The sequence below is a fragment of the Vibrio sp. ArtGut-C1 genome (genome assembly GCF_002105475.1).
Lineage (GTDB): Bacteria > Pseudomonadota > Gammaproteobacteria > Enterobacterales > Vibrionaceae > Vibrio > Vibrio diabolicus.
Window position 1 is genome coordinate 1 of the sequence record NZ_NCTH01000013.1, and the last position, 57,671, is coordinate 57,671.

The 57,671-nt window shown below is 43.8% G+C and carries 51 protein-coding genes and 1 pseudogene (1 of these 52 running past the window's edge); 28 read left to right on the forward strand and 24 right to left on the reverse strand.

The window, feature by feature from the left end; translation table 11 throughout:
• Positions 1-91: 91 nt before the first annotated feature.
• Positions 92-1,693: pseudogene (locus tag B7360_RS12890) on the forward strand (putative bifunctional diguanylate cyclase/phosphodiesterase); the annotation flags it as partial.
• A gap of 71 nt (positions 1,694-1,764) precedes the next feature.
• A complete protein-coding gene (locus B7360_RS12895; RefSeq protein ID WP_085343677.1) occupies positions 1,765-3,420 on the forward strand; it encodes an ABC-ATPase domain-containing protein in 1,656 nt (551 codons plus the stop codon).
• An 82-nt stretch (positions 3,421-3,502) separates the two neighbouring features.
• Here B7360_RS12895 and B7360_RS12900 read toward each other — a convergent pair whose 3' ends face one another.
• Positions 3,503-4,123: a DNA-J related domain-containing protein gene (locus B7360_RS12900; protein WP_085343678.1), complete on the reverse strand. Its 621-nt coding sequence runs from the start codon at positions 4,121-4,123 to the stop codon at positions 3,503-3,505.
• A gap of 203 nt (positions 4,124-4,326) precedes the next feature.
• On the reverse strand, positions 4,327-5,166 hold the full coding sequence (locus B7360_RS12905) for an isopenicillin N synthase family oxygenase (RefSeq protein WP_085343679.1): 840 nt from the start codon (positions 5,164-5,166) through the stop codon (positions 4,327-4,329).
• A 242-nt stretch (positions 5,167-5,408) separates the two neighbouring features.
• Between B7360_RS12905 and B7360_RS12910 the strand changes: the two genes are divergently transcribed.
• Positions 5,409-6,005: a DUF2238 domain-containing protein gene (locus B7360_RS12910; RefSeq protein WP_074190660.1), complete on the forward strand. Its 597-nt coding sequence runs from the start codon at positions 5,409-5,411 to the stop codon at positions 6,003-6,005.
• On the opposite strand, the gene cutA is transcribed toward B7360_RS12910, so the two are convergent.
• From cutA to B7360_RS12935, 5 genes are all read right to left on the reverse strand, one after another.
• Positions 5,967-6,299 (reverse strand): divalent-cation tolerance protein CutA, encoded by a 333-nt coding sequence (cutA, locus tag B7360_RS12915; protein WP_031780471.1) that lies wholly within the window; start codon positions 6,297-6,299, stop codon positions 5,967-5,969. The genes B7360_RS12910 and cutA overlap by 39 nt on opposite strands.
• A gap of 14 nt (positions 6,300-6,313) precedes the next feature.
• Positions 6,314-6,565 (reverse strand): hypothetical protein, encoded by a 252-nt coding sequence (locus tag B7360_RS12920; RefSeq protein WP_085343680.1) that lies wholly within the window; start codon positions 6,563-6,565, stop codon positions 6,314-6,316.
• On the reverse strand, positions 6,549-8,258 hold the full coding sequence (locus B7360_RS12925; RefSeq protein WP_085343681.1) for an SgrR family transcriptional regulator: 1,710 nt from the start codon (positions 8,256-8,258) through the stop codon (positions 6,549-6,551). Before B7360_RS12925 ends, B7360_RS12920 begins: the two co-directional genes overlap by 17 nt.
• A 79-nt stretch (positions 8,259-8,337) precedes the next feature.
• Positions 8,338-8,571: a DUF3389 domain-containing protein gene (locus B7360_RS12930; RefSeq protein WP_005395503.1), complete on the reverse strand. Its 234-nt coding sequence runs from the start codon at positions 8,569-8,571 to the stop codon at positions 8,338-8,340.
• Between the two features lie 6 nt (positions 8,572-8,577).
• Entirely contained in the window at positions 8,578-9,012 is a 435-nt protein-coding gene (locus B7360_RS12935) for a hotdog fold thioesterase (RefSeq protein WP_048625031.1), read from the reverse strand.
• Between the two features lie 203 nt (positions 9,013-9,215).
• Here B7360_RS12935 and B7360_RS12940 point away from each other — a divergent pair, with 203 nt between their 5' ends.
• Positions 9,216-10,004, forward strand: a complete 789-nt coding sequence (locus B7360_RS12940; RefSeq protein WP_101911874.1) for a M48 family metallopeptidase — start codon at positions 9,216-9,218, stop codon at positions 10,002-10,004.
• A gap of 74 nt (positions 10,005-10,078) precedes the next feature.
• Here the strand turns inward: B7360_RS12940 and B7360_RS12945 are convergent, their stop codons facing one another.
• Positions 10,079-11,107 (reverse strand): site-2 protease family protein, encoded by a 1,029-nt coding sequence (locus tag B7360_RS12945; RefSeq protein WP_048625030.1) that lies wholly within the window; start codon positions 11,105-11,107, stop codon positions 10,079-10,081.
• A 423-nt stretch (positions 11,108-11,530) separates the two neighbouring features.
• Between B7360_RS12945 and B7360_RS12950 the strand changes: the two genes are divergently transcribed.
• The 4 genes from B7360_RS12950 (at position 11,531) to B7360_RS12965 (ending at position 16,396) form a co-directional block, all read left to right on the forward strand.
• Positions 11,531-12,775: an outer membrane protein transport protein gene (locus tag B7360_RS12950; protein WP_012842310.1), complete on the forward strand. Its 1,245-nt coding sequence runs from the start codon at positions 11,531-11,533 to the stop codon at positions 12,773-12,775.
• A 20-nt stretch (positions 12,776-12,795) separates the two neighbouring features.
• A complete protein-coding gene (locus B7360_RS12955) occupies positions 12,796-15,204 on the forward strand; it encodes a VolA/Pla-1 family phospholipase (protein ID WP_085343682.1) in 2,409 nt (802 codons plus the stop codon).
• 135 nt (positions 15,205-15,339) lie between these two features.
• A complete protein-coding gene (locus B7360_RS12960) occupies positions 15,340-15,549 on the forward strand; it encodes a YgdI/YgdR family lipoprotein (protein ID WP_041853072.1) in 210 nt (69 codons plus the stop codon).
• A gap of 289 nt (positions 15,550-15,838) precedes the next feature.
• Positions 15,839-16,396 (forward strand): PhnA domain-containing protein, encoded by a 558-nt coding sequence (locus B7360_RS12965; protein WP_005395511.1) that lies wholly within the window; start codon positions 15,839-15,841, stop codon positions 16,394-16,396.
• A 191-nt stretch (positions 16,397-16,587) separates the two neighbouring features.
• On the opposite strand, the gene B7360_RS12970 is transcribed toward B7360_RS12965, so the two are convergent.
• The 3 genes from B7360_RS12970 to B7360_RS12980 all read right to left on the reverse strand — a co-directional run bounded on the left by B7360_RS12970 (position 16,588) and on the right by B7360_RS12980 (position 20,446).
• Positions 16,588-16,779 (reverse strand): hypothetical protein, encoded by a 192-nt coding sequence (locus B7360_RS12970; RefSeq protein ID WP_005376351.1) that lies wholly within the window; start codon positions 16,777-16,779, stop codon positions 16,588-16,590.
• Between the two features lie 278 nt (positions 16,780-17,057).
• Entirely contained in the window at positions 17,058-18,077 is a 1,020-nt protein-coding gene (locus tag B7360_RS12975) for a TerC/Alx family metal homeostasis membrane protein (RefSeq protein ID WP_085343683.1), read from the reverse strand.
• Positions 18,078-18,703: 626 nt separating this feature from the next.
• On the reverse strand, positions 18,704-20,446 hold the full coding sequence (locus B7360_RS12980; protein WP_085343684.1) for a bifunctional UDP-sugar hydrolase/5'-nucleotidase: 1,743 nt from the start codon (positions 20,444-20,446) through the stop codon (positions 18,704-18,706).
• A gap of 271 nt (positions 20,447-20,717) precedes the next feature.
• Between B7360_RS12980 and B7360_RS12985 the strand changes: the two genes are divergently transcribed.
• Positions 20,718-22,352 carry an ATP-dependent endonuclease gene (locus B7360_RS12985; RefSeq protein WP_012842315.1) on the forward strand — a complete coding sequence of 545 codons (1,635 nt, stop codon included), beginning with the start codon at positions 20,718-20,720 and terminating at the stop codon, positions 22,350-22,352.
• A 151-nt stretch (positions 22,353-22,503) separates the two neighbouring features.
• Here B7360_RS12985 and B7360_RS12990 read toward each other — a convergent pair whose 3' ends face one another.
• Together B7360_RS12990 and B7360_RS12995 are read right to left on the reverse strand one after the other, a co-directional pair.
• On the reverse strand, positions 22,504-22,986 hold the full coding sequence (locus tag B7360_RS12990; RefSeq protein WP_005395520.1) for a DUF1097 domain-containing protein: 483 nt from the start codon (positions 22,984-22,986) through the stop codon (positions 22,504-22,506).
• Positions 22,987-23,421: 435 nt separating this feature from the next.
• Positions 23,422-24,327, reverse strand: a complete 906-nt coding sequence (locus B7360_RS12995; protein WP_005395522.1) for a LysR substrate-binding domain-containing protein — start codon at positions 24,325-24,327, stop codon at positions 23,422-23,424.
• Positions 24,328-24,631: 304 nt separating this feature from the next.
• Between B7360_RS12995 and focA the strand changes: the two genes are divergently transcribed.
• Positions 24,632-26,083, forward strand: a complete 1,452-nt coding sequence (focA, locus tag B7360_RS13005; RefSeq protein WP_012842317.1) for a formate transporter FocA — start codon at positions 24,632-24,634, stop codon at positions 26,081-26,083.
• Between the two features lie 138 nt (positions 26,084-26,221).
• Here focA and B7360_RS13010 read toward each other — a convergent pair whose 3' ends face one another.
• From B7360_RS13010 to B7360_RS13020, 3 genes are all read right to left on the reverse strand, one after another.
• Positions 26,222-26,791, reverse strand: coding sequence for a YceI family protein (locus B7360_RS13010; protein ID WP_005395526.1), 570 nt, complete (start codon positions 26,789-26,791; stop codon positions 26,222-26,224).
• The gene (locus B7360_RS13015; RefSeq protein ID WP_012842319.1) at positions 26,788-27,327 is read right to left on the reverse strand and encodes a cytochrome b; all 540 of its coding nucleotides are present in this window, start codon (positions 27,325-27,327) and stop codon (positions 26,788-26,790) included. Before B7360_RS13015 ends, B7360_RS13010 begins: the two co-directional genes overlap by 4 nt.
• Positions 27,328-27,501: 174 nt before the next feature.
• Positions 27,502-27,744, reverse strand: coding sequence for a DUF2164 domain-containing protein (locus B7360_RS13020; RefSeq protein WP_005395529.1), 243 nt, complete (start codon positions 27,742-27,744; stop codon positions 27,502-27,504).
• A gap of 186 nt (positions 27,745-27,930) precedes the next feature.
• Between B7360_RS13020 and B7360_RS13025 the strand changes: the two genes are divergently transcribed.
• Positions 27,931-28,563: a hypothetical protein gene (locus B7360_RS13025; protein WP_005395531.1), complete on the forward strand. Its 633-nt coding sequence runs from the start codon at positions 27,931-27,933 to the stop codon at positions 28,561-28,563.
• A gap of 186 nt (positions 28,564-28,749) precedes the next feature.
• Positions 28,750-29,538, forward strand: coding sequence for an EAL domain-containing protein (locus B7360_RS13030; protein ID WP_005395532.1), 789 nt, complete (start codon positions 28,750-28,752; stop codon positions 29,536-29,538).
• Positions 29,539-29,565: 27 nt separating this feature from the next.
• Here B7360_RS13030 and B7360_RS13035 read toward each other — a convergent pair whose 3' ends face one another.
• Both B7360_RS13035 and B7360_RS13040 read right to left on the reverse strand, forming a co-directional pair.
• Entirely contained in the window at positions 29,566-30,825 is a 1,260-nt protein-coding gene (locus B7360_RS13035; RefSeq protein ID WP_085343685.1) for a DEAD/DEAH box helicase, read from the reverse strand.
• A 67-nt stretch (positions 30,826-30,892) separates the two neighbouring features.
• Positions 30,893-31,495 (reverse strand): ACP phosphodiesterase, encoded by a 603-nt coding sequence (locus tag B7360_RS13040; RefSeq protein ID WP_085343686.1) that lies wholly within the window; start codon positions 31,493-31,495, stop codon positions 30,893-30,895.
• 568 nt (positions 31,496-32,063) lie between these two features.
• Between B7360_RS13040 and B7360_RS13045 the strand changes: the two genes are divergently transcribed.
• A complete protein-coding gene (locus B7360_RS13045; RefSeq protein ID WP_085343687.1) occupies positions 32,064-33,494 on the forward strand; it encodes a methyl-accepting chemotaxis protein in 1,431 nt (476 codons plus the stop codon).
• Between the two features lie 429 nt (positions 33,495-33,923).
• Here the strand turns inward: B7360_RS13045 and B7360_RS13055 are convergent, their stop codons facing one another.
• Both B7360_RS13055 and B7360_RS13060 read right to left on the reverse strand, forming a co-directional pair.
• Complete coding sequence (locus tag B7360_RS13055; protein ID WP_005397612.1) at positions 33,924-34,592, reverse strand: HAD-IA family hydrolase; 669 nt, start codon at positions 34,590-34,592, stop codon at positions 33,924-33,926.
• 194 nt (positions 34,593-34,786) lie between these two features.
• Positions 34,787-35,296 carry a hypothetical protein gene (locus B7360_RS13060; protein ID WP_006742250.1) on the reverse strand — a complete coding sequence of 170 codons (510 nt, stop codon included), beginning with the start codon at positions 35,294-35,296 and terminating at the stop codon, positions 34,787-34,789.
• Positions 35,297-35,558: 262 nt separating this feature from the next.
• Between B7360_RS13060 and B7360_RS13065 the strand changes: the two genes are divergently transcribed.
• From B7360_RS13065 to glgC, 4 genes are all read left to right on the forward strand, one after another.
• Complete coding sequence (locus B7360_RS13065; protein WP_005397614.1) at positions 35,559-36,029, forward strand: CreA family protein; 471 nt, start codon at positions 35,559-35,561, stop codon at positions 36,027-36,029.
• 232 nt (positions 36,030-36,261) lie between these two features.
• Positions 36,262-37,566 carry an inosine/guanosine kinase gene (locus B7360_RS13070; RefSeq protein WP_005397615.1) on the forward strand — a complete coding sequence of 435 codons (1,305 nt, stop codon included), beginning with the start codon at positions 36,262-36,264 and terminating at the stop codon, positions 37,564-37,566.
• Between the two features lie 236 nt (positions 37,567-37,802).
• Positions 37,803-39,551: a formate--tetrahydrofolate ligase gene (locus B7360_RS13075; RefSeq protein WP_085343688.1), complete on the forward strand. Its 1,749-nt coding sequence runs from the start codon at positions 37,803-37,805 to the stop codon at positions 39,549-39,551.
• A 410-nt stretch (positions 39,552-39,961) separates the two neighbouring features.
• Entirely contained in the window at positions 39,962-41,179 is a 1,218-nt protein-coding gene (gene glgC, locus B7360_RS13080; protein WP_006742254.1) for a glucose-1-phosphate adenylyltransferase, read from the forward strand.
• Between the two features lie 98 nt (positions 41,180-41,277).
• Here the strand turns inward: glgC and B7360_RS13085 are convergent, their stop codons facing one another.
• Together B7360_RS13085 and B7360_RS13090 are read right to left on the reverse strand one after the other, a co-directional pair.
• Positions 41,278-44,442 carry a chitinase C-terminal domain-containing protein gene (locus B7360_RS13085; protein ID WP_085343689.1) on the reverse strand — a complete coding sequence of 1,055 codons (3,165 nt, stop codon included), beginning with the start codon at positions 44,440-44,442 and terminating at the stop codon, positions 41,278-41,280.
• 277 nt (positions 44,443-44,719) lie between these two features.
• Positions 44,720-45,601, reverse strand: a complete 882-nt coding sequence (locus B7360_RS13090) for an AraC family transcriptional regulator (protein WP_085343690.1) — start codon at positions 45,599-45,601, stop codon at positions 44,720-44,722.
• Positions 45,602-45,807: 206 nt separating this feature from the next.
• Between B7360_RS13090 and B7360_RS13095 the strand changes: the two genes are divergently transcribed.
• The 7 genes from B7360_RS13095 (at position 45,808) to B7360_RS13125 (ending at position 52,343) form a co-directional block, all read left to right on the forward strand.
• On the forward strand, positions 45,808-46,956 hold the full coding sequence (locus B7360_RS13095; protein WP_006742257.1) for an iron-containing alcohol dehydrogenase: 1,149 nt from the start codon (positions 45,808-45,810) through the stop codon (positions 46,954-46,956).
• A gap of 296 nt (positions 46,957-47,252) precedes the next feature.
• On the forward strand, positions 47,253-47,900 hold the full coding sequence (locus tag B7360_RS13100) for a lysoplasmalogenase (RefSeq protein ID WP_048625012.1): 648 nt from the start codon (positions 47,253-47,255) through the stop codon (positions 47,898-47,900).
• A gap of 170 nt (positions 47,901-48,070) precedes the next feature.
• On the forward strand, positions 48,071-48,805 hold the full coding sequence (locus tag B7360_RS13105; protein WP_020835258.1) for an amino acid ABC transporter ATP-binding protein: 735 nt from the start codon (positions 48,071-48,073) through the stop codon (positions 48,803-48,805).
• Positions 48,805-49,602, forward strand: a complete 798-nt coding sequence (locus tag B7360_RS13110; protein WP_085343691.1) for an amino acid ABC transporter permease — start codon at positions 48,805-48,807, stop codon at positions 49,600-49,602. Before B7360_RS13105 ends, B7360_RS13110 begins: the two co-directional genes overlap by 1 nt.
• A gap of 9 nt (positions 49,603-49,611) precedes the next feature.
• Entirely contained in the window at positions 49,612-50,430 is an 819-nt protein-coding gene (locus B7360_RS13115) for a transporter substrate-binding domain-containing protein (RefSeq protein ID WP_085343692.1), read from the forward strand.
• Positions 50,431-50,511: 81 nt separating this feature from the next.
• On the forward strand, positions 50,512-51,432 hold the full coding sequence (locus B7360_RS13120; protein WP_085343693.1) for an amino acid ABC transporter permease: 921 nt from the start codon (positions 50,512-50,514) through the stop codon (positions 51,430-51,432).
• 92 nt (positions 51,433-51,524) lie between these two features.
• A complete protein-coding gene (locus B7360_RS13125) occupies positions 51,525-52,343 on the forward strand; it encodes an EAL domain-containing protein (RefSeq protein WP_085343694.1) in 819 nt (272 codons plus the stop codon).
• Positions 52,344-52,446: 103 nt separating this feature from the next.
• Here B7360_RS13125 and B7360_RS13130 read toward each other — a convergent pair whose 3' ends face one another.
• On the reverse strand, positions 52,447-52,980 hold the full coding sequence (locus B7360_RS13130) for an RNA-binding S4 domain-containing protein (RefSeq protein WP_053808449.1): 534 nt from the start codon (positions 52,978-52,980) through the stop codon (positions 52,447-52,449).
• A gap of 226 nt (positions 52,981-53,206) precedes the next feature.
• Here B7360_RS13130 and B7360_RS13135 point away from each other — a divergent pair, with 226 nt between their 5' ends.
• Positions 53,207-54,160, forward strand: coding sequence for an endonuclease/exonuclease/phosphatase family protein (locus B7360_RS13135; protein WP_085343695.1), 954 nt, complete (start codon positions 53,207-53,209; stop codon positions 54,158-54,160).
• A 9-nt stretch (positions 54,161-54,169) separates the two neighbouring features.
• On the opposite strand, the gene cra is transcribed toward B7360_RS13135, so the two are convergent.
• Entirely contained in the window at positions 54,170-55,150 is a 981-nt protein-coding gene (cra, locus tag B7360_RS13140; RefSeq protein ID WP_005397989.1) for a catabolite repressor/activator, read from the reverse strand.
• 374 nt (positions 55,151-55,524) lie between these two features.
• On the opposite strand from cra, the gene fruB reads away from it, so the two are divergent.
• The 3 genes in view from fruB to fruA are tightly spaced (at most 18 nt apart) and all read left to right on the forward strand, a layout consistent with a single transcriptional unit that may run on beyond the window.
• Entirely contained in the window at positions 55,525-56,658 is a 1,134-nt protein-coding gene (fruB, locus tag B7360_RS13145; protein WP_085343696.1) for a fused PTS fructose transporter subunit IIA/HPr protein, read from the forward strand.
• Positions 56,659-56,667: 9 nt separating this feature from the next.
• Complete coding sequence (pfkB, locus tag B7360_RS13150) at positions 56,668-57,639, forward strand: 1-phosphofructokinase (protein WP_085343697.1); 972 nt, start codon at positions 56,668-56,670, stop codon at positions 57,637-57,639.
• Positions 57,640-57,657: 18 nt separating this feature from the next.
• Positions 57,658-57,671 carry the start of a PTS fructose transporter subunit IIBC gene (gene fruA, locus B7360_RS13155; protein WP_085343698.1) on the forward strand. 1,726 nt of this gene lie beyond the right edge of the window, so the window shows 14 of its 1,740 coding nt (coding positions 1-14); it begins with the start codon at positions 57,658-57,660; its stop codon lies beyond the right edge, outside the window.

The window sequence follows — 57,671 nt, forward strand, 5'->3', positions numbered from 1 at the left end:
TGTGACTCTTCCAGAGATCGCAGGCTCTTTGGCATCTCGAATTAATGATAATTTTCAGGTTCTCAAGCCTGCATCTTCAAGTTGATTCGGTATATCTTATTGTGGTTTACCGTTATTCTGGCCAAACGGAGAGACGTTTGGAACCATCTGCATGCTTGATTCCAAGAAGAATGAATACAGCGACACTTACCGCCAATTGCTCGGAACTTTCAAAGACTCAATCGAAGCGCAGCTCTCCGTCGTGTATCAGCAACACAAACTCCAGCGTCTTAATAATGAACTCAAAAATCGAGTTGAGAACCGTACTACGGATTTAGCGCAGTTGAGTTACTCCCTAACAAAAGAGATTGATCGTCGTAAGGCCGCAGAAAAACTAGTGAGCTACCAAAAAACACACGATCAGGGAACCGGATTCTTAAACCGCGCAGCACTGGAAAGTGTTGTCGGAGAAACGCTCGGAACGTTGGATCATAGCCAGCAATCACTGCTCGTGATAAACATTGGCTTTAGTAATGCTCGCAGTATCCAAACCCGTTATGGCTTTGAGGCCTTTGACGAGATATTAAAGGAATTTCGGTATCGCCTTGGTAAACGAGAATCGAGTTATTTTGTTACCGGGAGGCCGAGCTCGAATGACCTTGTATTACTCATTTGGGGCAACGATATTGATATGAAAATGCGTAAGCTACTGGATGATATCACCAATATTGGCTTGGGAAGCTTTTATATTAAAGACACAGAGGTTCACCTCAACTCTTATATTGGTGTTGTACAAGCCCACCAAACCAGCAATGCCAAACAACTTCTTCAAAATGCATGCTATGCCATGCTGCTGTGTAAAGAGTCTGGCGAAGCGTATAGTTATTTTTGTGAAAGTCATTCGAATGAGCTAAACAACCACAATCAATTGGAAAGCTACTTATTGCAAGCGGTAAGAAATGACGACCTGATGCTGTACTTTCAGCCCAAAGTTCACCCCCATACTCACAAATGGATTGGCGCAGAAGCATTGCTGCGCTGGAGACACCCAATACTGGGCGACGTCTCTAACGAAGCATTAATACATATGGCCGAACAAAACGGACTTATTTTTGAAGTTGGCTCTTTTGTTCTTCGTACCGCGATAGACAAAGCTAAACAGTGGTCGGAGTTAATTGATAATTTCAAAATTGCCGTTAACGTCTCTCCAATTCAATTACAAAACGTGAACTTTGCGGAGCAAGTGCAACACCTACTCGAATCCTTCCATTTACCAGCACATTTTCTTGAACTCGAGGTGACCGAGAGCGCTTTAATTGCCGACGAAATAGTAGCACGCACAACGCTAAACAAATTGCACGAACTAGGTGTGACATTGTCACTTGATGACTTCGGTACAGGGTACGCCTCTTTCAGCTATTTGAAGAAATACCCATTTGATGCCATCAAGATTGATAAGAGCTTTGTCCAGCAAATGGAAAAGTCGGACGATGATCGTGCGATCATTTGCTCTATCATACACATAGCTAAAAAACTGGACCTCCAAGTGGTTATTGAGGGCATTGAATCCCCCCAACAAGAGCAGTTTCTTATTGGTGAGGGTTGTGATATTGGGCAAGGCTTTCTCTATGGTAAACCGATGCCTTGTAATGAATTTGAGCAAAGTTTGTTTAATCAGCGTCTTTCAGGCGGACAATACGCCTACTCTTCCTAAGCATTCTCTTTACTAAGGTGGCGGTGGTTTCTATAATCGCCGCCCGCTTCTATTAAAAGGCCAATATCTTCATGGATCAGTTGACTGCCACGCTTAAGAAAATTGAAAAGCAGAACTACCGCGCTTATCAGCAAATCAAAGGTCAATACGACTTCACTGATTTCACTTTGTTCATCGATCACGTACAAGGAGATCCGTATGCTTCCGCGTCACGTTTTCGTGCAACTCGCGCCTGGTCCTTGACTGGTCTGGAATGGTTAAAAGACGAGTCCCCTGCTTTTCAACGAGCAGCACGTGATTTTATTGCGCGCAGTTTTGAGCAGTTTGCTAAACAAGAAAACTCCGTATCCATTTCATTGAATGGCCAAACTGTGTTGGATAGCACCGCAGTATTGTTTACCGAGGAAGGTATTGAACTGCGTTTTCGAGTTAACTTGCCTGCTGAAGGTCGTTCAGTGTTAGGGAAAAAAGCCAACAACATACTGACTTTCCATTTGCCTAAGTTTATCCGTCGAGCAACCTTAGAGCGTGAACTCGACAAAGCAGCATTGATTGAGCATTGCCAAGTTGTTGAAGACCAAGATGCCCTGCGTGCACAGTTGGAAGCCAATAACCTAGTTGCGTTTGTCGCAAATGGCAGCATTCTCCCTCGAATTGCTGGCAACTGTGATCTCCCAATGAAAGAGGCGGTTGAGTTCAAAGCCCCTGAATCGCTGCAAGTGACTTTACATGCGCCAAACAAAGGCCATGTCACGGGATTAGGGATTCCAAAGGGCATTACGCTAATCGTTGGTGGCGGTTTCCACGGTAAATCTACCTTACTGAATGCGATTGAGCGTTCGATTTACGACCATATTCCAGGAGATGGTCGTGAATACATCGTAGCTGATGACAAGGCAATGAAGATCCGCGCCGAAGATGGTCGATGCGTGCATCATTTGAACCTGTCGAATTACATCAACCATTTGCCAATGGGTAAAGATACTGCGGATTTTTCGACTCAAGATGCATCAGGCTCAACATCACAAGCCGCTTGGCTTCAAGAGTCTATTGAAGCGGGGGCGAGCACGTTATTGATTGATGAAGACACCTCTGCGACGAACTTCATGATTCGAGATGAACGTATGCAGGCATTGGTGGCAAAAGGTGATGAACCAATTACTCCTCTTGTCGATCGCATTGGTCAATTGCGAGATGATCTCGATATCTCTACCATTATCGTTATGGGTGGTTCAGGCGACTACTTAGACGTTGCCGACACAGTCATTCAGATGCACGACTACCAAGCGGTTGATGTGACAGAAAAAGCGAAAGAAGTGATCGCTCAGCACCCTACTCAACGTCATAACGAATCGGAAGAAAGTTTACAAACCTTCCCGCCTCGCGCCCTGAATCGCGTTGCTTTGATGAATATTCTCACTGACGGTAAATTCCGTGTGAATGCGAAAGGCAAAGAGTCACTTCGATTTGGCAAAGAGTTTACTGACCTTAGCGCTTTGGAACAGATTGAGTCCGCTGATGAAGTCAACACGATTGGCTGGTTGTGGTTCCAAATCGCTCAGCTTCCAGGCTGGTGTAATCATCCAGCGAAGGAAATTGAAGAAATGCTGTCTGGTGAGTGGCATGCATCGCTTCCTAAGCAAGGGGACTTAGCCAAACCACGCACACTAGACGTAATGGCTGCGCTTAACCGCATGAGAAAATCTCAGTTTAAGCCATCATGCTAGTTTTGATACGCTGATTTAGATAATCCAATGAAAAAAGGCAGCTAATAGTTAGCTGCCTTCCTTTATCTTTATTCATACCGAATCATTCGTTTCTCAGTACATTCCACGCTTCACAAAGAACTCTAAATCTTTCTGCATCACCATTCTCTCTATCTGGGTGCCAACGAAGCGCGAGTTTTCGCCACTGCTTTCTAATTTCTGCGGGTGTTGCATCAGGGTTAAGCTCAAACAGTGAGAGTGCTTTTGTTTTATCCACACTGACTGTAGACGAACCACCAATGAATTTTTGATAAGTGGTCCAAAATCCATTCAACAATCGACGCACTTCATCTTCGTCCGCTTCGTAGTTGCGCCAATCCAGATAATATTCACGCAAAGGGTCGTTAATATCAACGATATGCCTCGAAGCTTCTAACGAAGACATCAGCTGGATATTCATCGCTTCAACTTGCAGCCAGGCATCTGGGTAAAGTGTTTCTTGCAGTTGGTATAGCGCGTTCATGATTAAGAAATTTCGTTTGAATAAATCCTTATCAGGAGAATCATCCAATTTCGAAATGTAGCCCTGTTCACTCAACTTGCTTGCTAAGGTGTGAACTTTCCAATCGGAAGGCTGCTTTCTAAGAATTTCTAGCATTGGCCAAAGCAACGGGTTTTCTATTGCATGAGTGTCAATACTACTGACCGTGCGTTGTCCTTCCATTCATCCTCTCTGTTTTTAATATTGAAGCATCACACTAATCTCAGAGAAAGCTGCTCATCTGTACTGGTAAAAATGCTTGCTGACGCGTGTTTCAGGCCTAATTTCTGTGGCACCGAATGAAGCGAGGGTATCATTTTGTACCATAAACAACAAAAGGCCGATAGTCATCAACTATCGGCCTTTGTAAGGAGATCACGTAAAGGTTAAATAACCCCTAGTTCACGTAAACGTTCCATAAGGTAGCTATGTGCGGTGTAGCGCTCAGACAAAACTACTTCTGGTTTTGGATGCAAGAACAACGGCAATGAAATACGCGACTTTTCTTGACGGCCACCCGTTGGGTTAATTACCCGGTGAGTCGTTGAAGGAAAGTAACCGCCCGACGCTTCTTGAAGCATATCACCAATGTTGATGATTAAGTTTCCGAAGTCACATGGTACATCTATCCAATCACCTTCTTTGCTCTTTACTTGTAGTCCAGGCTCATTAGCAGCAGGCAAAACCGTTAACAGGTTAATGTCTTCATGCGCAGCAGCACGAATAGCGCCAGGCTCTTCTTCGCCTGTCATCGGTGGGTAGTGAAGAACGCGTAGTAATGTTTTGTCGCTGTTATTGATCATTTCTGACAACGCGATAGAGAACTTCTCTTGAACGTCCTTAGGTGCGCACGCTTCAACCCAGCCTAATAGCTCCTGAGCAAATGCATTCGCACGCTCGTAGTACTCTAAGATTTCAGCTTTAAGTTGCTCTGGGATCTGACCCCAAGGGTAAACATGAAAGTACTCTTTGATGTCTTTCACTTTGTGCCCTTTCGCTACTTCAGACACAGAAGGTGGAAAATAGCCATCTTGGGTGTCTACGTTAAAGTGAAAATCATTCTTTTGATCTGAACAGAAAAACTCATGCCAGTTTTTGTAAATTGACTCTACAAGCTCTTGTGGAATCGGGTGGTTTTTCAACACACCGAACCCTGTTTCGCGCAGAGAGGTAACGAACTGTTGAGCAGCATCGTCAGCAAGATAATCGACAGTTTCCAGTTTCATGGCTTTACTTCTTTTTTATTAGACTGAATCACGGATTCTATGGATGGCCATGTTGTAAATCAAACTTTAATGAAAGGTGCACGCGCAAACGTTTTAATGTTGAGCAGCTTGGCAATAAATCAACATTTTCAGTGATCAAAAACACCATCAAAATAACAATTGCACACCGTTCAATTAAGTGTAATCATTACCCAAGTCTATGGAGTCCCACTGTAAGATAAATTGAAGGATCAAGTAACTCTATGAAAAGCACCTCGACACTCTTAGGATTGACGATTTTTTATGCCATCGTGTTTTTATTTTCTGCGTTAGAACCTAACTCACGTGCCGTTTGGTTTGCAGAGATTATCCCAGCAATTGGTATTCTTGTTGCTATTTGGGTAATCTCGATTCGCTATCAATTCAGTAATACGGCTTACCTTTTAATGTTCATCTGGCTCTGTTTGCACACTATCGGAGCGAAATATACGTTTTCCGAAGTACCATTTGACTGGTTTAACGACATGATTGGTTCAGATAGAAACAACTTTGATCGCGTTGCGCACTTTTCGATTGGCCTTTATGCGTATCCGATAGCTGAATACTTGATACACAAGAACAAGTTCAACAAAACGTTCTCTTGCTGGTTTGCTTTGTTTGCGATCATGTCGCTTGCAGCAGGCTATGAGATTATCGAATGGTGGTATGCAGAATTGGCTGGCGGCGATGAAGGAATCGCCTTTCTGGGCTCGCAAGGTGACATATGGGACGCCCAGAAAGATATGTTGTGCGACACCGTTGGTGCAGCGTTGTCGCTGTTTTTAATGTCGGCTCAGCGTCGATTCTCTCAGCCACTCTAAATAAGGGTTAAACCCATCAACAATTGGAACCTGTACGATCTGTGCTACTTCATATTCGTGCAGGTTTTCTATTTTCTCTTCCACCAATTCATAGAGCTCTCGGCGAGTTTTGATCACCAGCAACCATTCGTTGTCAGTACAAATCTCCCCTTTCCACACATAGTGACTTTCAATAGGCATCGTTTGAATACACGCGGCTAATTGGGCATCTAGCAAACCTTTAATGATCTGATCTCGATTTTTTTCGTTGCTGGTTGTGCTTAACACCATGCAGTAGTCATGTTTTATACTCATTTTCTAGCCCTTCATTATTTCATTGTCACTTTGCCGCCAATCATTTTGTAAGCGGGCGTTCCTCTCACTAGGGTATCTCTTGCAAACTCTTGCCTGCAACTGGGACAGATGCATGGGGTTTGTGTGAAATCGTCAACAATGCGCTCTTTGAAGCACTTGACCAGTGCGCCTTTTCCGCCTTTACGGTACTTGAATAGTTGAGTTTTACACTTTGAGCAATAGATATCGACGGTTTTCGTCGGCTGTTTCTTATTCGGTTTCGCCATGATTATTTTCTATATCAGGTTTTACCCATACGTTATTAAAGTCAAACCAACCTAAGGCATTACACTTTGCATTTTGTAAGGCACCGCTGTGGTCTTTATTGACACCCAACCAGCAGTGAAACATCGGAATCACCTGACAACTTTTTACCAACTGACGTCCTAACTCACGTGCAGGGAAGTCTGGATAAACACCAGCACGCCACTGATCAACGAGCTTAGCCCATTCGCTAAAATCGTAACCAGAGCTGAACTTTTCAATATCACTATAGTCTAGAAGCCACCCTGCCAAAGCATCATTTCGGTTCGTTGCAATGCCCATGGCTTTCACCCAAATATCCACTTCCTCCGGTGCGGGCGGTTGAGAATCATAACGAATAAACTCGACCTCTATACCGTGCGGTTTTAAGAGTGTCTTGATGGCCTTGGCAACTACTGGAAACATCGGATGCTTTTTCTGATACGCTACAGAAATCACCTTATCAGCCTGCGGCACGCTGCCCGCCTCTGCTGGCCTAAGGTCAATCCAACCTGGCTTAAGGCCAAAAGCTTGCAACACTCCCAGTTCCATCACTTTATCTTGAGGAACATGCGCGTAAATCTGGTGACTGTTGAGAGTTTGTGATAGAAATTCTGCCCAGCGTGGGTCTTTTGCAATCCCGGTGTTTTTGTTTAGTAATAGGAATGTACAGCCAGGATCAAGCTCGACCTCATCAGATGAACCTTGTTTATCCATCTTTGGCTTAGACAAGCTTGGATAGACCATTGAAGAGTACGCTTCATCAATTACCCACACCTCAACTTGGTCCAGTAAGGGACGAAAGCCAAAGTAGCCATCAAAAGCAGTCAAAATGAGACGCTTATCATCATTCATTTTAACTTGGAACGGCCCAGTCCCTATTGGTTGTCTATCGAAGTTTTCTGAACGCAAAGCGCTTGGTAGCAAAATTTTTGCTTGCGACTCACTCAGCGCCAAAGGCAGGTAGCGATCAGGACGGACGAGTTCAATATCGACGGTCCATTCCTGTTGTGAAGATACCTTTTTTATATGAGAAAACAGGTTCAGGCTACTTAGTGCAAGCACACTTTCAAGTACACAACTGGTTGATAAGGGTTCACCATTATGAAAACGCACCCCACGACGAAGATAAAAACGCCAGTGCGTATCAGAAATGGCTTCCCATGTGTGGGCTAAATCTGGCTGAAGTTGTTCATTTTCATCAAGGCGAGTTAGCCCGCTAAAAATTTGTCTGGCGATGTGCTGTTCTGAACGCCGCATCGGTTTCTGTGGGTTTAACATCGCCAATGGTCGATAATATGGCAAACGTACCACCTGTTCGCCCTGCCGATGCTGAAGCCCTAAATAACCCTGAATAACCTGCGTTAATCGAGCCGCGTCGTTATCAAGCGCATCTAGAGCCTGGCCAATTTTCCCTTCGTCAAGATAACGTCTGGCGAGGTTTTCACTGACATCGCTACGATTACGTTTGAAAACGAGTTTTGAGAGTTTTCCTCGACCCGCCGCTGGATGCCATTCAATCCAGCCCTCCTCTTCTAATTTATTGAGAACAATACGGGCATTGCGACGTGTACAAAACAGCGCTTCGGTAATGTCTTCTAGCTGAACGTCCGTATCATGACCGGCGAATTTTTCAAACAGTGTTTCGAACTGAACACGTAAACGAGGGCTACTCATAAAGAGGAAATTCTTATCTTATTGTTGATAAGCTAAGTTTCCTCATTTTTATCAAAAAGTGCAAACGTCACGCAGTAAATTATTGAATATCGATGCCAATTTCTCGTGCAAGATCGGCCAGTTGTTCCTCATTATCCAGCTTGATAGACCATTTACACTCTGCACCATGAGATAAAACAACGTTCGCTCCTCTACCCAGTAACTGGATAGAATCGGTTTGCGCTTGTAAGGTTACCATTGCACTGCCGGAGAGCTTAATCACGATTTCACGCTGGGTAGCAATGATTTTTCCTAATGAAAACTCAATCACCATCTTGCTTTATACCGACTTCGTTTTATGTTGCTTCACTGCGATAGTTAAGCGACTGGTACACACTAATCGGCCTCGTTCATCAGTTATGTCGATTTGCCACACTTGTGTTGAAACGCCAAGGTGTACGGGTTTTGCCGTACCAATCACATGACCACTTCGCATTGCACGTACATGGTTCGCGTTGATATCCAAACCGACACAGTAACTCCCCTCATTGACAGAGAAATTTGCAGCTAAAGAGCCTAATGTTTCTGCGAGCACAACAGAAGCGCCACCATGAAGCATTCCTAAAGGTTGATGAGTAAAACTACATACAGGCATGGTTGCTGTAAGGGAGTCATCCGTGAAATCTGTGTATTCAATTTGTAGGTGCTCGATCAGGGTATTTTTTGACGTAGCATTCAGAATCTCTATGCTAACGGGCTTTTTCCATATACTCATTGTTTTACTCTTAATTTCACAAACTGGTTTGTCGGATTGTAACGATTTATTAGAGAGCTAGCATAGACTTTACTTAGGTCTAACTTCAAGGTGTAACATCTTGGCCTCCTTGCCAGTTGATGAATAATTTGATCTATGCATCGTGTTACTATTTGGGTATATACTATTGCTTCAAAACAAAAATAATTTAGATGGAGCCTATTATGAAGGTATGGATGAAAGCCTCTGCTCTTTTAACTATCGCGGGCTTAACGGCATGTAGCGCATCACCGACTGGCCGTAACCAGATCCTGATGTTTTCAGATCAAGAAATGTCATCGCTTGGCGCCAAATCTTTCGAACAAATGAAGAAAGATATCCCAATCAGCAAAGATCGCAAAACGAATGCCTACGTACAATGCGTTGCCAAACACATCACTGACACCATCCCTGCGCAAGCTGGGTTTAAAGATTGGGAGGTGGTTGTTTTTGATAGTGAACAAGTCAATGCGTTTGCTCTACCTGGTGGGAAGATCGGCGTGTATACCGGGCTTTTAGATGTCGCGAAAAACCAAGATCAGTTGGCAACAGTCATTGGTCACGAAGTGGCTCACGTCCTTGCTGACCACAGTAATGAACGCCTTTCACAAAGCCAGTTAGCAAATGCGGGATTGTCTCTGGCAAACGTTGCTATAGGAGCTTCCGAGTACAAACAGTATCAGCAAATGACGATGGCGGCACTTGGTGTCGGTGTCCAATACGGTGTTATTTTACCATACGGTCGTACACAGGAATCCGAGGCTGATATTGTCGGGCTTGAGTTTATGGCAAAAGCAGGCTTCGACCCACGTCAAAGTGTCGATTTATGGAAAAATATGAGTGCTGCATCCGGTGGTTCTCAACCGCCTGAATTCTTCTCAACTCACCCATCGCACAGTACGCGTATTAAAGATTTACAAGCAACCATAAATAAGTTGCCTGCGTATAACGCGAAAGCGCCAAAATGTGGCTAAACTTCTGCTACCAGTCTCTATTTTTCGCAAAAAAGCTCCCTAGGGAGCTTTTTTTAATGGGTATAAGGAATAGTTTAAGTGCCCAGTATCTGTAGTGGCAAGCTCAACAGGCTATCTCCAAGGGTAGCAAAATACCAAATGATAGCGACAAAACCACCGACAGAAACCAAGTACCAAGCAAGTGAGAAGAGTTGTCCGTAACGGGTTAACGGCAATAAATGACTATGATGTCGACCTCTCCATTCCATGACCACTTCTAGCATCCCCATTAACAATAAAAAACCTAGCAACGTCAGCCCGAAAGAATAGCTGATAAAAATACCCAACAAGGCAGCTGCTATACTGCCGACTAATCCAACCCAAGTGTTCATCGAGAAGGTAATGCTTTTGAGTACATGACCACCATCTAGTGGCAGAATAGGCAACAGATTAAACAGGTTTAGTAACGCGTTAAACACTGCTAGGCCAGCGAAGAGCACCTCTCCAGTCATCCAATAAAGCAAAGTAAACGCGATGCTAAGAACTAAACCAAAAAATGGTCCCATAATCGAGATAACCACATCTTGCCAGCGTGTGTTGATCTTTTCATCACTCAGCGCTAAACCGCCAAGAAATGGAATCAAATAGATGCCCCTGGTCTTCATTCCAAAGTACTTCATCGCTCTAATATGGCCATACTCATGGAAAACTAAACAAGCGATCAAAGCTAACGCGAACTCGATAGAAAATAGCCAAGAATATGCAGCAAGACTTGCAGATGCTAGCGCCACTTTGATGACTTTCGCACTCTTGAGTGCTTTCATTCCAAGCGATACTAGCCCTATCACACTTAAACGCTTTTCCGTTGGCGGCTCAACTTCTGGTACTTGGCGTTCGATGTCTTTTTCATTTCGGCAACCTTCGCTAATAAGCTCATCGTTAATTGTGACCTTGTAACTCAATTCAAACGGTTGCCATGTTAATGAACACTCCAAATGGCATACCAGGACTTCCTCCCCTGCAGAGAGTCTAAACTGGTGAAGACAAGTGTCTGCAACATTATCACTGGCATCTATTTGGGACACCAAGGTGTTATCCCAATATAACTGCTGCCAACCAGCCATCGATCCTTCGAGCCTTAACGAACGACCTAAAAATTCAACATTCAGTAATTCCAACACGATTCCTATTGCGTCTATTGAATAACAACAAAGCGAGGCGCGAATTATGCCTGCTAAGTACAGAAACGGCAAAGCCCGCTATCTCTTGGTTTGAATGCCATTTAACCATAAAGCCCGTAAAACAATTCTGGTCGTACCATTCTCTTAAAAAATATAACGATAATACATGCCCTTACGAATCACCGTTTGACCTATGCATCATATTTAAAACGCAAAATACGCTCAAACTTTGACAAGTTATTAAACATACAATTAACATTACATTTACATCACAGTTGTATTTCACGTATTAACAACTGGTGTAAGTATCACACAACAATTACAAGGACTTCGGTCCAACACTATGACACCCTAGGAGGGTCAAGGATGAACAAGAAGCACTGCTCTCTGCTTACAATTTCGATATTGTTTGCGTGTAATGCCCATTCAGCGGGCTTCCAGGTAGCTGAGCATTCAGCATCTGGTCTTGGTCGAGCATTTTCAGGTGAAGGAGCGGTCGCAGACAATGCCAGCGTTCTTGCACGAAACCCAGCAGCGATGACGCTTTTCAAAGAAGCTCAATTCTCGGGCGCGTTATCTATCATCGATCCTGAAGTCGATGTGTATGACACGGTTAACAAAGAACATGCGAAAGATGTTGCCCCTTTACAAGTCGTGCCAGCGGGTTATTACATCAGCCCTATCAACGATAACTGGGCTTGGGGTATCGGTATGTTCACAACATACGGTGTTGCTACTGATTATCCAGATGATATTTCTGCGGGTGACATGGCGGGTGACACTTCCCTACTTTCAGTAAACATTAATCCTAATGTCGCTTACCGTATTAACGAGTCTTTCAGTGTCGGTGGCGGTATCAACCTAGTGTACGCGGAAGCGGAGCTGACTCGTCACAAAGGCGCACTCGCCCGTATTTTAGGTGGTAATAAGTCCGATAACCTTGTCGGCATGGAAGGCGAAACTTTTGCTTGGGGTTGGAATATTGGCGCTTTGTACGAGCTAAATGAAAACAACCGTTTTGGCTTTGGTTACCGTTCTAAAGTTGATCTAGATTTTGACGACGGTGAGTTTAGTAGTTACGACTCAGGCCGAGCTCCATCACCAAAAGTGGATGGCCGTTTAAAAATCTCTCTCCCTTCAATTATCGAATTATCGGCTTTCCATCAACTGAATGAACAATGGGCAGTACATTACGGCTGGCAACAGACCGATTGGAGCACATTTAAAGAACTGAAAGCGACGAGTCCTCAATGTAATGATGGAACTGCTGGTCAATGTTTCTACAAACCAGAGAAATACGAAGACAACAATCGTTATTCTATTGGTGCCACTTACACCCTCAATGCGGATTGGACATTCCGTGCGGGCTTTGCATACGACGAACAAGCAGGTGAAGCCACATTGAGCATCCCTGACAGTGACCGTTTTTGGTACAGCGCGGGCCTAACTTACGCAATGAATGAGAATTTAACTTTCGATGCAGGCTTTGCACTTGTTAAGAGTAAATCAGGCTCTTTCACCGAGACAAATGCTCAGGATGAAGAGATCAAGTTCGACTCTGAAGGTACTGCTTACATCAGCGCGGTACAGATGAACTACACCTTCAAATAATGGGATTACGGAGTAAACCAATGAAACACACGTTTAAATTATCAATGCTTTGTTCTGCAATCCTTCTTGCTGGTTGTGGTGATAATACATCAAGCTCTGGTACTTCCGACAAAGTTCAATTTGAAGATGAAGTCCAAGCACTGCTCGACCGTGGAACATCTATCAGCTTTACGCTTCAAGGGGCGAATGCGGATGTACCTGCGCCCTCTTACTTATTAATGGACACAACAGATGGCACGCTTGGTCTGCCAACTGACGGTGATGATGCCTTAACCAACCCTAGAGCCTCGATGAATACGATGGATGGATGGTCAACGTCTATGCCAATCGTTCTGAACTTTAAAGGCGATGGTTTTGCAACGGGTATGCTGCCGTCTGGTATTAAAGTCATCAAGATTAATCAACGTTTGACCGAGTGGGATGGTAAGTCTAACCCAATCGAAGACGTTCTCGTTCAGAACCAAGACTACGTAGTTCAAGCAAAAGGCAACTCTCTATATATCCAGTTCATGGATGCACTTGATGAGTCAAGCGAGTACATTTTTGCAGTAACACAAGATGTTACTGACGTGAATGGTGAGCCAATCGGTACATCAGCCAGTTACGCGACAGGTAAATCGAAAGAAATCGTTTATGAAACTGGTGCTCTTGCTTCTATTCAAGCGGTGACACAAGCGGTGGAAGGCATTTTTGGTCTAGCTCAAGTTAACCCTGACGACATCGTTTACTCCTCATGGTTCAGCACTCAGTCTGTAGGTGATACTTTGGCGGCGGTTAAAGGTGTAACCGCAACCGGTTTCTCAACGGGTGCAAATACACTAAACGCCGTTTACAAAAACGATGCGAACGAAGGTTCAGTAGATTTATCAACAGCCTACACAATGACACTTGGTGCAACCCAAGACTTTAGCACTGCGCTAGACTCTGACGATGACTTTAGTAAGTACGTTAGTGACCTAGACGCGGCAAAAACGGCAATTAAAGGCCTTTATGCGAAGTCAGGTGCCGATGTAAATGTGACTCAAGGTGTGGTCAGACTGCCTCATTATCTAGAAAAAGGGGCAAACTGGAACATGCAGCCAATGGTATCTGCGATGCCAAGCCTAGCGAAGCTAAGTGCAGCACTGGCGGATCCGAACGAGCAAGCGAACATGGTCCAGCAGCTATCAACTGGCGTTTTCGCAAATAACCCTGTTGACGTGACAAAGCTTGCAACCGATCCTACAGAGCAGCTAAAACTGGTGGGTGCTAAACTCACATTAAGCGATGGTACCCAACTCGACAGCGAACGTATTGTGACTCGCTACTCCCCAGTTCCAGTCGTTAAATCGGTAGAAGATGTCGAAGTACTTGTCTTCACACCTAAATCTGGTGTCGCGACCGACGTTGTGATTTATCAACACGGCATCACTTCTGCAAAAGAGGATTCATATGCCTTCGCGTTTAATATGGTGAAAGCAGGTGTGGCTGTTATTGCTATCGACTTACCTATTCACGGCACACGTAGCTTAGATGAGCAACGTTCAGCTAATTCTAATATCTTGGCGTATCTAAATCTTTCTAACTTGGCAATCGCTCGTGATAACCTACGCCAAAGTGTACTGGATGTATTGGGTTTACGCGCGAGCTTAGTGGTATCGGCGCAAGGTGGTCTGTTGGCAGAAGGGCCTCTGCAAGGCTTTAACCCAATGACGGGTTCTAAAGTCAAAATGTTAGGTCATTCACTTGGCGGTATTGTGGCTACATCTGCCGTGGCAGCAGCAAATAACACGCTAGGTAGCCCCAACGCAGATGCACTTTACACATTTAGCTCTGCTTCTGTACAGAACTCTGGTGGCCAAATCGGCAATTTGTTACTAGGTTCAGAAGCCTATGGCGCTCAGATCAGGCATAACTTAGCATATGCTGCGTCTGCAGACTACGCGAGTTATGCAGATGCGTCATGTACACAATTGGAAGATAAAACGTGTTACGAAGCTTTTGAGGCCGCAGCAACAGAAACTCAGTTAGCAACACTAGAAGCTGGCTTCTCCCAGTTTATCTACGCGGCACAAACCACGCTAGATACCGTAGACCCGTTCACAAACGCGTCAGATTTAGTTGCTTCTGGTTCACTAACAACACCATTCCTGATGACCGAGGTTGATGGCGATGGCAATGTACCAAACAGCGTTCCAAATGCACCGTTTGCCGGGACTGAGCCTCTAGCAGCTAAACTAGGTTTAACGACCGTAAACAGTGCTAATACAGCCGTGTCTCCAATGGCAAGCTTTGTGCAATATAACGCTACTGCATCGCACATTACGTTTGTTTCTCCAAATGGCACACTTTCTGATATTGACCATCACGTTGAGATGCAAATGGAAAACACAGACTTCTTAATGGATGACACTTTAACGGGTGTGACTAATACTTCGGTTCTGAAGTAATCGTATCACCTCTCTTACCAAAGCCCAGTTTCGACTGGGCTTTTTCGTTCTCTATCATAAAAAAACGTCCCGTATATCCTTTGCTATAGTTAAATCGGTGCCGTACCTAACTTACTTGTTTGAAAGGAAAACTCTATGCGCATATTCACTATAATGGCCACTGCTTTACTTCTTGCTGCATGCGGAAGTAGCCAATATCTTATGTCGACAAATGAAGGGAAAATTATTACTTCTTACGGAAAACCAGACCTTAACGAAGAAACGGGTATGTACGAGTATGAAGACATGGATGGGAAAGAAATGAGCATTTCAAAAGATCAAATTGTGCAGATTATAGAACGCTAGCAATATGCCCTCTATATTTTTAGAGGGCTTTACCCACACTTCTGAGCGCAGTCAATACTCCCAACGAACCTCTAACTTCCTCAAGAAATGAAGCAACCAATTCATCACCCAAAGCAATCAATGCATTTTCTTATATACAGGTATTATTTGTTTAGCGAATATTTTACATCTTCACCCTAATCAGGTTGGAATATTGTAAAATCTCGGCTTTAATTCGCTAACACCCTTTTATTTCTCAGGATAAAGTGGATAATACCGCCACAAAATAACATTACTAAGGTGAGTCCTTATGTCTATTGAAGCTACTCTGCTTGCGCGCTGCGAGTCAAAATGTGAACTGTGTTCTTCTGAATCTCAACTAACAGCATACGCTGTCCCACCTCACGGTAACGTGACCGTTGATACTGCTATCATGGTTTGTGATAAGTGTCTGGGTGAGATCGATGAGCCAAAAGACATTAACCACTGGCGTTGTCTAAACGAAAGCATGTGGAGCCAGGTTCCTGCAGTACAAGTGACAGCATGGCGCCAACTCACTCGCCTAAACTCTGAAAGCTGGGCTCAAGATGCTCTTGACATGATGTACATGGAAGAAGAGCAAATGAACTGGGCGATGAAGGGTATGTCTGATGATGACAAAACGTTAGATTGCAACGGCACTGAACTTAAGAAAGGTGACGATGTAACGGTAATCAAAGACCTACCAGTTAAAGGCACTAACCAAGTAATCAAACAAGGCACAGTGATCCGTGGTATCAGCCTTGGTGATGATCCGAAACTAGTTTCGGGCAAGGCAAATGGCGGTCAGTCAATGTACGTGATCGCAGAATACTGCCGTAAGAAGTAATATCGTATTACTCTACAAGTCAAAACGGGGCACTATTAGTGCCCCGTTTTCATTTCTAATGAACACCAATTTGGAATAAGCTCCTCTACTCCGGTATTGACTCTGTATAGAGTTCTAGCTCCGTTATTCACGTTTGAGCAGCTAAAAAAATACCGGCTTATAGGCCGGTATTTTCATTCATTATTTCAAGATTAACGGTACATACCGATATCTTTTTGAATGTGAGCTGACAAATCTTCCGCATAGTAACTGCGTGGTGCAGTATTATCTACGAATAGAATGTCTAGTAAGTGAGCAATCAGTCCTTTGAAGTTAACCGCGTAGGTTTTCTTATCCATAGAGGTTGGTAAAGCTACATTTGTCATTTGCATTGCTTGTGCCATGATTGCCTCTCTTTAAAGCAGTAGTCTGTTTTGTTGGTTGTATATTAGTCAGTTTCTTATTGTTTAAGAAATGACAAATTTTACCCATTCGAATTAGATTATCTAATAAAACAATCCCATTACAAACATCAAAAATACAAATGAATAATAACAGCATAAATAGTCAGAAACTATTTAATTATGTTGAATAACTTAACGTTACCTGCATAAATTCATCTCGAATAACAACATAATTTTAACATTAAGTTTCGTTATTTATTTTATTTTTAGCGCTTTACTTATATTTTTTGATTAGTAATTTTAACGCTAGAGCGACTGTTCGACTTATTTTTGAGGAGCGATGCAACAACCGCTGATGTCATCACAACGATTAAGAATGTGAGTGACCACGTTGTCGGTATCTCATACTCTGTTCCCACCAATAACATCTTTACACCGATAAACATCATGATCACCGATAATGCTGGTTTTAAGTACACAAACTTGTCTAACATCGCTTGCAGAACAAAGTACAAAGATCGCAAACCCAACAGTGCAAACACGTTCGCGGCTAAGACTAAAAATGGCTCTCGTGTTACCGCGAATATGGCAGGTATAGAATCCAGTGCAAACATTACATCCATCACTGCAATTACACCGACTACGATCAGCATTGGTGTTGCCACCCACTTACCAGCTTGCTTTAAGATTAAGTGATTTCCTTGGTAATCATTCGTAACTGGCAATATTTTGCGAATAAACTGCTCAGGATATGGGTTAACCTCTTCTGCTTCACCTTTGTCGCGAGCAAGCTTAATACCTGTCCAAATAAGGAATGCGGCAAAGAGGTACAACACCCAGTGGTACTGCGCAAGTAACTGAGCACCAACCGCAATCATGATAGCCCGTAGAACTAACGCACCAATCACGCCCCAAAGCAGCGCTCGCGGACGCAAATGCTCCGGCACACTGTATTGTGCAAAGATGATGGCAAACACAAACAAGTTATCCACGCTTAGCGACTTCTCTAGTAAGTAGCCTGTTAAGAATGAAACCGTTGCTTTATCGTTTGTATAAGTGCTGTGCGGTGCGTAAAAGTCCCAGAATAAATAGATAGAACCTGCAAAAACAAAGGCAAGTAAGAACCAAAAAACACTCCAGAGGATGGCTTTTTTCATCGTTATAACGCCACCACGCGTTTGATAGATATCAAGCGCAACAAGAACAAGCGTAAAAAGACCAAAAGCGCCATACATCGCTAATGACTCTTGAAGTGGTGCCGATTGGCTCAATTGGGTGGTACTTTCGATAAGAGACATGCTTCCTCCCATGGCGGAAGGACATGAGTTTGGTGACCTTCCGCAGACAATAACAACAAGCAGTCACATAATAATCATGTGCTGCCAGTCAATGAATGCGTTGGTCTCGTTGAAGTGTCGGCGTGGATGAATCACGCAACACCTTTACTTACCGGATAAGCTGATGCTTAACGAGATGACGATAAGTAAACTTGCGCTAACTACTCCCCAAACGCCGCAATGATAACGCCGAATGTCACGCTTTCCAACAAAAAAACTTTGTCCAATCGAAATAAAATTCTTATTAAAAATCAGAAAGAAATATAAAAAGAAAGGAATTGATTCAACCACGTGAACTTTTGTTATTAGGTGTAAAGAGCAGCAAGTGACTCAAGATGATACATTTAGGAGTCAGAGCGTTGTCTTTGAGAACATAGACACAAAAAAGGAGCATAACTGCTCCTTTTCTAACTTCCGTGTTATTAGCAATTCAAAAGCCGCTCAAAGGTACAAAGTAAACTAACGTTGACCAAATTGCGACCCAAGCAACCACCACTGCCGTATCTGTCCAATCTTTATTCCACATACTGCCACCCTCATCATCGCATGTAGCAATTGAAGGACAGCAAAATCGATACCAATATCTACTATCTGTGTTGCTGTGTATAAAGTTTGTGACTTTGATTCAAGCAGTTTGGCTCATCGGTCAGAAGTTCAATAAAACAGTCTGCCATGGATAAGTTGGTTACACTCCCCTCGCCTTTCATCTCCAGTAGCGCATCGTAACCTTCTTTCCCTTTCATGGTATAAGCGGAGGAAGTGCCTCGATACCAGGTGTCGTCTTGAACGTCGACCCATTGTTGACCATCAAAAATTGCTAATGACTGAATTCTTTCACCTTTAGGGGCATAAGCTCGGTACTCAAAGTTTAAATTGTAAGTGTATGGATAACTGCCAGAGCCAGTACCTTCCACATCATTGTTGAGTGCATTGTTTATGGCGCCTTCAAGTGCTCGGCGAATAGCACTGCCTTTTACGTCGTAAAAGCCGATCGGAACGGCAAAAGGCAACAACCGTCCGGCAATATCTGCCACTGTGATATTGCCAGGATTCAATGATGTTCGCACGCCACCCGCATTATGAATCGCAAATTGAACCTCATGCCCGCGTTTATTTAGGCTGTACAAAAATGAACGAGCAACAGAAGAAGCCAGCTCGCTCTCACCAAACTCATCTGGGATTCGTACATGACGCTTTTTGGTGTCAATACTAGCAATGACTTGTGACTGTAACTGTCTTACCCGAGGGATGTATTTATCACTTAGGATCGCTTGAGTCTCTGGGTGTTTCTTACAGACCACCACATTTGGTTGACCATGGATAAAGTCACACGCGGTTTCGAATACGCCTTGGTCAAGCTGTTGATTTAGTGTCGAGTCCCAAAAAATACGTCGGCCAAGTAACAGTTCATTTTGACCACTCAGCATGGTTGCTTTGCCGTTTTCATCAAATTCAATGACGCAGTGCCCCATAGTCAAAGCATGAAAGCCCGCTTGCACAACGTAGGTATCTTTTACTTTGACACCATAAGGGTCATCTTGCCCTAAACCTATTGATGAGAAATCGCCTTGCAGTCGGTGGCTATGTCCACCAACAATAATACCAATCCCCTCAACTTGTTCAGCCAACTCTAAATCGCCTTCATAACCTAAGTGGCTCAGAAGAATGATATTTTTAATACCAGAGTAGTGAATTTGTTTTACGGTCGCCTTAGCGGTTTCAATTGCAGACTTAAATGGCGTATCTGCATCTGGGTTCGCGATATCGCTCATTTTATCAATGGATAATCCGAAAATCGCAACCTGCTCACCATGAAACTCTTTGACGATGTATTGTGCGCTTTGTGTCTCCGTTTGATAGCTATACACATTGTTGCTATCGCTGACTCGGTGAGGCTTTTGAAGCGATTCATTTGATAGATCCCAGTTACCAGCAAGCAATGGAAACTGAGTGCGTTGACAGAATAAGGCAACAGGTTCATTACCCATATCCAATTCATGGTTGCCTAACGCCATCGCATCAATCTTTAACGCATTCAACAAATCGGCGTTGGCTTTACCTTTAAATAATGAGAAATAAAGTGTGCCTTGGAAACAGTCTCCAGCATGGAGAAATAACATCCCATGCCCTTGACGCTGAGCGTCGTCTCGTAGCTGCTCTACTCGGGTTGCGATGCGAGAAAACCCGCCAGCACTCACGTATGGCTCTAGCGTGAGTTCATTGTTGATCTTAAGCTTTAACTGTAATGACGTTGGCTCAAAGTAGGAATGTGTGTCATTGATGTGTGCCAGTTTGATTCTCACTGGCTTATGATTGTTATTCATCTTCATCTTCTCTCTTTTCATTCCTTATAATAATAAGAAGTGAATCATGACAGAATCATGAATTTTATGAAACTGTGATTTTTTGATTTCATGTTTAAGTGATCACGATGCTATCTACACTACTTTTGAAAGCAAGCGTCGCTTGTTGCGGTCTCTATTCATTAAGGAGCTCTCGTAATTTTGTGAACTGAGCTTAACTCCAATATTTCGAATTAATATATGCTTAGGAGTAGCAAAATAACTCTCTATAATTCAAATAATTGCAAGGAGGATTGAGATGAGACTAGAACGCATCGAAATCTCCGGGTTTAGAGGCATCAAACGCCTTTCACTCTCTTTTGACGAACTCACTACGCTCATCGGTGAGAACACGTGGGGCAAATCATCATTGCTCGATGCCCTTTCTATCGCGCTACCTGCTAATGGCTCATTGTATCAATTCGAATTAAAAGATTTTCACGTTGATTATTCAATTTCTCATCCACAAACCCAACACTTGCAGATCATTGTTTGCTTTAAAGCACAAGACAAGAACGAAGTAAAAGCTGGGCGTTATCGACGGATAAAACCTGCATGGTGCACAAACGAGGATGGTGAGCAGGTCATTTACTATCGAATTAGTGCGTCTCGCGACGAGTATGATATTAAAACTGAATACGCGTTTTTGGATCACAACGGCAAGCCGAAGAAACTGCACCACTCTGAGAAACTCGCTGTAGAGTTGATGACTCTTCACCCTGTTATCCGTCTACGAGACTCCCGACGCTTCCCAGATCTAAACCACGTAAACGGCGACAGCAAAAATGCTCGGATTGAAAAACGAATCAATAACACCTGTCGACGGCTATTGGCGATGCCTGGGCACGTAAACAAGGGTGAGATTCGCAGTAGTCTCGATTCAATGCAAACACTTGTCGAACACTATTTTGCGTTCCGCAGTGTCAGCAAAGGTAACCCACGAAAACCTCGTGATGGTCTTTTTTATACAAGCCCTTCCTCTGATAAAGGATTAAGTCAATTCCTTAAGGAAACAAATGATAAACAAAGCCGTTTGCTTTTAATGGGGCTTCTCAATGCTTACCTTCAAGCAAAAGGCCCTACCGATTTAAGACGCTGCGCAAGACCGATACTGATCATCGAGGACCCAGAAGGCCGACTACACCCAACTCATCTCGCTAGAGCGTGGTCATTATTGCAGTTGTTGCCAATGCAAAAGATTTTAACTACCAACAGCGGTACGTTACTTGGCTCGGTTCCACTTTATTCAATCCGGCGTTTGATTCGCTTGTCAGACCGAACCATTGCCAAGAGCTTAAACTCTGCCAAGTTTGGTAGAGATGAGTTACGCCGAATTGGTTTCCACATTCGTTTTCATCGCTCAGGGGCGTTGTTTGCACGGTGTTGGTTACTCGTAGAGGGCGAAACTGAAGTTTGGTTATTTCATGAACTGGCTCGTCAATGCGGATATGACTTAGCTGCGGAAGGAGTTCAAATCGTTGAATTTGCACAGTCTGGACTGAAGTCACTGATCAAAGTAGCAAAAGAGTTCGGTATCGACTGGCATGTTGTTACCGATGGTGACCCGGCAGGTAAAAAGTACGCGCATGCCGTGAGAGCGCAACTCGATCATGATCAGGAAAGGCATAGACTTACAGAGTTACCTGATCGAGATATCGAACATTTTCTATATAATCATGGGTTTGAACTTTTCTTTAAGGACATCATCAAAGTTCCTCATGATCACCCTATCCCAGCTAAAAAAGTAGTAAACCGTGTTTTGAAAAAGCATGCAAAACCGGACTTAGCTTTGGCCATTGTCTCCCACTGTGAAGAGAGAGGTATGGAGTGCATTCCTGTACTTCTGCGTTGGACACTTAAGCGCGTTGTCACCATGGCAAACGGCAATACATGAGTTAGAATATTTCACACTCACACCTTGCCTTGTAATACAAAAAAAGCACACCAAATTGGTGTGCTTGTATCAAACATCATTAATTTTGATTAAAGGTATTGAGAGGGATAAAACTCAATACACAGTGGATACAAATAAGATCGGGGGTTCACTACTGTGCTTGCTCAGCAAGCGTAGAAGAAGTAGTGCTTGATTTCGTATGCAACCAAAGCCCAGTCGCTTTCATTAGATAACCAAACACACCACCTAGCAGCAAAGATGGAATGACAAGTTGCCAGTTTCCATCAGCGGCAAATGTTGCGCAGGAACCAATAAAAGTGCCTGGAATGTACGCGAGCCAAGCCTGTTTCGCTTGAATACACATGAAAAATGCCACAATAGCGGTAATCACATAACCGATAATTTCCAAACCAACGTAAGTTGAACCGTGGATAATTACCATTGCCCAGAATACACCCGTCATATTAGTGATTAAGCTGATACCAAGTCCTTTCAATCCGCTAGTTGGCGCAGCAAAGTAGCTCGTGCAACCTAAAAAACCAGCCCAAGAAAGCAAACCTAAAGAAATGGCGATCCAACCCCATACGCCAGATAAAATTCCAGTAGTGATAGAGATAGCTAAAAGTGTCGTCATGGTAGTCGTACCTGCTTGGCTATTATCGTACCCATATGGCTCAATAACTGCCTTCATACATTGAAATCAAGGACACATGTTAGATACATCAGCCTTGTTTATCGGTGACAATGATCACAATAAGGTTATAACGATTTCATGACTTGCACTAAAAGTTTGACGCAACCGATAAATCAACAGATTTAGGGAATGAGCATTTCTAGTGCTAGGTAAAAAAGGATGTGTGTTGGATAGTTCCAATAGGTCACTCCAGCAAGCTTTAACGAGACTAGGAAGCTAATATCGGCGTGCAGAATCATGGATCACCAAGTGAGTGCATAAAAGCTCCTGAATCACGCTTGTTCTTCGAAGTTCAGTATACTGTACATAGAAATATGCCACTCCCAATTAAGCGAGTGGCATTGCTGTACTTCTAGAGCTTATTTGAGTGGTAACTTACAATACCGAAGGCTTACCTTTCATCATTCGCAGACCTTCTCGTTTAATGCAGTCGACTAGTGGGTTTTCTGCCATATCAGCTCGCCATATAAATGACAGTGTCCTTTCCATTTTTAGCTCGGGCACATTTAACGCAACAAGATGACCCGCTTCTATATATCGCTCTACATCTAAATACGGTAAACAAGTAAGGTACTGGCCGTTAGCAACTAAGCTGCGTAACACCGGAACGTGCTCGTACTCTCGCCACACATCCAAATCTTCAATTAGATGATGAATAGAGCTATCAAATGTTTTTCGTGTGCCAGAGCCATGCTCTCTCAACACCCACTTCGCTTGTTCTAACTGCGCGAGGCTTACAGATTGATTGCGAGCAAAAGGATGATGAGAAGCAGCGACAACAGTAAGATGGTCTCGGCACCAGACTTCTTGGTGCAAACGGTTATCGTCACAACGCCCCTCGATGATCCCTAAGTCATATTTATAATCTAATACGCCATCAATAACCCCTTTTGTACTCTGCACACCAAGGGAAATACGCATTTCTGGAAAGTCATTATCAATGATACTGATAAGGTCTGGAACCAGGTGCTCTGCCGGAGTTTGACTCGCGCCCATGCGAATCTCACCGCTTAACAAATGTTGCTCATAAAAGCCCATTTCAATCTGCAGTGCGTCTTGTAATAAGCGTTTTGCTTTTGGTCGTAGCCACATACCCCAATGGGTTAACGCCATTTGCTTGCCCTGCCTCTCAAATAAAGGCCTGCCAAGCATTTTTTCTAATTGCGCAAGCGACATACTTGTCGCTGATTGTGTCAAAGCCAGTTTCTCTGCGGCCTGGCTTACACTGCCGGTATCTGCAACTGCGTCAAAAACCGCTAATTGCTTAAGTGAGTAGCGCAAAGTGTCCTCCATTATTGGTGAGTATTTTTCATACCCTCACAATCGTTAAAAACATGCCCCAATAAGCAATAGAGTTCATTTTACCTAGCCGCATAAAGTTATCAATTAATTTGATGAGATTTCTAAATATTATCAATTTTACCTACCAAACCCTTCTCCTTATTCTGACTGTGCGGTTCGGGAACACCGCAAGCCTCAATGACTTTGAGACTGAAGTCATTGAGGCTTCTAAATAAAAACAACAATTTCATTTTTGAGTTAATAACCAAGGAATTTTTATGCGATTACAAATTAAGGAGTCAATATGGCGGTGACCAGCTCTCAAAATCACCAGTACTTTTCTCCAAAAGAAATGATGGCTGAAGCGGAAAAATTTGCGTTAAGTAAAGCAAACAAAACCAGCAGTATGACACTGAGTCTTGCCATCATGGCGGGCGCGTTCATTGGATTGGCGTTCTTGTTTTACATCACGGTGACTACTGGCAGCGCTGGCGCTGGTTGGGGCTTAAGCCGTCTTGCTGGCGGATTAGCATTTAGTATGGGCTTGATCCTCATCGTGATCTGCGGCGGTGAACTATTTACCAGCTCAGTTCTTTCCAGTATCTCATGGGCCAATAAGCAAATCTCGTTCGGAAAAATGCTTTCTATTTGGGGCAAGGTTTACGTTGGCAACTTCATTGGTGCGATGTTCCTACTTGCGCTAGTTACTGCAGCTGGTCTTTATCAAATGGATAGCGGTCAATGGGGGTTAAATGCGCTTAACATCGCGCAGCACAAGCTTCATCACACTCTCATTCAGGCGTTTGCGCTCGGCATCCTTTGTAACCTATTGGTCTGCCTCGCGATTTGGTTAACGTTTAGCTCTGCAAATGCAATGACAAAAGCAGCAATGACAATCATGCCTGTGGCCATGTTTGTCAGCAGTGGCTTTGAACACTGTGTCGCGAACATGTTTATGGTTCCACTTGGCATTGTTATCGCGAATTTTGCACCTGAGTCTTTTTGGGCCTCCGTCGGTGTGCCCGCTTCACAGTACGCAGACTTAAATATTGGCCACTTTATTACCGCTAACTTAATTCCTGTCACGCTTGGCAACATCGTCGGCGGAGCGGTTTTAGTTGGTCTTGCAAACTGGTGTATTTTTCGCCGACCAGAACTAAAAGCAGCGAATATCTCTTCTATCACAACGACTACAACACTCTCGTCAGTTAAGGATTTCACCATGAAAAACGCATCTTTTGTTAAAGACATTATGAACCCAAAACCAGTTACCATCAGTGCAGAAACCCCGATAGCAATCGCACTGGATGTGCTACTTGATAACAACGTAACTAGCGCACCTGTTGTAGACGTACAAAATCGATTGGTTGGCTTCTTCTCTGCTCACGATGTGATGGTAGAACTATGGTGTGAGGACTACATTCCGGTGAAAGACCAAAAAGTCGTCGACATCATGAGCCGCGATGTGGTCGCAATTGATGCTGGTGACCGTCTCGTTGATGTTGTAGAGTTCCTATGTATCGATAAAGAGCAGTTGTACCCAACGAGCAGCATGGGCATCGCCACTCGCATGACGTCTTTATCTTTAGAAGAACGCGCAAAAAGCATCAAAGTGAGCAAGCCACAAGTACTTCCTGTACTTGAAAATGGCCAGATGGTCGGTGTTGTTACTCGTACTGAAGTATTAAAAGCACTACGCCCGATTTTTGGTGAGCGTTTAAACCTAGTAGAAAAAAACGAGTTAGAAACAGCGTAATTCATTAAACGCTTGCAACGTCTGTTGGCTTTCAATCGCTGTCACTGACTGGCTTGCCAATGTTGTCGATTGTGATTGAGGTAATAAAAAAGCGCTCTTCCGTTGAAGAGCGCTTTTACTGTATCTAAAAGAAGTTCGTTACTTCTTAACGCCTTCGATATGAAGTTCCATATCAACATAGCTTGAAGCACCCATTACTGGGATATCAAAGTCAGCAAGCTCGAGGCGAGTGTTACCAACGAAGCCAGCGCGCTCACCACCCCATGGGTCACTACCTGCGCCAACAAATTCAGCTTCGATAGTAATAGGCTTAGTAACACCGTGTAGCGTTAGATCACCAGTTACATCTAGCTTGCCATTGCCTTTATCAACCACTTTTGTGCTTTTAAAGGTCGCTTCGCTGTATTTACCAGCATCAATGAAGTCACCACTACGAATGTGCTTGTCACGTTCAGCGTGGTTGGAGTCTAAGCTAGTTGTATCAACAACAACATTCACTTTTGAATCAGCAATGTTGTTCTCATCAAAAGAAAAGTCACCAGAAAATGTATTGAAACGACCTTTGATGAAGCTGTAACCCAAGTGACTAACTTTAAAGTTAATTGAAGCGTGAGCACCTTTGGTATCGATGACATAATCTGCAGCTTGCGCACCAAATGGTAGTGCCATAGCGATAGCTAATCCTGTAGCGAAGAGTGACTTTTTCATTTTGAAGCTCCTAACATTTTTCTTAATGTGTTGTCTTTATCGATAAAGTGGTGTTTTAGCGCAGCAATAGCGTGCAAACCTGCTATCAGGATGACGGCCCAAGCTGCGTAGAAGTGAATTTCACCCGCTATGTCTGATTGTCCTGGGAATAACTCTCCCGCTCCTGGCACGGTAAACCAATTAAACACTTCGATACCGCGTCCATCAGACGTTGAAATGAGGTAACCTGAAACAAAGATGGTGACCAATAGTAGGTACATAACACCATGCGCCGCTTTAGCAGCAAGCACTTCGTAAGGTTTGCCTTCTACCTTTGGTGACGCCGTAACATGTTTCCATACAATGCGTGCCAAAGTTAAAATAGCGAGTAAAATACCGACAGAGCGATGGTAATGTGGTGCAGTTCGATACCATTCGCTGTAATAGCTAAGGTCGACCATCCACAAACCCACTGCAAATAGACCAATAATGCACAGCGCAGATAACCAGTGCATCACGCGTGCAGTAAGGTTGTAATTCTTTACCAGTGTATCCATCTCAAGTTCCTAGATATATTCCTAAGTTAATGTTGAGCAAGAAACACTACATTAACCTATTTACGTCATATGAAACAGATTATTTACCATCATTTACATCCAGCCAATGGCACCGTATCTATCAAGTTGTTCGAATTTTTTGAAGGAACTTTAAATCGTTTATAAAACTGAAACTTACAGCTTAACTTCTTGTTCTATCTCATACAGCTCTTCGGACACTTCTAACATTCTACGTTCAACCAGTGATTTTGCATCTTCCACCCCCTTGTTGTAATAAATTGGCCCTAGTTTTTCTGTAATGAAATCAATAAGAAATTCACTATCGAACTGGCCAATCTCAACATCTAGTTCGTCCTGCATATAATCTTGAATGGCGGTTGCCAGCGTTTCTTTTTGTGCACGTTCTAACTTTATCATCTTTGCCCTTTTTCAGAATTTTGTTCTATGTGTGCTTCTATCGTCTTGCTCTCTTAAAGAGTAGGCGCGATCATTTGTGAGAAATTTGGTGTTTAGATCAAGAAGTTGCCGAAGTAAATTAGTCTATTCTCAAAAGACTATGCTAACCTTTTGCAGTTCGTTTTGTTAATTATTAAGGGATATTCTTTGCTACTCGACCTAGTGATTCAAAGTGTTAATGATTTTCAAGACGACTGTCTTAAGCTGTGTGAAAAGCATTACCCTGCGGTACATAACCAAGGCATGAGTGAGCATCATCTTGGTCTCGCGTTTTCAAGAAGAATGGAACACACTTTCCGTCACTTCGGATACAACAGCGTGGTAAAACCAATTGAAGTTTTAAATACTCCGGACCTTCCTCATCACTACCGTATTTCATCTGAAATAGGCACGGTTTGGGTCCTGAGCCACCATATGGTCAGTGCGGGAAAATCTTGTCGAGAAAACTTACTCTCATCAATTACTGAATGGCAAAGCGAATATGGTTATGCGCTGCAACCGAATGATCTACTCTTTTTAGTTTGTGATCATTGGATCAGTCGCAGCAAAACGAGCCGAGAGTTGCTTCATTGGTGGATGGGGGAACTGCCCGATCAGATCAACGAATACACGGAGCAAGGCATCACGCTGTACACCAGCGAATCGCAGCTCACGCAATCGTTAGACACTCGATTTGGCATTAGCCCTTGTTACATTAAGTTTGGTCATCCTTTGCGTCGCTCGAACAAACAACAGTTGGTCAGAAAATACTTACAACTGTATGCAGTACTACAATGGTAACATCAAATTGCAATAGGAAGATTGTCAGTCATTTCATCAATTTGTTTGATATCACTCGACAAATCTAATCATCTCTTACCATCGTTCTTGCTTGAGTTCATGAGCCCACTTAGATTCACTGCCAATGAAATAAAAAATTAGCACGATAGCGCTGATGTAGAAGCATTGATTTAGGTTGTTGTAACAATGATGAGCACCTCGCAACTCCTTAGTTGCATCCGCAAACAAGCCGACGGGCAATATATTGCGAAATACGCAAAGCTCACTCTTCGAAGTGTCTTTCAACCTATATATAAAAAAGATATTTCTATCGTTGGCCTTGAGGCACTAGTAAGAATTACCAATGCTAATGGCACCATGATCAGGCCAGATCAGTTTTTCCAATCAAAAACCATTGCCGCTCAAGACCTACTCAATGTCGAACGCTTAAGTCGCCTAATTCATATCAAAAACTTTGCCCAATCTCACTTTCACAATAAACAACTGTTTCTTAATGTATTACCAGAAGCAGCAAAAATACTAGCCAGAGACATCACGTACAATAGGCTGCTAAAACAAACCATTTATCAATCTCATTTAGTAAATGAACAAATCGTCATGGAGTTGCTTGAGTTGAACGTAGAAGACGAGTCCTCGTTGTCGCAAGCAGCTCGTGAATTAAGCCAAGGCGGGTTTAAATTGGCGATCGACGATTATGGCGTCAATGCCTCAACAATTGAACGAGTGAAAGGCGTTCGTCCAGACATAATAAAGATGGATCGCTCGTTAATGCTGAGATACGAAAATGGTGACTGGAAAGCTCTAGTCGATGCATTATCACTAGCAAGAACGTTGCGCTCTAAAACCGTTATCGAAGGAATTGAAACCGAGCATCAACTTAACTTAATGAAAAAACTCGGTTTCGATATGTATCAAGGATACCTACTCGCTATCCCGCAAACGTTAGACGTTTATGAAGAGGCAAAAACAGCCTGACTATGTAAGAACAAAAGTTTGTGCGGTTTAGCGAGAGTTACGTGATTTACCACGGTTCTTATGAATCGCTAATTTTGCTTTTAGCTTACGCTTCTCTGATGAACGGCTTCGACGGCGCCCACTACCATTTTTCTCAGGCTCGACTTCTTCTATAAGACTTGGCTCGAAGCCTGCCAACCATTCTTGCGGTAGGCGTTGATCAAGCAAATTCTCGATAGCATGCAATAAATATTCTTCATCTCGACTCATTAGAGACACAGCTAACCCCGACTTTCCTGCACGGCCAGTACGGCCTATACGGTGGACATAATCTTCGGCTTTAAATGGCATATCAAAGTTCACCACTTGCTCTAACTCTTGAATATCCAGTCCTCGTGCAGCTACATCTGTCGCAATCAACGCACGCACCTTACCTTGTTTGAACTCATCCAACGCTCTTTGACGCGCACCCTGTGACTTATCCCCGTTAATTGAAACCGCTTTTATGCCATCTAACTTAAGCTCTTTTGCTAGCTCATCGCTACCTTGCTTAGTTTTTGTAAATACAAGCACTTGCTGCCAATTGCGCGAGCCAATCAAGTACGCCAATAATTCACGTTTACGCTTTTTGTCTACCGGATAAACCATCTGTTTTACCGTTTCAGCCGTCGTGTTTGCTGGTGACACTTCAACTTCAACCGGCGATTCCATGAGTTTGTACGCAATAGTCTTGATTCGCTTTTCAAATGTCGCAGAGAACAACAGGATCTGTTTTTCTGCGGGTAAACGTCGGAAGATGCGTTGCAAGTCAGGCCAGAATCCCATATCTAACATACGGTCGGCTTCGTCTAGAACGAGCATACTGGTTTTGGAGATGTTTACGTTGCCATTAAACAGATGATCCAAAAGGCGGCCTGGTGTTGCAATCAAAATATCAGCGCCCTCTTCTAACTTCCTCTTTTGTACGCCAATGCTTGTACCACCATAAACACACACAATGCGAAGTTCGGTTTGTGCAGAGTACTGATTCAAATTATCAAATACCTGCTGCGCAAGCTCGCGTGTTGGAACCAAAACCAATGCTTGAGGCGTACCGTTGAGTTTCTTTTGCTGAACGGTTTGTATAATAGGTAAACCAAACGCAGCTGTTTTCCCCGTACCAGTTTGTGCAGCAGCAAGTAAGTTCTTTCCTTCAAGGACATGTGGAATAGACTTTTCTTGCACTGGTGTTGGCGTCACGATATTTAGATTGCTTAGCGTCTCGATTAGCTTTTGTTCAATGCCTAAGTCAGCAAAATTAACAGACATGTGTAACCTCATTATTTTTGGAGCGCAGAGTTTACCAGAGCCCCAATAGCCATACTACTTTTCTATCTCATTGGGCTGAATCAATAAGCTGTTGCTGAAAATCATACGACTGGCGTAAAACGTCTCGATAGAGTGTCGAGAACTTCTCTTCTAATACTGTGTAATCACTCTCAATCACTTTAAATGTTGTAGTAAGGTCAGCCATTCTCGGGCTTCTTTGCGACATTCGATGTAATGCAAATTCGATATTATCCAGATCTTGGTATGACTGAAGCCATCGACCGTGCCACATCCGGCTGTGGAGCACCAAAAAACGCGGCGGCAAATGTTCATTAACGTCACGGTTTACTCGCTCGTATGCCGAATCAACAAAGTGTTCGAGAGATACGGCATAAAAGTCGTTCCAGTGTTTTGCGAGACAATGGTCCCAGAACATATCGAGAGCGATAGGGGCAAAGCGCCGCGCAGTACCTTTGAAATGAGGTTTGCATTCGTTAACAATAGGATGGTGATCAGTAATGCGGTCAACAAATCTATGTAATTTGATGCCGTTAGAGATATCACGTTCATACAGCTTGCTTGGATCTCCTTTTACGAAGTCTCCAAGCAAGTTTCCCAATAAATGGCTGTTACAGTGGTCTGCGATATGCAGGTGGGCTAGAAAGTTCATCCGACGCCAGTTTTGGCCTTTAAGGCTTGGTGTGACATGAACTTAGTATAACGTCAATTACGACGATATGAGAGTGTTCCGCTATTCGGCTTCGTTGTCTGAGCCAACGTATTCCGACAAGATAATGCCAATTTCAAGCGCATCTAGCAGCTCTAGGCTCTCATCGTTTTGGTATTGGTCGCTCATTGTGACCTCCTTTATTTTAAGCTCTCTTGCTTGTACTTGCTGACGGCTTGGCCTTGCCATTTCCACGTCAACAACTCCTTTTTATAGTCTTTATATGACACATTCATGACAGCGAGAAGTAAAGATTTAAAAACCTATGAGCAGAATCAAAAGTAAACGTTTGCAACCAGATTTCATATCTACTTAGCACTTCAGAGAAATAGCTCTTTTATCAATATTTATGTCAATTTAAAGATATAACATACCGTTATAGGCGTCCTTAGATCTCATTTCTTAAACTAAATTTAGTTTTCGTTACATATTTTGCTGATTAACTTCGCATATTTTGTTTCGATATAGCAATAGATTTGGTCAATATCTTTTATCTCTAATGGAGCTTTAAATGAGAGAAGTTGAGTTTAGAACAATAGACAGGCTGTTTATCAAGATGTCTATCAACGACAAAATGTGGGTTATATTCCTGCTGTTTTTAGTAGCCCTCACTTCTGTGGCTGGAAGCCGCTACTTCAATGAAATACAACAATTTAAACAACAAGCGATTTCTGCTAGCGAAGCGAAGCTTTCTGGTATTGTTGACGCTCAACCAGGTCATGTTCCACAAATTGACGGCGTATCAAAATCAAGTCGCGTAAGCGAGAGCTCTTTTGTTGATGGCTCTGTCACCGCTTATGCAAAGTTGCATTCTGGCGAAGTGATTAAGTTGACTCAAAACGTATCCGCGCAATACGAATCTGCAAAGTCGTCAGCCTTAACCTCTCTGTTACTCAGCTTTTTATGGGTTGTTCCTTTTGCCCTTTTCTCTTACTGGGTTGCGACCTTTATAGGAGGCGCCCTGTGGGTTTTATATACGACAACCGAAAAAATTGGTGAAGGTGATTTAACCTCTCGCCTTGGTTTTCATCCTGGCCGAGACGAGTTTGGCACCATTGGTTGCGCGTTAGATAAATCGATGGACACCTTAAGTGAACTAGTTAACAGTGTGAAAAATAATGCGGCTACATTGAGTGAGACATCTTCTGCATTCGAAAAAGATATGCAGTTGAGCGAAACGCAGATATCTCATCAATATCAAACACTCGATTCCGTCGCGACAGCAATGGAAGAAATGACAGCCTCTGCAAAAGAAGTATCCAGCATTTCCCAACAAGCGACGATGCAATCCGATCAGGATGCTCAAAAGATCGAGCTAAGCAGAAATCGCGTGCAAAATGTGATTGGAGAAATTGAGACGTTATCCAGCTATATTGAACAGGCTTCCACGTCAGTAACCAACTTAAATGAGAACACGACACAGATCAATGACGTTATTACAACGATCAATGCCATTTCAGAACAAACCAACCTATTGGCTCTGAATGCGGCAATTGAAGCAGCACGCGCTGGTGAACAAGGTCGTGGATTTGCTGTGGTTGCTGATGAAGTGCGTACATTGGCAAGCCGAACTCAACAGGCAACAGTAGAAATTCAAGCCATGATTGAGAAACTACAAACCGAGAGCCAAAACATTGCTTCAATCACTGATCGAACCGTTCAACAAGCGCAAACCAGTAGCCAGCTTATTGATGAAATTGGTCATGATGTGACGTCTATTGCTGAATCCGCACGCTCATTGATGGACATGAGTATCCAAATTTCCACCTCAGCAGAAGAACAAAGCGCAGTCGCCAACGATATTGCATCTGAGCTTTCAGAAATTCGCAGCCAGTCGAGTACAATCAGAGAAGTTGCAGAGCAATCTACCGTAGGGGTAGCTAATCTCACTCAGGCGTCAGTGTCTCTTGGTGAGGTATTACAACGCTACCGCACAGCATAACTTTGCAGCATTTATGATCAACAAGGGCTCCTCAGGAGCCCTTTTCTTTAAACCGTTTTCAGCCGTTATCGTCGATATTTTCTACTACACACAAGTGGATATTTGAAGTGAATCTCAAGTTCTCGCTGTACCTGATGAAATAATGTTCATAAACAAAGCGTTCCGCTATGCTTAATCCTGCCAATTCCAATTTGCTGCTGGAAAACAATATGAATAATTACAAAGATACAAAAGACATCGAAAACCTAAGTTGCCCTCTCTGCCAGGGGGATGAATATCTCATTTCATCGGATGGAGAGAAATTCACATGCGCTGCTTGCGGATTTCATACAAAAAGCTTCTCATCCATCCAATGCCTACATCAAACCCCTTACCTACAGTCCAAACTTAAACATATCCATAGCTTAAGTACGGTGTGCCATTAAGAGATTAAACAGAGCAGCTAAATAGCTGCTCTTTTAATTCATCTAAATGTTGAATGCGAATTACGCGTTCATCATCAACACGATTGATTGCCTCACCATTAAATAGCTGTACGGTTTTAATGCCAGCGTTTAATCCCGCTTCTACGCCTTTAGGTGTGTCATCAATATAAAGACAGTCGCTCGGTAAAAAGCCCATGCTCATTGCACTGTACATAATTAAGTCAGGTTCAGGCTTCCAACTATTCGCATCGAATGCAGAGAACACTTTCCCTTGGAAAGCATCGAGCAATCCTGTTAACTCCAATGCGTATTCTATTTTATCTTTCGGCCCATTGGACGCGACACAATATTCGATATTATGCGAATCCAAAAACTGAATTAAACGCTTTGCGCCATCCATCGGCTGTAAGTGGCGAACAAAAAGAGACTGGACTTCTTCACGGTATTGCGGCTCTAAGACATCAATAGGGACTTTGATATCTTTCAGCTCTTTAGTATCTAACAGGATGTCAGCGAGCTTTCCTCCTTTAAAATGAGAAACGCACTCTTCCATCGTTAATTCTGCGCCATGCAGGTTAAATACATTGACGAGAGCTTGGCAACACAATCGTTCACTATCGACCAACGTACCATCACAATCAAATATCACGCACTTAATATTGGTAATTGCCATAGCCATCTCCAGACATCTTAAAGGCTAATGCCCTAGCTGATTTTAAAAATGTTGGCTTAATCTTATTTAAGTTTGGGATTGTTGAAACGACGAGCTTGGCATTTCATGGAAATAGAGGGGAGCAATTACAGTTTTTCTAAGCAAGATCACCTATCGTCATCTTGCTTTGCTTTTTATGCATTTGAGTGCGCAAATTAGCTTTCAATAATCACCGAATCTAAAAGCTTGTGTTCGGTACTTAGTCTTTTAGCAAGATCCGCCACAAACGAACTCTTGTATTTTGATTCAGAAACCGCGACATCAGAGATAAGCGTGTTTCCTTCAAGGTGGCTAATAATAGCGGCACCAATTGGAGCTCCAGATTTAAAACCAACATATAATTCAAAATCTGGCGTTAGAATTATCTGAGTGAGATATTCCACAATCATATCTTTATCGTACTGTTGATCCCAACGCTGAGACTGCAGGACAGAAAACATGATAGTAAGTCGGTGAAAATCGACCAGAAAAATATCGTCAGAGCTAAATTCAGAATTACTCTCAAGTAGCGTGTCTTTGTCGACCACTTGATAGGTTGCTTGTTCTAGTGCTTTGAAATAGACATCACGCCCTTTCAGACTCTCTGGTGTTGGAAATTCAACTTCAACCAGATCATACAGCCATGTATTTTTACGCTCGATACTGGCTAACTGTTGTTCATTCATTTTGATACCTTAGTTGCAAAACGAAATGTGCAGAGTATTTCATTCTCACATAGAGTGAAGCTTAGACAGAGCGACAAGCGATATAAAGTCATATTGGGAGAAAGTATGGTCACTCTAACTCATCATTTCGTTTAGAGCAGTACATTAGCATGAAGCCCACAACAAACCTAGCGTACGTAGACCTTTCCTTGGCTAAATTTTGTTTTAGTTGCAAACCTCTGATAGATTTCATCAATATCTTTCCTAGTTAAGGACAAAAATAATGAAAAAGATGCTGTTAAGTGCATTGCTTGCTACTACGCTGGTTGGTTGTTCAGATAACGATGTTGCTGATGTAGGACTCGGTTGGTTTACTTTGAAAGACATCAAAGTCGGTGAATTAAAAGACGAGGTAGTCACGGGGGTAACGTGTCATATAGCTTCTATCGAAGCAGATTTTAGCTTAGCGGATCCAAGTGACAGCTCAATATCCTGTCGTCAGACTGGCGAAATCACGCCGGAAATGATTGCAAAAATAGATAAAAGTAAGTCTGGCGAAATTGTATTTAAGAAGTCAAAAAGTATTTTCTTCAAAACCATGAAGGTTCGCCGAATTTATGATGCAGACAACCAAACCTTACTCTACCTGTCTTACACAACAAAAGAGACAGACGGTAGCTTTAAGCACAGCCTATCGACGGTTCCACTTTGGGGCACCAAGGCTTACGTTGAACCAACTGAAGTGAAAAAGTAACGCAGCTAATTTTGGGTAGCTCCAAGCTCGTTGTTAAAGAGAATAACCGATCAACAATCTGAAAAGCGACCAATTGCAGTACTATAAGCATCAGTAATTTAGGCTATCTTGGTCGCAATTTCTCCAGCTCGCTGGTTTTTTCAGCGGGCAAACTTCTTTGTAATAAAACGCCACGATTTTCATTTTTTTGTGATACAATCCCGCCTCTTTTTTTTCTCACTCAAGAACAAGCATGAAGTTTCCTGGTCAGCGTAAATCTAAACACTACTTCCCAACTCACGCTCGAGATCCATTAGTAAACCAAATCCGACAAGCGCCTAAGCTATATCGCCCAACTATTGTTGGTGTCGGTCAAACCATCGTAGATATCGAAGCGCGTGTAGATGATGCGTTTTTAGAAAAATACAACCTAAGTAAAGGACATTCACTCGTTCTTGAAGAAAGCAAAGCAGATGCACTTTACGAAGAACTGGTTGAGCAAGGCCTAATCACACACCAATACCCAGGTGACACGATTGGCAACACGCTCCACAATTACTCAGTATTGGCGGATAGCAAATCCGTTTTGCTCGGTGTGATGTCCAAGAACATTCAAGTTGGTTCTTTTGCCTACCGTTACCTTTGCCGCACCTCTTCACGCATGAACCTCAACCACCTACAAACGGTAGATGGTCCTATTGGTCGTTGTTATACCCTGATTTCTCAAGATGGTGAACGCACATTTGCTATCAATGAAGGTCACATGAACCAACTACTTCCGGAAAGCATTCCTGAAGAGATCTTTGAGAAAGCATCAGCTCTAGTTGTTTCTTCTTACCTCATGCGCGGTAAAGAAGAGGATCCAATGCCGAAAGCGGTACAAAAAGCGATCGACTTTGCCAAGAAGCACGATGTCCCTGTTGTACTGACTTTAGGCACAAAGTATGTTATCGAAGGTAACGCGCAATGGTGGCAAGAGTACATTCGCGAGAACATATCTGTTGTTGCAATGAATGAAGAAGAAGGCGCGGCATTAACAGGCGAGACAGAACCGCTAGCGGCTGCTGATAAAGCACTTGAGTGGGTTGATCTTGTTCTATGTACTGCTGGGCCAAATGGCCTATACATGGCAGGTTACACCGACGAAAAAGTAAAACGAGAAACCACACACGACATTCTTGAAGGTTCAATTGAAGCCTTTAATCAATACGAATTTAGTCGTGCGATGCGTAAAGGAGATTGTGAGAAGCCAATGAAGGTATACTCTTACATTGGTCCTTACCTAGGTGGTCCACTAGAGATTAAGAACACCAACGGCGCAGGTGATGCGGCGCTTTCTGCTTTACTGCATGATATGGCTGCAAACTCTTTCCATCAAAAAGAAGTGCCTAACTCAGAAAAGCACGAAGTACGCTGTTTGACTTACTCATCACTTTCTCAGATCTGTAAATATGCAAACCGAGTAAGCTATGAAGTGTTGACGCAACACTCTCCTCGCCTATCGCGAGCACTTCCTGAACGAGAAGATAGCTTAGAAGAAACTTACTGGGATCGTTAAGATCACAGCTTTAAAGCTAAAAATACATCAAGGTCACCATTTGGTGGCCTTTTTGTTTTGATCTGGCGTAGTAAATAGTAGATTTTGTTAGTATGTAGCACAGTATAGAGCAGTAAACTCTTTACATACCGAATCGAAACCGTACCATCACCGAGCAAACGTTTGCCCAACAATAATACTTGCTCCAACTCAGATTGTTTTTCAACACTACCTGCGAGTCACTTTAGGGATTATCCATGCAGTCAGATATTGAAATTTGCCGAAACACACCACTTTCTTCTATTGATGTTATTGCGGAAAAAGTAGGGTTACTACCCGAAGAATATGACACTCACGGGAAGCACAAAGCCAAAGTCCATCCAAAATGTTTGGAGCGGCTAAAAGAGAATGATAACGGTAAGCTTGTGCTTGTTACTGCGATCACTCCTACCCCACTTGGCGAAGGAAAAACCGTTACAACTGTCGGACTGGCGCAAGGTTTAGCTAAGCTTAGACAATCCGTTATCGCATGTATTAGACAACCTTCTATGGGGCCTGTATTCGGTATTAAAGGCGGTGCTGCTGGCGGTGGTTATTCCCAAGTTGCTCCAATGGAAGAACTGAACTTACACCTTACTGGTGACATCCATGCGGTGACGGCGGCGCATAATCTAGCTTCAGCCGCGCTTGATGCTCGCTTGTATCATGAACAACGCGAAGGCTATGATGCCTTTGAAGCACGTACTGGATTAAAGGCACTTAAAATCGATACGGCAAGCATTACTTGGAAACGAGTAATGGACCATAATGATCGTGCACTACGTAAAGTCAAAATTGGGCTAAATGAGCCAGGAAAAGTCATCAATGGATGCGAACGCGACGAAGGGTTCGATATTTCTGCCGCGTCTGAGTTAATGGCTATCATTGCACTGGCTAAAGATTTAAAAGATTTACGTCAGCGTATTGGGAAAATTGTCGTAGCGTACGATTTGAACGGAAACCCGGTAACCACGGAGGATCTGCAAGTTGCAGGAGCAATGGCAGTGACATTAAAAGAGGCCATTGCACCGACACTGATGCAAACTCTGGAAGGTGTTCCTACGTTGATTCACGCAGGCCCGTTTGCAAACATCGCCCATGGAAATTCATCTATTATTGCCGACGATATCGCGCTAAAGCTATCAAATTACACAGTAACAGAGGCGGGATTTGGCTCAGATATGGGATTTGAGAAAGCGTGTAACATTAAAGCTGCCGCCGCTAGCAAGGCGCCAGATTGTGTAGTGATAGTAGCGACATTACGCGGCCTCAAAGCAAATTCTGGACACTACGATTTACGACCAGGTATGGCCATTCCAGATTCAATTTTTAATCCAGACCAAGCAGCATTGGAAGCGGGATTTGAAAACTTAAAATGGCACATTAATAACGTTCATAAATATGGCATTCCAGCTGTTGTCGCTATTAACCAGTTCCCGCAAGATTGTGAGAAAGAGCTTAAAATACTTAAAGAGCTGGTTCAGCAATTTAATCCGGAAGTTAAAGTCGCTATCAGCACCGCTTTTGCGCAAGGCGGGCAAGGCACAACTCAGTTAGCTCAACATGTTATTGACGCTTGTACCCAGCCTACAGAGTTTCGTCCTTTATACAATAAAGAACAATCGTTACACGAAAAACTTATGGCTGTGTGTGAAGCTGGCTATGGTGCCGCCAATATAGAAATGAGTTCCCTTGCTACTGAACAGCTCAACCATTTTGAAAATCTAGGTTTTAACAACTTAGCGGTTTGCATAGCGAAAACCCCACTATCGATAACAACAGATTCCGCTGTCAAAGGCGCGCCGACAGGTTTTACCGTCCCTATCCGCGAGTTACGTCTGTGTGCTGGCGCTGGGTTTGTGTATGCGTTATCCGGTACGGTGATGACGATGCCAGGTTTGCCTGATAAACCTGCATTTATGAATTTAGACCTTGATGATGAAGGAAATATCGTCGGTCTCTCTTAGTGTAACGTCAACGTATAGTTGACTATAAAGGAAGCACGTTTAAAGAGTGAGTGGTTTACTTCTATATCCACTCACTTTGAACAGATGAAGAGGCGTGCTTGATTATCTTTATCTTACTGTTTTATCCTCACTTTACATTGTAAATCCATACTTATTTTCTCCCCTTCCCTATAATCTTGCGCCAATTTGATGCACGGCCTACTTAGCACTTCACTAATGTGGTGCAATTACCTTGCGATGAACTTTTAACCCCTTTGATTTTTAAAGAGATATTCTATGGCTCGAATCTTGTACTAAAGTTTGCAGTAGTAAACACATCAGCACATGCACTTTCAAAACCTCTGCGCTGTACACCACTTCCTCCTGGTTAGCACCGTTTTGATGCATGCAAAAAAGGGAAAGGGAATAATATGGAAGACGCACTCGCCGTAATTTTAGCTGGGGGGATGGGGTCTAGGCTCAGCCCACTCACCGATGATAGAACCAAGCCAGCAGTACCTTTTGGCGGAAAGTATAGAATTATAGATTTCACACTAACCAACTGTTTACACTCAGGTTTACGTAAAATCCTTGTTTTGACCCAATACAAATCTCATTCACTTCAAAAACACTTGCGAGATGGTTGGTCAATATTCAATCCAGAGCTTGGCGAGTACATTACTGCGGTTCCACCTCAAATGCGCAAAGGTGGTGCATGGTATGAAGGAACCGCTGATGCGATTTATCACAACATGTGGTTACTATCGCGCAATGACGCGAAGTATGTGGTTGTGTTATCCGGCGATCATATCTATCGAATGGACTACGCCGCGATGCTTGAAGAGCATAAAGAGAAAGGTGCTAAGCTCACCGTTGCCTGTATGGATGTTCCCGTAGAGGATGCTTCAGCATTCGGGGTAATGGGCACCGCAGAAAACGGGCTAGTTACTTCATTTATAGAAAAACCAGAATGCCCACCTACCCTTCCAGGAAGTAAAACCAGAAGCCTCGTTTCCATGGGGATTTATATCTTTGACATGGATGTTTTAAAAGAAGCACTCGAAGACGACTCAAAACTCGATTCATCAAGCCATGACTTCGGAAAAGACATCATACCTAAGCTGATTGATACGGAATCCGTTTATGCTTATCAATTTTGTGGCAGTAAAGGGCGCGTTGATAAGGATTGCTACTGGCGCGACGTGGGTACCATTGATTCCTTCTATGAAGCGAATATGGATCTGCTAGAGCCAGTACCACCAATGAACCTATATCAATCCAATTGGGCGATTCGTACTTACGAGCCGCAGTTTCCACCAGCTCGTACCGTATCGTCAGCCACGGGCAATGAAGGTATTTTTATTAACTCCATCATTGCTACCGGTGTCATCAACTCCGGAGGCTCAGTACAGCATTCCATCATTTCCTCTAACGTACGTATTCAAGACAGTGCAACGGTTGTCGATTCCATCATTTTTGATGACGTAGAGGTCGGTGAAGGAAGTCAGTTGGTCAACTGCATAGTTGATAAACATGTTCGTATTCCGCCACATACTCAAATTGGCATCAACAAACTAGAAGATGCGAAGCGATTTAAAATCTCAGACAAAGGTATTGTCGTCATACCCGAAAGTTATCAATTCGATTAAACGACAAACCATCGCAACAAAAAAAGCGCACGGTCATCATCGTGCGCTTTTGTTTAAGTGCCTATTAACGTTAGGCTATAACAGTTAATCAAAAACGATTAGATGTTACATACCGTTGACCAGCTACCATCTGTGCCCGGCTCAGCCGCTGTCCACCAGTTCGCTTGGTAAACCACACCGTTGTGGATGATCTTATCACCCTGGTTTGCGTGGCTTGGGTTACCAGCCCAATCCGTTTGTGGTAGAGCTGGGTATGTCACTAAACCTGTCGTATCACACGTACCTGGTTCAGTAGTACCACCATCACCCGAGCCTGCATTTAGGTCGCCAATTGGCAGTTCTGGCTGTTCAAACTTGAACGCAAACTCTTTACCACCAGAAATCACTGAGTAGTTAGCCGGACCAGAGATTGGTAGGTAGTAAACCATATCAAGCTCGTAAGTACCGCCCGCTGGTAAATCTTTCCAAGCAGGTAGAGAGAACGATACGCGGTGCATTACGCCATCTAAGCCACCGATGTTGTTTGCTCGAGTATGTCCGGAAGCAATGACTTTCAAACCGCCACCAGATTGATCTTTCGCGTTATCAGGAGCTGATACTGGGATATCAAACTGGAATTCAGTACCACCAGGGATCGCTTGACCAGTGTTGTTCGTAAACGTGATCTTCGGATTAATTGGGTAGTTTTGGTCGCCAACCTTAAAGCCGCCAACGCTGACTGCAATGTCTACCGCTTCTGTTGGTGTCGGACCCGTCGCGACTTTATTACCGTACGGTGTTGCAGACTTAAACTTGTCGTAGATAGCTTTGGTCATAGTGTTACCCATGTGGTACTCACCATTACCAGCCGCACAAGCTTGTTCAGTTGCATCTACTGCCGTACGATTACCATTTGCATCCAGTACGTAACAGTTGTAGTCACCTGCCAGTTCCCAGAACATAATACCGCCGATTTCTTTATCGATAACGTAATCAGCTTTCACTTCGATAGAAGCTTTATCTTCCGTAGATAGGAACACGCTCTTCTCTGCGTTCCACAACCAAGGCGCTACAGCAACGCTATCGTAATGACGAGTATATGTACCAACAAACTTATCCGAAGGATCGTTAACTGGATCAAGACCGTAAGCGGCTGCGTAAGAGCCCCAGATACCATTTTCTAGGTTCTTCGCATGCCACATTGGGTTAGAGCCAGCGCCCATTTCGTTGCCTTTAGGGTCTGTATCGTGCCACATGTTGTCGATACCAATAGCACCGTGACCACAGTTGTTCTTCTCACCTTCACCGGTACCAGGTTGACACTCAGCTTGGTTTGGCAGTGCTGCTCGGCCCCACAGACCATTTTCACCACCAGTAACACCTTGCCAACCACGGGTGTAGTAAGGAACACCGATGTTGATACGACCTGCTGGCATAGAACCACGGAAATAGTGGTAAGCCCAGTCTGTGTTCAAGTAACCGATACCACCGTATGCAGCAGTGCCGTATACGTTCCACTGGGCTAGCTCCGAGTCTTTACCTGTATCGAATAATGCTGCGTTGTGACCAACGTGATCATTCCAAGCCCCATGCAAGTCGTAAGACATGATGTTTACGTAGTCTAGGTACTTAGTTACATCGAAGGTTTCCATACCACGCAGTAGGTAACCTGAAGATGGTGCTGCGATAGTCAGCATATAATGAATGCCATCTTGCGCGGATGCCGCATCAAGTTTCTCACGCAATACTTTCATCAGCTCTTGGTAAGACGCCCATAGATACTGACGACGTGGTTCCATGAAGTCTTTGTCGTAAGGGTTACCAGCACCAGCCATTGATGTTGGGTATTCATAGTCAATATCCAGACCGTCGAACTTGTACTGACGCATCATTTCAACGGCTGAAGTTGCGAACTTCTCGATGCCAGCATGGTTAATAGAACCATCTGCATTCGTCGTCATGGTGTAGAAACCACCGTCAGCCACACGATCGCCATTCGTATCGAAGTGACCGCCCGTTTCAGCCCAACCACCGATAGAGATTAGCGTTTTAACATCATGTTTTTGCTTGTAAGTCGCTAGCGCACCAAAGTGACCTTTAAAGCCAAGAGCAGGATCTACCTCAACGCCAGGCCAAGTTTTACCCGTAGCAGGGTTGTTAGGGTCATTAACGTCACCAACGTTTACTTTACCATCAGAACCAATGCTCACAAACGCGTAGTTAATGTGAGTAAGTTGCTCCCAAGGAATATCTTTAACAAGGTAAGTAGATTGAGGGTCCTCACCTGCGCGCCAGCTAGTAAAGTAACCAATCACACGACGTGGGTGATCGGCGCCCATTTTCTCGCGACCTTCTTCGTCATAAATAGAACAGTAAGGGACGTCTACACCCGTTGTTTGATACAAGCCATCAGGGCGACAGTTAGATGTCACCGCGCCACCGTTTACCGTTAACGTCGCAAGTGCAGAATCTGCAGTTGCTCCGGCATCATCGGTTGCTCTCGCATAAACACTTAGCGAACCAGCTTGTGAAGGCATTACATCAAGCGTGTATGGTGCAGTTGTTGCGGTGCCAGCAAGGACGCCCGCCACATAGAAATCAACTTTAGCAACGGTGCCATCCGCATCTGCGGCATTCGCAGTCAGTGTGACGGAGCCACCCAAGTCAATAGAAGTCGCAGAAAGCGCAACATCCACTGTCGGCGCTTCGTTACCAGGTTGTGCTGGTGCCACAGTTAACGTCACAGCACTTGCTGTGCTCACTGCACCTGCATCATCATACGCCTTAGTAGAGAATTCGTGCTGGCCTTCAGTCGCTGTCCATGACGCAGCATAAGGCGCAGACGTTGCCTGACCAACTAATACGCCATCAACAAAGAATTCTACTTTGCTAACAGTACCATCGGTATCTGCTGCATCTGCAGCTAGGTTAACAACATCCCCCGCAGTCACAGAAGCCGACGCAGAAGGCGATGTTAGAGTAACAGTCGGGACTTCATTCTGAGGTGGATCAACCGGTCCAGTGCCATCACATGCGCCAAGTGTTTCCCACTCGCCCCACTCACCAGATTGCGCTGGGTTACTGTTTTGCGTCCAGTAACGTGCTTTGTAAGCATTACCTTCATGTTGAACTTGGTCACCACCATTATAAACTTTTGATGATTGCCAAGTTTCTAGAGGGGCACAGTCAACCGCTGCGTAGCTATTGAAGGCCATAAGACAAGAAGCGGTGAGAGTGCTTAGTGTGAACACGCTTTTCACTGCGTTGCCGTTTTTAAGGTGCATAATCGCTCTTCCTTAAGTTATTGTTAAAACAATACTAAATGCGCTAAACAAAGCGCACTTATACTTTTATTTCGACGTAAAATAACTTAAGTACAAGTTGGTGATTTCACACTATCTATTTACGAGTTTTCCACACCGCCTCGCAACAATCCACTAAATGCTTGCAACAACGTACCTATTATTTGGCACTAGTAACTAATTTTATAAATCAAATAAATATGTCACTCGCAAATTAATAAAAAAGGCAAAAAAAGTCGTTATTTTGAAATAAAGATCACTAAGCCTTTGTTGACCTTGGCGTTTCATTAAAATGTCGCTTGTACTCACGACTAAACTGTGATGGGCTTGTGTACCCGACCAGTCTCGCGGCATCGTTGACTCGTCTCCCCTCCAGCAGGATCAACTCGCGCGCTTTATTAAGTCGAACTTTCTTAATGTATTGCAACGGAGATTCAAGCGTGACATTGCGAAAAGCTTGATGGAAAGCAGACACACTCATATTGGCTTCTTCTGCCAATGTTTGTACGCTCAACTGTTCATGGTACGCTTGATGAACACGATTCAGTGCTTTGGCCACTCTAGCGTAAGAGCCTTCTTGGTGTGCTAAGTCAAATAAAACATACCCTTCTTTGCTTACCAAAGTGCGATAAACAATTTCCTCAAGAAGTAGATCACCGAGCATGACAACATCCAGCTCATTACACAACGCGCTCATTAGTCGCTTGCATGCATCCAGCATACCTTCGCTCATGTGTACCGATTTAAGGCCGCAACGGGTAGTGTCCAGGCACTTATTACTGAATTTCTCAGCCTCAAGTTTTTTAACGAGCTTATGAAGAAGCGTTGGCGAAATATCTATCGAGATGCCAAGTAAAGGCTCATTGTTTGTCGCAAACGCTTCGCACTCCAGGGGCATGGGAACTCCTACGACAAGGTAATCATCGGGCCCATATTGGACAGGTGTATCACCGATATGAATGTTCTTATGTCCTTGACCTAAAACAATAATGCCAGACTGATAGACAAACGGCTGGCGATGATTTCCTTTGCTACTGCGATAAAACCATACGCCATCTATTGCGGTTTTCTTCATACCTTCTAAGTCATGCAGTCCCTGCTTTTCAACATATTGCTGCATGATATCTGCGAGAGTGTGCATTAGAGCGCTCCATCAATGACCAACGAGTTTGGTCTCTATTATCATTTCGTGCACTATACTTCCTCTCGACTTTAACTTTCTAGCTCAAGAGCATCAATTTTGTAGAAATAGGCAGATTATTTGCAGAAATCGACCTATTAACGAACGTTAATCAGGACTAATATGCACGTATTCAATCTCCTTTACTGGAAGCAAGAGGGCTAATAATGAACTTTTCTTATGTAAACCCAACCAAGATTTTCTTTGGTCAAAAACAAATCGCTGCAATCAAAGAAGCTATCCCATCCGACCAAAAAGTTTTAGTGGTATACGGCGGTGGCTCAATTAAAAAGAATGGCGTGTACGACCAAGTCTCAGAAGCACTAGAGGGACATGAATGGCTAGAGTTTTCTGGTGTTGAACCCAACCCAACCAAAGAGACGCTCGATAAAGCGGTCGCAATGGTAAAAGAACATGGTGTTGACTTTATTCTTGCTGTAGGTGGTGGTTCAGTCATTGATGGCTCTAAATACGTAGCAGCAGCATCTAAGTATGATGGTGATGGCTGGGATATCATGATTGGTAAACACCAAGTCACTGAAGCGACGCCTCTAGCTGCAATTTTGACACTGCCAGCAACAGGCTCAGAGTCAAACATGGGTGCAGTTATCACTAAAAAAGAAACTCAAGACAAACTTCCGTTCATGTCTCCAGCAGTACAGCCTAAATTTGCGGTGTTAGACCCGGATGTAATGAAAACATTGCCAGAACGCCAGTTGATCAACGGCATTGTTGACGCATGGGTGCACGTATGTGAGCAATACTTGACGCTTCCTACTGGCGCAATGGTTCAAGATGGCTATGCAGAAACACTGCTGAAAACCTTAAAAACACTCGGAGAACAGTTTGCCGAGCGAGACGACGATATGTGGCGCGCAAACTTAATGTGGTCTGCTAACCAAGCATTGAACGGGTTAATTGGTAGTGGCGTTCCACAAGACTGGGCGACACATATGATCGGCCATGAATTAACGGCTCTATGGGGCGTCGATCATGCACGTTCTCTTGCAATCGTCCAACCATCGCTACTTCGCAACCAAATGCAATTTAAACGTCCTAAGCTAGAGCAAATGGGTCGCAACGTATTTGGACTTGAAGCTGGAGACGATCTTGCTGAACGTACCATCGAAGCGATCGAAGCGTTTTATCATCAACTTGATGTCGCAACTAAGCTAGAAAACTATGGTGAAAGTCGTGAACAAGCGATCGATGCCATCATCGAACAACTCAATAAACACGGAATGACCGTTCTCGGTGAAAACCAGGCGATTACTCTTGAACGTAGTCGTGAAATTTTAGAACTCGCTGTTGCCTAACAGCAAAAACAGTTCACTGCCCTTTCTAGGGTTTAACGGTATTGTGACTTAATGGTCACAATACCGTTTTTTTATGCTATTTTGTAAGCTTCATCACGTTCAAATTCGGGAACTCCTCAAAATAACGATTAATCCCTACAAACTCATTGATCGTGTAGGTCAGTAAAGAGACAACTGTCCAGCTTTACACAAACAAAAATAAAATTGAATTCAAAGGTCTAACTTACTCATTTAATGGACCTTTTATTTGTTGTAGTTATCCACTACATTAGCTTGTCTGTTCGAGAATCCATTTTATGTGGCTAGTTGTTGTCGTATTAGCATTCATACATATCATCAGTATCCGTAAAGGTCCTAAGTGGGTCTTCTACGTATCCAAACCATTACCAGTGCTCTGTATGTTAGGAATTTTAATCCAGTCTCCTGCCTATCATATGCCATATACGCATTGGATTTTGATTGGCTTATCGCTCTCGCTGCTTGGTGATCTACTATTAATGCTCCCTAGAGATAAGTTTATTACCGGATTAGTGCTCTTCTGCTCTGCCCATCTTTCCTATAGCTACGGTTTTACCATCATGTCCGCTTGGCATTTTACGCCTTGGCTCCCTATTGCTTTATTTGGACTCGGTGTATGTTTCTATTGGTTGTTTCGACCGGACCTTGGTCAAGAAAAGCTCCCGGTTGCCAGCTACATATTGGTATTGATGACCATGTGTTGGGCTGCTATCGAGTATTATTTGAGTGGAAAAACTCAATCGTCCTCATTTGCAGTGCTCGGAAGCTTTATCTTCATCGTTTCTGGTACCGTCTTAGCTTTTGAACGCTTCGGGGGACGATCCGTATTTTCGCGACAAGTCGTCATGGTGACCTACTATTCCGCACAAACATTGATGGTAATGTCCGTTGTTGCCATCGTTGTTCGTTATCCGTATCTCAGTTGAACTGACTTATTAGTAATAGCTTTTGTACCTAATTCTTAAAACATTACTTTATCAAACACTAAAGTGAGCAGGTTCTTAATCTTAGAACCTGAATATAAGCTTGTTCTTAATGAAATAATGCGCACAACTTGCTATTGTAGAAAGATATTTTTCCTTTATAGCGTGCCCCTTTGAAAGAGAACACTCCTGTTGTTGAATTTAGCAACGTAAACAAGTGGTATGGCGATTACCACGCTCTAAAAGATATCAACTTCTCCGTACATTCTGGCGAGATCGTCGTGGTGTGTGGCCCTTCTGGTTCAGGAAAATCAACGCTCATTCGTTGCATCAACCATCTTGAATCGATTCAAGAAGGCCAACTTCATGTGTTCGACCAGCCTTCTCATGCAAAATCTCTCAAGCCCGGTAAAATCGGCATGGTGTTCCAGCACTTCCACCTTTTTCCTCATTTGACTGTACTGGAAAACCTCACCTTAGCGCCGATTCGCACACTCAAATTGTCAAAACAAGAAGCTGAAAAACGCGCACGACATTACCTAAAGCGAGTCAACATTGAAGAGCAAGCGAGTAAATACCCTATCCAGCTTTCTGGCGGTCAGCAGCAACGCGTCGCGATTGCCCGCTCCTTATGCATGGAACCGGACTTACTCCTCTTTGACGAACCAACTTCGGCGCTTGACCCGGAAATGATCAACGAAGTGTTGGATGTCATGGTTGAGCTGGCACAAAGCGGAATGACGATGATTTGCGTCACGCACGAAATGGGATTTGCCAAAAAAGTAGCGAACCGCGTGGTATTTATGGATGAAGGCCAAATCGTGGAAATGAACTCACCGATCGCCTTATTTGAGACGCCACAGCATCCACGAACCCAAGCATTTTTGAACCAAATTTTAAGTTACTGATGATAGTTCGCGTAATCAAACCTGTGCTTCAAGCTTTACTACAAATGACGCTCCTCTTCATCGCGATTGTGTGGGTGTTAGACTCTGGTGCCGATGCTATGGGCTATCAATGGCAATGGGAACGCGTACCTGATTACATCGCTTTTTATGAAGATGGCGAATGGTGGCCAGCAGAACTTATCGATGGGCTATTGGTCACGCTTAACATCTCGGCCATTAGTCTATTCTTCACCTTAGTGTTGGGGTTGGTCACCGCGTTACTAAGGCTTAGCGATTCGAAAGTCGGCAATGTTATTGGTACCACTTATGTCGAAGTCATACGTAACACGCCGTTGTTGGTGCAAATCTATTTACTCTACTTCGTGTTTGGCCCCGTGATTGGTTTGGACCGATTCAGCACCGCCGTTTTGGCATTGTCCCTTTTCCAAGGTGCCTACACCGCGGAAATATTCCGTGCAGGTTTAAACAGTATTCCTAAAGGGCAATTCGAAGCAGCAAAAACTCTCGGGCTGTCAACGTTTTACACCTACAAAGACGTGATTTTGCCTCAGGTTTTACAGCGCACATTACCGCCATTAACCAATGAAGTGGTTTCTTTGATCAAAAACTCTTCCATTGTAAGCGTGATGGCGATTTTTGATTTAACAACACAGGCACGCAACATCGTCTCTGAGACGGCGATGCCGTTTGAAATTTGGTTTACCGTGGCAGCAATTTATCTTGCTCTCACTCTATCACTTTCTGGCTTGTCTGCATGGCTAGAACACAAACTCGGAGCCAGTTGGCGCAAATTATAAGGAGATAACATGAAGTTATTCAAAGCGACCATTACTGCATTATTAGGGCTAGCCATCGCTATGCCTACAATCGCGAAAGAAGACGTTGCCACTCCCAATGTAGATCAAATCAAAGAACGAGGCACTTTGCGCGTTGGTATGTCAACATTTGTACCTTGGGCAATGCGCAACAAGCAAGGTGAGTTAATCGGTTTTGAAATCGATGTGGCCAAACGCTTAGCACAAGATTCAGGTTTGAAAGTGGAATTTGTACCGACCGCGTGGGATGGCATTATTCCCGCACTACTGGCGAAAAAGTTCGACGTGATCATCGGTGGCATGTCGGTCACGCCCGAGCGTTCCAAAAGCGTGTTGTTTACTGACCCCTATTCACACTCCGGTGTTCAAGTAGCAGCAAATAAAGAACTGGCTTCTGGTTTTAGCGAATTCTCGGATTTTGACTCACGACGCGTAAAAATAGCGGCTCGTCGCGGCGCATTCACCGTTCAAGTCGCCAGAGAAACCTTCCCGAAAGCGAAGATTCTGCAATTTGATGATGACGCGCAAGCCCTCCAAGAGGTGCTGAATGGTAACGCCCACGCGGTCATTGCCTCTAGCCCAAAGCCAGAACATGAGACAGTGAAACACAGCGACAAACTATTCCTTCCATTCTCTGAGCGACTATCAAAAGGTAACGAAGCCTTTGCGGTTCGCCTAGGAGAAGAAGATAAAAAAGCCTTTTTCAATCAGTGGATTGAAGCAAGAACCCAAGATGGATGGTTAAAACAACGTTATGAATACTGGTTCTCGACATTAGATTGGCAAGATCAAGTCGCGCAAGGCCAGTAATCTGAATGGCTCGTGGACGCCGCGAGCCTATACTCTCCAATCATCCATTTTACTTTTCCATAACTTATCGGAGTCAAATTTTTGGGCGAACAAACCACCACTCGCACAGTACCCACTAATTCCAACACAGGTTCCTTTCTATCGCGGTTAAACACGCTAGATTGGGTACTGCTTATTATCTGTGGTATTGGTGGCGTTTGGCTGTACCATCGCTCCACTGTTGGTGTACATTATTTGTGGCAGTGGAAAGAGGCGTTTGAACTACTTTTTACGCCAAGAGCCGATGGTGGTTTGCCCTACTTCTTCCAAGGTTTGATTTCGACGTTAAGGCTCAGTATTTGGGGCATCAGCTTCGCGTTAGTGCTTGGCACGTTGCTAGGCTTAGCACGCTTCTCTCGCTCCGTTTGGTTGCGCACACCTGCAAACACATTTATCCAGTTGGTAAGAAACATCCCACCGTTGGTTTTTGTTTTTATTTTCTACTTTTTCATTTCTAACCAGTTGATCCCGTTACTCGGTTTGGAAGATATTCTACGAAACTATAACGGCGAACCAAATGCGCTACAGAGCTTTTTTTTTGGGCCTTATAACCTTTGGGAAAATCTTGCCTCTGGCGTGTTATGCGTCGGCCTACTCTCTTCTGCCTACGTTGCAGAAGTGGTGCGTGCAGGTTTACAAAGTATCGACCAAGGACAGTGGGAGGCGGCAGATTCATTGGGCTTGTCTCGGTGGGTGAAATACCGATTCGTTATCGCGCCACAGGTGCTCAAAGTCATCACCCCAGCACTTGCAGGTCAAACCATCTCTCTAGTGAAAGACACCTCCATCGTTTCACTGATCTCGATACAAGAAATGACGTTTGTTGGGACCGAAATGGCAAATTCATCAGGCTATATCTTTGAAATTTGGCTCATTGTCGGCATTGCTTACTTTTTGATTTGTTTTGGGTTGTCACTTATTTTTCGCTACATTGAAGCAAAATCGGAATCCATTTCAAATTAACTCAACCGTATATGTAATTAGACACATTTGAATCTTCAAATCAGAATTGCATCCTGTTACATTGAAAAGATGCTAAATTTTCGGCGTTTTTCATGGAGTTAAAGAATCAATCGGACTACGAGCGATACATTAAGCAAGATAATCTTGGTGAATATTACGTAGTTCTCAATCAATTCACTTTTCACAGTGTTTATCAGCCGATTTTTGATAAGCACCAGCGTATTATTGGAATGGAAGCTCTACTGCGAATTCGTGGCATTGATGGTTCGTTAATTCGTCCTGATGTATTTCTGGCCAACAATGGCCTCGATCCCTACTTTCGATTGTGTGTTGAGTTTTTATCCAGAGCAATGCACATTCGAAATTTTGCACGCTGTTTCGCAGGAACGCCTATCAAACTGTTTCTCAATGTCATGCCTCAAACCCTACTCACCCTAACCAAAGACATGGGCTTTAAAGACAACGGCCTGCTTTACAAGCGCCTTTCCGAACTTGGTATGAGCCCATCAGACGTGGTGTTTGAAGTAGTCGAAGAGTCATGCGGTGATACTGATTTACTGATCAAAGCCGTACAGTTAATGAAAGCGAATGGTTTTATCTTTGCTATCGATGATTTTGGCGCTCAACATTCTGATATCGCACGTGTTCAGCAGCTCTGCCCTGACATCATAAAAATCGATCGCTCCTATCTACTTGATTACTGCGCCGGAGAAACCTTTTCCATACATAGCGCCGTTGAGCTCGCGGCTCATATGGGAGCAAAAGTGATCATAGAAGGGGTAGAAGAAGACGTGCAGCTGCAAGCGATGTATCAACTTGATTTGGATTATTACCAAGGCTTTTACTTAGGTAAGCCTTGCGCCATTCATCACTGGACCGATAGCCTAAACATTGAGACGACAGTGCATTGACACTACCCCCTTACGATACAGTAAAACCAAAAAAGCGCCGATATATACTCGGCGCTTTTGGGTTTTGCTTGGCGATGACATGCCTAGCTAGGTATTAATTTGCTTAGAAAAAGTCAATAGAGTTACGTCCGCTCTTCGGATCACGAGTCGCTTGCGGCTTTTCAGCTTTCTTACCTTTCTTCGCCGATTGCGACAGCGCGTTTTGTTGTGCTTTCCGCTCTTTATGCGCTGCTTTTCGGCCTGTTGACTTAGGTCCAGAGCCTTTAGCTGACTTGCTTTGGCGAGATTTCTCTTTACGTGCAGATTGCGCTTCTTTCTTCGCTTTCTTTTCCGCTTTTTGCTCTGCCGTTTCAGGTTCAGTTACTGGCGCATCGCAAACCACAACATAATATTCCTGGTTAAACTCAAAAAAGTCACCATCATACATCTTGCGGCGCTTACGTGTTTCTAGCTCACCATTCACCGCGACGTAACCTTCTTCGATGATATGCTTTGCTTCGCCGCCACCGCTGACCAAGTTCGCGATTTTAAAAAGCTTGTACAGTTCGATCGGATGCGCATCAACGTCGATGCCAATCGCTTCGATCTCAATCTCTTCGCCTTCTAAATACTCTTCGTGGTCGTAATCTTGGGTCATGTTACTTACTCTTACTATTTGATGCCCTGAAGTTTAAACGCAATGCTTAAAAATAGAAACCTCTGCCGATGCTCAATCACTGATTAGCCTTGGCATTTGAGCACCTCTTAACCCATTTAACTTGCTGCTCGTTAGCTTGTATGTCGAGGCTTGGCTCAAACGAAGCTGCAATTACGCAGTCTGAAGGTATATACTCTTCAAGTTATTGTTGAAAAGAGCGAATACTTTGTCTCAACCAAGCAGAATTACCTTTGTCACGGCTAACTTGTTTAATTTTGTCGCACCTCCTGATGCCTACTATGATTTCGAAAACATCTACTCGTTAGAGCAATGGCAAGACAAACTTGCTTGGACGCAACGTCAAGTTGAAAAACTGGAAGCTGACGTGATTGGCTTACAAGAGGTGTTCAGTATTGAGCAAACTCGCGCATTCTTTTCAACCATCGGCTACCCCTACTTTGCGACCGTTGACACCCCACATGTAGAGGATGAGTACATTTACTCAAGCCCTGTTGTGGCAATCGCATCTCGGTTTCCAATCGAAAAAGTACAAGCTGTAGAATTTGACTTAGCAACGCTTGAGCCTTTTGGAGTAAGTGTTGCTCCAGAGTTCAGTCGCAAACCTATCTATGCGCAAGTGATACATCCTGTACTCGGCCATATCGCCGTTTACGTAACGCACTTAAAATCTCAACGCCCAGCCGACTCAGAACAACCAGAAACGTCTAGCACGATTATTGGGCGCTGGTTATCCACCCAGCAAAGAGGTTGGGAAGCTGCGATGTTAAGAGTCGCGATGCAAAAAAGGTATAGAAAGGAGCCAATGCCAACGGTGTTAATGGGTGATATGAATCAACCTATCACTCCAACCAGTGTTAATAGCGCATTGGTATCCAATGCTGGTGACAGCGTCACTGAGTTGCAACTCAAAGATGGATGGTCATTACAAAGTGACGCTCTGAAGGATGAACGCCCCGCTACGCATTATCATTTTTCCACTGGGAATGTGCTCGACTATATCTTGCTCTCTCAAGAGTTTGACACCTTATCAGATATATCGGTTGCCGAGGTTGTTGATTATCAGGTGTCTAACCAACATCTGATCAACCCGATTTATGACAGAGATAAAAACGCCAGCGACCACGCATTTGTGGCGCTGACGGCTGAAGTAAAGCTTTGAGTAACCTGTTTAGTGACGCTTAACAATTTTACGTGGAATCAACTCAACACCCGGTTTATAACGTTTGGCGGAAGCGTTGAGTGCTAACTCCATTGCACTGTCCGCGATCAACTCAAACTGTTGAGGTAAAGAGTTGATTTTCACTGGCAAGAAGTCCAGCAGTCGATTATCACCAAACGTCGCTAGGCGAACTTTGCTCATGAGTTCTGGCTTTTCGAGCATCACATCCAACACACCTTCTAACAGTGTGTATGACGTTGTGACAATGGCATCTGGCAGCTCGTTCTCTGCTAGCCATCTCTCTAAGACTTTCTTGCCTTCTTCCCGGGAGAAGTGTTGTCCATAACCCACTGTTGCCGTTTTGCCACCTTGTTGAGAAGCGGATAGAAAACCGAGCTCACGCTCTTTTGAAACTTGAAGGTCTTGCAACGCTCCAATCAAGCCTATGGACTTTATATCCTCGGACAGCACTGACTGAGTGAGTTCAAGTGCGGCGTCAAAATCTTCGCTGATGACACAACAAAAGTGCTCATCATCCATTGGACGGTCCAGCGCAATAACTGGCGTACCAGAATTTTGCAACTTAAGATAATACTCGTTTGCAGTGGGCATACCACTTGCCACAAACAACGCATCAATACGACGACTGACTAACGCTTCCGCCACCTTTTGCTCTGTATCAGGATCATCATCAGAGCAGCCAATTAAAATTTGGTACCCTGCTTTACGCGAGTTTTGCTCAATCAGTTTTGCAAGACGCGCATAACTGGTGTTTTCTAAGTCTGGGATGATAAGCCCAAATGAGCGTGAATTACCTGCTCGCAAAGAAGACGCCGCATGATCTGGCTTATAATTGTATTCTTCTACAACGGCCATCACTTTCTTCTGAGTCTTCTCGCTGATGCGGTATTTCTGCGCTTTTCCGTTAATCACATAGCTTGCAGTTGTCTTAGAAACGCCTGCTAATTTGGCTATTTCATCCAGTGTCATATTCTAAACCTTATTCTGTGCGCGCGATCATATTAATACATCAGCGATCTTTCGATAAGTTGAATTATAAGCTGAACCGATTCAGTATAAAAGCTGAAAGGATTCAGCAAAACTTAAAAATTGACGTAAATCACCTGAATACACAACAAACCAATTTGTAGGCTAGGCTATAGGACAGCGGCAAAGGCTCGTTTGTTAACGTCAGTTTTTAAAACAGTTTTTCTGAGTCTTTTAAAAAATTTGCCAACAAGCTGAATCGATTTAGCTTGAAAGATAAAAAGGTTTGAGGAGTGATAAGCGCTCAGCAGAAGCAGCGTTCAACTTCTCACACAGAATACATTTTTAAATTGATACCTTAAGGCTGGAGAAGCACCATGCTTAAGCTAAATAAGAACGACATTACCCTCTCGCAATCAGCGACAGATAAGTTTGCAGCAATCAAGAATATTGCGCAAAGCCTGACAGACAAAGGCCTAGTTGAGCACGGTTACGTGGAAGGCATGCTAAACCGTGAAAACCAAAACTCTACGTTTTTGGGGAACGGTATTGCCATCCCGCACGGCACGACTGACACTCGCTCAATGGTGAAAACAACGGGTGTTGCTGTGCATCACTTTCCACAAGGTGTCGACTGGGGTGATGGTAACACGGTATTCGTCGCTATCGGCATTGCAGCTAAATCTGATGAGCACCTTGGCATTCTCAAACAGCTAACGAAAGTGCTAGGCGCTGACGGCGTAGAAGAACGCCTGCGTAATGCAAAAAATGAAGACGAGATTATTGCCCTGCTCCACGGTGATGTTCAGCTTGAAGCAGACTTTGACGCCTCTTTAATTCAACTTATGTTCCCTGCGAGCGATATGCTACAAATGAGTGCTGTTGCTGGTGGTCTTTTGAAAAACACGGGCTGTGCTGATAACGAGTTCGTCGCAGATCTCGTTACCAAAACACCAACTCACTTAGGTAATGGCCTTTGGTTAATTGGCAGTGACAAACATGTAACTCGCACAGGCGTGTCATTTGTCTCGACGGCAAACGACTGCGAATATGAAGGTCAAAAAGTGCGTGCACTTGTCGCGTTTGCGGCATGTAACAATGCTCACCAGCCTATCCTAAAAACGCTTTCTAATATTGTGTTTAACAATGAGCACGGCAAGCTTTTAGATGCATCAGTAGAACAGATTCTTGCTTTGTTTAAAGGTGAAGAAGTCACAGCCGCATCTTCAGAAGAAGGCAATACCGCTGTATTTAAAATCAAAAACTCTCATGGTTTACATGCTCGTCCGGGTGCAATGTTAGTGGCGGAAGCGAAAAAATTTGAATCCACCATTCGCGTTGCCAACCTAGACGGAGATGGAAAAGCAGTAAACGCGAAGAGCCTAATGAAAGTCATTGCGCTTGGCGTTAAGCACGGTCATCAACTTCAATTCACTGCGGAAGGCCCAGATGCACCACAAGCCTTGGAGTCTATCGGGAATGCTATCGCTTCTGGCCTTGGTGAAGGTTAAGGAGCCGATATGACGAACAAAACAAGTAAAGTTGTCACTATTACGCTCAACCCGGCATTGGATTTAACAGGTTCAGTAAATGAGCTAAACGTTGGTTCCGTGAACCTAGTGCAGAAAAGCAATCTCCATGCTGCAGGTAAAGGTGTCAACGTAGCAAAAGTGTTGAGCGATTTAGGCGCAGATGTCACGGTTACCGGCTTTCTCGGTAAAGATAACCCAGAGCTATTCCATCAGCTTTTCAATGACATCGGCGTTAAGAATGAGTTTGTAGAAGTACAAGGTGCAACTCGTATCAACGTCAAGCTCGTTGAGGCTAGTGGCAACGTTAGTGACATTAACTTCCCTGGTGTTCAAGTAACGGCTGACGAAATTGCTCGCTTTGAGGAGACGCTATTCCGTCTCGCAGAGACTCACGATTACTTTGTGCTTGCGGGTAGCTTACCTGGAGGCGTAACCGCCGAACAATGTGCTGCGTGGATAAAAGCACTGCATCAACAAGGCAAAAAGGTGTTGTTCGACAGCAGTAAAGCCGCATTGAAATCAGGTATTGAGGCTCACCCATGGTTGATTAAGCCTAACGATGAAGAACTTGGTGATTTTGTTGGCGAACACCTAGAAACACCAGAACAATGCCAAGCCGCCGCGCAAACACTGAGTGACAAAGGCATCGAGAACATTGTTGTGTCGATGGGCGCTGACGGTGTGATGTGGCTAAACCAAGGCGAATGGCTTCGTGCACAACCCCCTCGAATGAATGTGGTAAGCACCGTTGGCGCAGGCGATACGCTAGTTGCTGGCTTGTGTTGGGGCCACATGCAACTGATGCCGAAAAACGATTTATTGCGCTTCGCTACAGCACTTTCTGCCTTGGCAGTTAGTCAAGTCGGCGTAGGGCTAACCAGTCAGGAAGAACTGGAGAACATCAAGCAGCAAACTGAAGTTAGCGAGCTTTACCCTATTACAAACTTAGAACAAAACTAAGGAACAGAAGGTTATCGTATGAATATTGCCAT

Bases quoted from the DNA above. Each gene is read 5' to 3' on its own strand.
- B7360_RS13070 (WP_005397615.1), top strand. From the start codon at position 36,262: ATGAAGTTTCCTGGTCAGCGTAAATCTAAACACTACTTCCCAACTCAC.
- B7360_RS12945 (WP_048625030.1), bottom strand. From the start codon at position 11,107: ATGGCTGGTTGGCAGCAGTTATATTGGGATAACACCTTGGTGTCCCAA.
- B7360_RS12965 (WP_005395511.1), top strand. From the start codon at position 15,839: ATGTCTATTGAAGCTACTCTGCTTGCGCGCTGCGAGTCAAAATGTGAA.
- B7360_RS13060 (WP_006742250.1), bottom strand. From the start codon at position 35,296: ATGAATGAACAACAGTTAGCCAGTATCGAGCGTAAAAATACATGGCTG.
- B7360_RS13030 (WP_005395532.1), top strand. From the start codon at position 28,750: ATGATGAGCACCTCGCAACTCCTTAGTTGCATCCGCAAACAAGCCGAC.
- B7360_RS13040 (WP_085343686.1), bottom strand. From the start codon at position 31,495: ATGAACTTTCTAGCCCACCTGCATATCGCAGACCACTGTAACAGCCAT.
- B7360_RS13095 (WP_006742257.1), top strand. From the start codon at position 45,808: ATGAACTTTTCTTATGTAAACCCAACCAAGATTTTCTTTGGTCAAAAA.
- pfkB (WP_085343697.1), top strand. From the start codon at position 56,668: ATGACGAACAAAACAAGTAAAGTTGTCACTATTACGCTCAACCCGGCA.
- B7360_RS12950 (WP_012842310.1), top strand. From the start codon at position 11,531: ATGAACAAGAAGCACTGCTCTCTGCTTACAATTTCGATATTGTTTGCG.
- fruB (WP_085343696.1), top strand. From the start codon at position 55,525: ATGCTTAAGCTAAATAAGAACGACATTACCCTCTCGCAATCAGCGACA.
- B7360_RS12895 (WP_085343677.1), top strand. From the start codon at position 1,765: ATGGATCAGTTGACTGCCACGCTTAAGAAAATTGAAAAGCAGAACTAC.
- B7360_RS12960 (WP_041853072.1), top strand. From the start codon at position 15,340: ATGCGCATATTCACTATAATGGCCACTGCTTTACTTCTTGCTGCATGC.
- B7360_RS12975 (WP_085343683.1), bottom strand. From the start codon at position 18,077: ATGTCTCTTATCGAAAGTACCACCCAATTGAGCCAATCGGCACCACTT.
- B7360_RS13130 (WP_053808449.1), bottom strand. From the start codon at position 52,980: ATGACCCAAGATTACGACCACGAAGAGTATTTAGAAGGCGAAGAGATT.
- B7360_RS13045 (WP_085343687.1), top strand. From the start codon at position 32,064: ATGAGAGAAGTTGAGTTTAGAACAATAGACAGGCTGTTTATCAAGATG.
- B7360_RS13090 (WP_085343690.1), bottom strand. From the start codon at position 45,601: ATGCACACTCTCGCAGATATCATGCAGCAATATGTTGAAAAGCAGGGA.
- B7360_RS13110 (WP_085343691.1), top strand. From the start codon at position 48,805: ATGATAGTTCGCGTAATCAAACCTGTGCTTCAAGCTTTACTACAAATG.
- B7360_RS12935 (WP_048625031.1), bottom strand. From the start codon at position 9,012: ATGAGTATATGGAAAAAGCCCGTTAGCATAGAGATTCTGAATGCTACG.
- B7360_RS13125 (WP_085343694.1), top strand. From the start codon at position 51,525: ATGGAGTTAAAGAATCAATCGGACTACGAGCGATACATTAAGCAAGAT.
- B7360_RS12910 (WP_074190660.1), top strand. From the start codon at position 5,409: ATGAAAAGCACCTCGACACTCTTAGGATTGACGATTTTTTATGCCATC.
- cutA (WP_031780471.1), bottom strand. From the start codon at position 6,299: ATGAGTATAAAACATGACTACTGCATGGTGTTAAGCACAACCAGCAAC.
- B7360_RS12920 (WP_085343680.1), bottom strand. From the start codon at position 6,565: ATGGCGAAACCGAATAAGAAACAGCCGACGAAAACCGTCGATATCTAT.
- B7360_RS13035 (WP_085343685.1), bottom strand. From the start codon at position 30,825: ATGTCTGTTAATTTTGCTGACTTAGGCATTGAACAAAAGCTAATCGAG.
- glgC (WP_006742254.1), top strand. From the start codon at position 39,962: ATGGAAGACGCACTCGCCGTAATTTTAGCTGGGGGGATGGGGTCTAGG.
- B7360_RS13085 (WP_085343689.1), bottom strand. From the start codon at position 44,442: ATGCACCTTAAAAACGGCAACGCAGTGAAAAGCGTGTTCACACTAAGC.
- B7360_RS12900 (WP_085343678.1), bottom strand. From the start codon at position 4,123: ATGGAAGGACAACGCACGGTCAGTAGTATTGACACTCATGCAATAGAA.
- B7360_RS12955 (WP_085343682.1), top strand. From the start codon at position 12,796: ATGAAACACACGTTTAAATTATCAATGCTTTGTTCTGCAATCCTTCTT.
- B7360_RS13075 (WP_085343688.1), top strand. From the start codon at position 37,803: ATGCAGTCAGATATTGAAATTTGCCGAAACACACCACTTTCTTCTATT.
- B7360_RS13020 (WP_005395529.1), bottom strand. From the start codon at position 27,744: ATGATAAAGTTAGAACGTGCACAAAAAGAAACGCTGGCAACCGCCATT.
- cra (WP_005397989.1), bottom strand. From the start codon at position 55,150: ATGACACTGGATGAAATAGCCAAATTAGCAGGCGTTTCTAAGACAACT.
- B7360_RS12970 (WP_005376351.1), bottom strand. From the start codon at position 16,779: ATGGCACAAGCAATGCAAATGACAAATGTAGCTTTACCAACCTCTATG.
- B7360_RS12940 (WP_101911874.1), top strand. From the start codon at position 9,216: ATGAAGGTATGGATGAAAGCCTCTGCTCTTTTAACTATCGCGGGCTTA.
- B7360_RS12930 (WP_005395503.1), bottom strand. From the start codon at position 8,571: ATGGTGATTGAGTTTTCATTAGGAAAAATCATTGCTACCCAGCGTGAA.
- B7360_RS13065 (WP_005397614.1), top strand. From the start codon at position 35,559: ATGAAAAAGATGCTGTTAAGTGCATTGCTTGCTACTACGCTGGTTGGT.
- B7360_RS12990 (WP_005395520.1), bottom strand. From the start codon at position 22,986: ATGACGACACTTTTAGCTATCTCTATCACTACTGGAATTTTATCTGGC.
- B7360_RS12925 (WP_085343681.1), bottom strand. From the start codon at position 8,258: ATGAGTAGCCCTCGTTTACGTGTTCAGTTCGAAACACTGTTTGAAAAA.
- B7360_RS12980 (WP_085343684.1), bottom strand. From the start codon at position 20,446: ATGAAGATGAATAACAATCATAAGCCAGTGAGAATCAAACTGGCACAC.
- B7360_RS13010 (WP_005395526.1), bottom strand. From the start codon at position 26,791: ATGAAAAAGTCACTCTTCGCTACAGGATTAGCTATCGCTATGGCACTA.
- B7360_RS12905 (WP_085343679.1), bottom strand. From the start codon at position 5,166: ATGAAACTGGAAACTGTCGATTATCTTGCTGACGATGCTGCTCAACAG.
- B7360_RS13055 (WP_005397612.1), bottom strand. From the start codon at position 34,592: ATGGCAATTACCAATATTAAGTGCGTGATATTTGATTGTGATGGTACG.
- focA (WP_012842317.1), top strand. From the start codon at position 24,632: ATGGCGGTGACCAGCTCTCAAAATCACCAGTACTTTTCTCCAAAAGAA.
- B7360_RS13015 (WP_012842319.1), bottom strand. From the start codon at position 27,327: ATGGATACACTGGTAAAGAATTACAACCTTACTGCACGCGTGATGCAC.
- B7360_RS13100 (WP_048625012.1), top strand. From the start codon at position 47,253: ATGTGGCTAGTTGTTGTCGTATTAGCATTCATACATATCATCAGTATC.
- B7360_RS12985 (WP_012842315.1), top strand. From the start codon at position 20,718: ATGAGACTAGAACGCATCGAAATCTCCGGGTTTAGAGGCATCAAACGC.
- B7360_RS13115 (WP_085343692.1), top strand. From the start codon at position 49,612: ATGAAGTTATTCAAAGCGACCATTACTGCATTATTAGGGCTAGCCATC.